Origin of the sequence: Methanosarcina sp. MTP4 (genome assembly GCF_000970045.1) — an archaeon.
In the GTDB taxonomy this organism is placed as follows: domain Archaea; phylum Halobacteriota; class Methanosarcinia; order Methanosarcinales; family Methanosarcinaceae; genus MTP4.
The window spans coordinates 3,689,811-3,747,481 of record NZ_CP009505.1 but is presented as its reverse complement, the minus strand read 5'-3'; the positions used below and the strand labels follow the sequence as shown (position 1 = coordinate 3,747,481).

45 protein-coding genes, 1 tRNA gene and 4 CRISPR repeat arrays (1 of these 50 only partly in view) are annotated in these 57,671 nt (G+C 42.1%); of the genes, 34 read left to right on the top strand and 12 right to left on the bottom strand.

Annotated elements, in window-relative coordinates; genetic code table 11:
- The 6 genes from MSMTP_RS15705 to MSMTP_RS15680 form a co-directional block, all read left to right on the top strand.
- Window positions 1-263, top strand: the 3' end of a protein-coding gene (locus MSMTP_RS15705) for an MEMO1 family protein (protein ID WP_048181359.1). The gene continues 535 nt to the left of window position 1, outside the view; the window shows 263 of its 798 coding nt (coding positions 536-798); the start codon falls outside the window, past its left edge; its stop codon occupies window positions 261-263.
- 329 nt (window positions 264-592) lie between these two features.
- Window positions 593-1,498, top strand: a complete 906-nt coding sequence (locus MSMTP_RS15700; RefSeq protein WP_048181355.1) for a mevalonate kinase — start codon at window positions 593-595, stop codon at window positions 1,496-1,498.
- Window positions 1,499-1,668: 170 nt separating this feature from the next.
- Window positions 1,669-2,451: an isopentenyl phosphate kinase gene (locus MSMTP_RS15695; RefSeq protein WP_048181353.1), complete on the top strand. Its 783-nt coding sequence runs from the start codon at window positions 1,669-1,671 to the stop codon at window positions 2,449-2,451.
- 2 nt (window positions 2,452-2,453) lie between these two features.
- Entirely contained in the window at window positions 2,454-3,551 is a 1,098-nt protein-coding gene (gene fni, locus MSMTP_RS15690) for a type 2 isopentenyl-diphosphate Delta-isomerase (protein ID WP_048181351.1), read from the top strand.
- Between the two features lie 1,442 nt (window positions 3,552-4,993).
- Window positions 4,994-6,337: an RNase J family beta-CASP ribonuclease gene (locus MSMTP_RS15685; RefSeq protein ID WP_048181348.1), complete on the top strand. Its 1,344-nt coding sequence runs from the start codon at window positions 4,994-4,996 to the stop codon at window positions 6,335-6,337.
- A gap of 37 nt (window positions 6,338-6,374) precedes the next feature.
- Window positions 6,375-7,340: a polyprenyl synthetase family protein gene (locus tag MSMTP_RS15680; RefSeq protein ID WP_048181346.1), complete on the top strand. Its 966-nt coding sequence runs from the start codon at window positions 6,375-6,377 to the stop codon at window positions 7,338-7,340.
- A 401-nt stretch (window positions 7,341-7,741) separates the two neighbouring features.
- On the opposite strand, the gene ppdK is transcribed toward MSMTP_RS15680, so the two are convergent.
- A complete protein-coding gene (ppdK, locus tag MSMTP_RS15675; protein WP_369799650.1) occupies window positions 7,742-10,336 on the bottom strand; it encodes a pyruvate, phosphate dikinase in 2,595 nt (864 codons plus the stop codon).
- Between the two features lie 386 nt (window positions 10,337-10,722).
- Here ppdK and MSMTP_RS15670 point away from each other — a divergent pair, with 386 nt between their 5' ends.
- The 6 genes from MSMTP_RS15670 (at window position 10,723) to MSMTP_RS15645 (ending at window position 15,846) form a co-directional block, all read left to right on the top strand.
- Window positions 10,723-10,983 (top strand): H/ACA ribonucleoprotein complex subunit GAR1, encoded by a 261-nt coding sequence (locus MSMTP_RS15670; protein ID WP_048183813.1) that lies wholly within the window; start codon window positions 10,723-10,725, stop codon window positions 10,981-10,983.
- A 199-nt stretch (window positions 10,984-11,182) separates the two neighbouring features.
- Window positions 11,183-12,196 (top strand): transcription initiation factor IIB, encoded by a 1,014-nt coding sequence (locus MSMTP_RS15665; RefSeq protein ID WP_048181342.1) that lies wholly within the window; start codon window positions 11,183-11,185, stop codon window positions 12,194-12,196.
- Between the two features lie 163 nt (window positions 12,197-12,359).
- Window positions 12,360-13,013: a LysE family transporter gene (locus MSMTP_RS15660; protein WP_048181340.1), complete on the top strand. Its 654-nt coding sequence runs from the start codon at window positions 12,360-12,362 to the stop codon at window positions 13,011-13,013.
- A 231-nt stretch (window positions 13,014-13,244) separates the two neighbouring features.
- Window positions 13,245-14,255 (top strand): class I SAM-dependent methyltransferase family protein, encoded by a 1,011-nt coding sequence (locus tag MSMTP_RS15655; protein WP_048181337.1) that lies wholly within the window; start codon window positions 13,245-13,247, stop codon window positions 14,253-14,255.
- A gap of 290 nt (window positions 14,256-14,545) precedes the next feature.
- Window positions 14,546-14,617: transfer RNA gene (locus tag MSMTP_RS15650), tRNA-Thr, on the top strand.
- Between the two features lie 80 nt (window positions 14,618-14,697).
- Window positions 14,698-15,846, top strand: coding sequence for a site-specific integrase (locus MSMTP_RS15645; RefSeq protein ID WP_052718433.1), 1,149 nt, complete (start codon window positions 14,698-14,700; stop codon window positions 15,844-15,846).
- Window positions 15,847-15,969: 123 nt separating this feature from the next.
- On the opposite strand, the gene MSMTP_RS15640 is transcribed toward MSMTP_RS15645, so the two are convergent.
- The 5 genes from MSMTP_RS15640 to MSMTP_RS15625 form a co-directional block, all read right to left on the bottom strand.
- Window positions 15,970-16,596, bottom strand: coding sequence for a transposase (locus tag MSMTP_RS15640; RefSeq protein ID WP_231582823.1), 627 nt, complete (start codon window positions 16,594-16,596; stop codon window positions 15,970-15,972).
- 30 nt (window positions 16,597-16,626) lie between these two features.
- Complete coding sequence (locus MSMTP_RS20090; protein ID WP_231582822.1) at window positions 16,627-16,872, bottom strand: hypothetical protein; 246 nt, start codon at window positions 16,870-16,872, stop codon at window positions 16,627-16,629.
- The gene (locus MSMTP_RS15635; protein WP_048181335.1) at window positions 16,869-18,209 is read right to left on the bottom strand and encodes a hypothetical protein; all 1,341 of its coding nucleotides are present in this window, start codon (window positions 18,207-18,209) and stop codon (window positions 16,869-16,871) included. The genes MSMTP_RS20090 and MSMTP_RS15635 overlap by 4 nt, the downstream gene beginning before the upstream one ends.
- Before the next feature lie 32 nt (window positions 18,210-18,241).
- A complete protein-coding gene (locus MSMTP_RS15630; protein ID WP_048181333.1) occupies window positions 18,242-18,685 on the bottom strand; it encodes a DUF6011 domain-containing protein in 444 nt (147 codons plus the stop codon).
- A gap of 498 nt (window positions 18,686-19,183) precedes the next feature.
- Window positions 19,184-19,414, bottom strand: a complete 231-nt coding sequence (locus tag MSMTP_RS15625; RefSeq protein WP_048181331.1) for a hypothetical protein — start codon at window positions 19,412-19,414, stop codon at window positions 19,184-19,186.
- An 860-nt stretch (window positions 19,415-20,274) separates the two neighbouring features.
- On the opposite strand from MSMTP_RS15625, the gene MSMTP_RS15620 reads away from it, so the two are divergent.
- Window positions 20,275-20,547: a ribbon-helix-helix domain-containing protein gene (locus MSMTP_RS15620; protein WP_048181329.1), complete on the top strand. Its 273-nt coding sequence runs from the start codon at window positions 20,275-20,277 to the stop codon at window positions 20,545-20,547.
- A 116-nt stretch (window positions 20,548-20,663) separates the two neighbouring features.
- Window positions 20,664-20,999 carry a ribbon-helix-helix domain-containing protein gene (locus MSMTP_RS15615; protein WP_048181327.1) on the top strand — a complete coding sequence of 112 codons (336 nt, stop codon included), beginning with the start codon at window positions 20,664-20,666 and terminating at the stop codon, window positions 20,997-20,999.
- Between the two features lie 304 nt (window positions 21,000-21,303).
- Window positions 21,304-21,927: a CRISPR direct-repeat array (repeat unit 37 nt; unit sequence ATTCGTGAGCAAGATCCACTAAAACAAGGATTGAAAC).
- Window positions 21,928-22,108: 181 nt separating this feature from the next.
- Here the strand turns inward: MSMTP_RS15615 and MSMTP_RS15610 are convergent.
- The 3 genes from MSMTP_RS15610 to cas1 (MSMTP_RS15600) are packed head-to-tail and all read right to left on the bottom strand — an operon-like array spanning window position 22,109 to window position 24,224.
- Window positions 22,109-22,876, bottom strand: a complete 768-nt coding sequence (locus MSMTP_RS15610) for a DUF6293 family protein (RefSeq protein WP_048181325.1) — start codon at window positions 22,874-22,876, stop codon at window positions 22,109-22,111.
- A 35-nt stretch (window positions 22,877-22,911) separates the two neighbouring features.
- A complete protein-coding gene (gene cas2, locus MSMTP_RS15605) occupies window positions 22,912-23,214 on the bottom strand; it encodes a CRISPR-associated endonuclease Cas2 (protein WP_197076101.1) in 303 nt (100 codons plus the stop codon).
- A gap of 2 nt (window positions 23,215-23,216) precedes the next feature.
- Window positions 23,217-24,224, bottom strand: coding sequence for a CRISPR-associated endonuclease Cas1 (gene cas1, locus MSMTP_RS15600; RefSeq protein ID WP_052718431.1), 1,008 nt, complete (start codon window positions 24,222-24,224; stop codon window positions 23,217-23,219).
- A 535-nt stretch (window positions 24,225-24,759) separates the two neighbouring features.
- Window positions 24,760-25,886: direct repeats of the CRISPR family, unit length 37 nt; unit sequence GTTGCAAAACAGCTTCCAGCAAAACAAGGATTGAAAC.
- Between the two features lie 416 nt (window positions 25,887-26,302).
- Here cas1 (MSMTP_RS15600) and ltrA point away from each other — a divergent pair.
- From ltrA to MSMTP_RS15540, 13 genes are all read left to right on the top strand, one after another.
- The gene (gene ltrA / locus MSMTP_RS15595; protein WP_082090661.1) at window positions 26,303-27,619 is read left to right on the top strand and encodes a group II intron reverse transcriptase/maturase; all 1,317 of its coding nucleotides are present in this window, start codon (window positions 26,303-26,305) and stop codon (window positions 27,617-27,619) included.
- 62 nt (window positions 27,620-27,681) lie between these two features.
- On the top strand, window positions 27,682-28,353 hold the full coding sequence (locus MSMTP_RS15590; RefSeq protein ID WP_048183797.1) for a CRISPR-associated endonuclease Cas6: 672 nt from the start codon (window positions 27,682-27,684) through the stop codon (window positions 28,351-28,353).
- Between the two features lie 443 nt (window positions 28,354-28,796).
- A CRISPR array of direct repeats spans window positions 28,797-29,783; the repeat unit is 37 nt; unit sequence GTTGCAAAACAGCTTCCAGCAAAACAAGGATTGAAAC.
- Between the two features lie 124 nt (window positions 29,784-29,907).
- Complete coding sequence (gene cas10 / locus MSMTP_RS15585; protein WP_048181322.1) at window positions 29,908-32,451, top strand: type III-A CRISPR-associated protein Cas10/Csm1; 2,544 nt, start codon at window positions 29,908-29,910, stop codon at window positions 32,449-32,451.
- A complete protein-coding gene (csm2, locus tag MSMTP_RS15580; protein ID WP_048181320.1) occupies window positions 32,451-32,969 on the top strand; it encodes a type III-A CRISPR-associated protein Csm2 in 519 nt (172 codons plus the stop codon). Before cas10 ends, csm2 begins: the two co-directional genes overlap by 1 nt.
- Entirely contained in the window at window positions 32,970-33,764 is a 795-nt protein-coding gene (gene csm3 / locus MSMTP_RS15575) for a type III-A CRISPR-associated RAMP protein Csm3 (protein ID WP_052718428.1), read from the top strand. It begins immediately after the preceding gene.
- Window positions 33,757-34,764 carry a type III-A CRISPR-associated RAMP protein Csm4 gene (gene csm4 / locus MSMTP_RS15570; protein WP_048181317.1) on the top strand — a complete coding sequence of 336 codons (1,008 nt, stop codon included), beginning with the start codon at window positions 33,757-33,759 and terminating at the stop codon, window positions 34,762-34,764. The genes csm3 and csm4 overlap by 8 nt, the downstream gene beginning before the upstream one ends.
- Window positions 34,761-35,957, top strand: a complete 1,197-nt coding sequence (csm5, locus tag MSMTP_RS15565) for a type III-A CRISPR-associated RAMP protein Csm5 (protein WP_048181311.1) — start codon at window positions 34,761-34,763, stop codon at window positions 35,955-35,957. The genes csm4 and csm5 overlap by 4 nt, the downstream gene beginning before the upstream one ends.
- Before the next feature lies 1 nt (window position 35,958).
- Window positions 35,959-39,465, top strand: a complete 3,507-nt coding sequence (locus MSMTP_RS15560) for a TIR domain-containing protein (RefSeq protein ID WP_048181308.1) — start codon at window positions 35,959-35,961, stop codon at window positions 39,463-39,465.
- A 12-nt stretch (window positions 39,466-39,477) separates the two neighbouring features.
- On the top strand, window positions 39,478-40,971 hold the full coding sequence (locus tag MSMTP_RS15555; protein WP_048181305.1) for a hypothetical protein: 1,494 nt from the start codon (window positions 39,478-39,480) through the stop codon (window positions 40,969-40,971).
- A gap of 1,334 nt (window positions 40,972-42,305) precedes the next feature.
- Window positions 42,306-45,290: a CRISPR direct-repeat array (repeat unit 37 nt; unit sequence GTTGCAAAACAGCTTCCAGCAAAACAAGGATTGAAAC).
- Between the two features lie 397 nt (window positions 45,291-45,687).
- Entirely contained in the window at window positions 45,688-46,245 is a 558-nt protein-coding gene (locus MSMTP_RS15550) for a DUF1249 domain-containing protein (RefSeq protein ID WP_048181303.1), read from the top strand.
- A gap of 31 nt (window positions 46,246-46,276) precedes the next feature.
- A complete protein-coding gene (locus tag MSMTP_RS19500; RefSeq protein WP_156153872.1) occupies window positions 46,277-46,450 on the top strand; it encodes a hypothetical protein in 174 nt (57 codons plus the stop codon).
- Between the two features lie 48 nt (window positions 46,451-46,498).
- Window positions 46,499-46,774 carry a hypothetical protein gene (locus MSMTP_RS15545; RefSeq protein ID WP_048181300.1) on the top strand — a complete coding sequence of 92 codons (276 nt, stop codon included), beginning with the start codon at window positions 46,499-46,501 and terminating at the stop codon, window positions 46,772-46,774.
- A 112-nt stretch (window positions 46,775-46,886) separates the two neighbouring features.
- Window positions 46,887-47,135 (top strand): hypothetical protein, encoded by a 249-nt coding sequence (locus MSMTP_RS15540; protein WP_048181299.1) that lies wholly within the window; start codon window positions 46,887-46,889, stop codon window positions 47,133-47,135.
- Window positions 47,136-47,382: 247 nt separating this feature from the next.
- Here the strand turns inward: MSMTP_RS15540 and MSMTP_RS15535 are convergent, their stop codons facing one another.
- A complete protein-coding gene (locus MSMTP_RS15535; protein ID WP_048181297.1) occupies window positions 47,383-48,012 on the bottom strand; it encodes a site-specific integrase in 630 nt (209 codons plus the stop codon).
- A gap of 71 nt (window positions 48,013-48,083) precedes the next feature.
- On the opposite strand from MSMTP_RS15535, the gene MSMTP_RS19495 reads away from it, so the two are divergent.
- Window positions 48,084-48,224, top strand: coding sequence for a hypothetical protein (locus MSMTP_RS19495; RefSeq protein ID WP_197076100.1), 141 nt, complete (start codon window positions 48,084-48,086; stop codon window positions 48,222-48,224).
- A gap of 150 nt (window positions 48,225-48,374) precedes the next feature.
- Here the strand turns inward: MSMTP_RS19495 and MSMTP_RS15530 are convergent, their stop codons facing one another.
- Together MSMTP_RS15530 and csa3 are read right to left on the bottom strand one after the other, a co-directional pair.
- The gene (locus MSMTP_RS15530) at window positions 48,375-48,767 is read right to left on the bottom strand and encodes a hypothetical protein (RefSeq protein ID WP_048181295.1); all 393 of its coding nucleotides are present in this window, start codon (window positions 48,765-48,767) and stop codon (window positions 48,375-48,377) included.
- Window positions 48,768-49,490: 723 nt separating this feature from the next.
- Complete coding sequence (csa3, locus tag MSMTP_RS15515; protein ID WP_048181289.1) at window positions 49,491-50,093, bottom strand: CRISPR-associated CARF protein Csa3; 603 nt, start codon at window positions 50,091-50,093, stop codon at window positions 49,491-49,493.
- Between the two features lie 320 nt (window positions 50,094-50,413).
- Here csa3 and MSMTP_RS15510 point away from each other — a divergent pair, with 320 nt between their 5' ends.
- From MSMTP_RS15510 to cas1 (MSMTP_RS15485), 6 genes are read left to right on the top strand one after another with little or no spacing between them, the layout of a single operon-like run.
- The gene (locus tag MSMTP_RS15510) at window positions 50,414-52,075 is read left to right on the top strand and encodes a TIGR02556 family CRISPR-associated protein (protein ID WP_048181286.1); all 1,662 of its coding nucleotides are present in this window, start codon (window positions 50,414-50,416) and stop codon (window positions 52,073-52,075) included.
- Entirely contained in the window at window positions 52,076-52,951 is an 876-nt protein-coding gene (gene cas7b, locus MSMTP_RS15505; RefSeq protein ID WP_048181284.1) for a type I-B CRISPR-associated protein Cas7/Csh2, read from the top strand.
- An 18-nt stretch (window positions 52,952-52,969) separates the two neighbouring features.
- Window positions 52,970-53,650, top strand: coding sequence for a type I-B CRISPR-associated protein Cas5b (gene cas5b / locus MSMTP_RS15500; RefSeq protein ID WP_048181281.1), 681 nt, complete (start codon window positions 52,970-52,972; stop codon window positions 53,648-53,650).
- Window positions 53,622-56,021 (top strand): CRISPR-associated helicase Cas3', encoded by a 2,400-nt coding sequence (gene cas3, locus MSMTP_RS15495; RefSeq protein WP_231583003.1) that lies wholly within the window; start codon window positions 53,622-53,624, stop codon window positions 56,019-56,021. The genes cas5b and cas3 overlap by 29 nt, the downstream gene beginning before the upstream one ends.
- A gap of 9 nt (window positions 56,022-56,030) precedes the next feature.
- On the top strand, window positions 56,031-56,681 hold the full coding sequence (locus MSMTP_RS15490) for a CRISPR-associated endonuclease Cas6 (RefSeq protein ID WP_048181276.1): 651 nt from the start codon (window positions 56,031-56,033) through the stop codon (window positions 56,679-56,681).
- Window positions 56,678-57,667 carry a CRISPR-associated endonuclease Cas1 gene (gene cas1 / locus MSMTP_RS15485; protein WP_369799649.1) on the top strand — a complete coding sequence of 330 codons (990 nt, stop codon included), beginning with the start codon at window positions 56,678-56,680 and terminating at the stop codon, window positions 57,665-57,667. Before MSMTP_RS15490 ends, cas1 (MSMTP_RS15485) begins: the two co-directional genes overlap by 4 nt.
- The last annotated feature ends 4 nt before the right edge of the window (window positions 57,668-57,671 follow it).

Below are 57,671 nucleotides of genomic sequence, written 5' to 3'. Positions count from 1 at the left end.
CTCATTACCAGCCTGCGGGGCTTGCAGAGGAAGTCGACCGGGAAATTATCGGTTCCATCCTGGACTTTGACGTTCCCGGAATGTATGACGGCCTTTACAGGAGAAATGCCTCGGTATGCGGGTACGGCCCAATCGCGGCGATGCTCACTGCTTCCGGAAAACTCGGAGGCACCCACGCGAAGCTGCTTAAATATGCAAACAGCGGAGACGTTTCCGGGGATACGGATGCGGTTGTCGGGTACGCGGCTATCATTGTGGAATGAATAGTTTGTTTTTGGACTGAAGGCGCTTGCATTGGACTGAGAACGTTTACTATTGTAGGCTGAGAGCGTTTACATTGGAATGAGTGGTTTTGCTATTGTGAACTGAGAGGTTTTCCCGGGAAATGTCAGGTTAACATTTTTTAATTAATGATAAATGTCCGGGATAACATCTTTGAGGAAATGTAGATTCTTATTAAAAATGGGATCTGACTAAAAATAAACTCTGACTAAAAATGGAACCTTCTTGAGGTAATATTTTTTATATGTCTCGTTCTATTTATGAATCATACTCACTAAATTAATGTATTAGAGGAATTCGAGGAGATACGATGGTCTCATGTTCCGCACCCGGGAAAATTTACCTTTTTGGAGAGCATGCAGTCGTTTATGGAGAAACCGCCGTAGCCTGTGCGGTTGAACTCAGGACCCGGGTTCGGGTGGAAGTTACCGATTCCGTAATCATCCAGTCCCAGATCTCCAGGACAGGGCTTGATTTTGAAAAGCACCCTTATGTTTCTGCAGTTATTGAGAAAATGAGAGAATTTGTCCCCTTTGAGGGTGTCTCCATAACCGTTGATTCCGAGATTCCTGTGGGTTCGGGGCTTGGGTCTTCCGCCGCTGTAACAATTGCAAGCATTGGTGCTCTCAATGAACTTTTCGAGTGCGGACTTTCCCTTGAAGAAATTGCCACTGTAGGGCATGAAATCGAAATTCGGGTACAGGGTGCGGCAAGCCCGACGGACACCTACGTATCCACCTTCGGAGGGGTTGTTACCATCCCGGAAAGAAGGAAACTGAAGACTCCGGACTGTGGTATAGTGGTCGGGGACACGGGGGTCTTTTCCTCTACGAAAGAACTGGTGGCAAACGTCCGGCAGCTCCGTGAAACCTATCCCGAACTGATCGGACCTCTTATGGCTTCAATCGGACGGATCTCAAAGCTCGGGGAGTCCCTGGTCTTTGCCGGGGATTATTCTTCAGTAGGCAGGCTGATGAATGTGAACCAGGGCCTGCTGGATGCCCTCGGCGTTAACAGTCTGGAACTTTCGGACCTAATATACTCTGCCCGGGCGGCAGGGGCTTTCGGGGCAAAGATTACGGGTGCCGGAGGTGGGGGGTGCATGGTTGCACTTACGGCACCCGAAAAATGCACGGCTGTAGCGGAAGCCATTTCAGCGGCAGGCGGCGAAGCGATAATCACGGGACCCACGGAACAGGGCCTGAGGGTGGAGTGACCTATATGGGCGGGCCCGGGGCAATTTTTCGGCTCCTAGGGTGCCTTGACTGTTTGATTCGGACCTGTTTTATTCGGACTTATATTTTTCTGGATTATTTTCTCACTATGATATATTTTCTCACTATGGAAATTACAAAAATTTACAAAAAAGGTATTGAGTGATCTTGCATGAAGGCTTCAGAAGAACCTGTTATCCTGAAACTGGGGGGCAGCGTAATTACCGACAAGGGCGCGGATGACGGAGTCATCCGGGAGGCGGAACTCCTCAGGATTGCCCGGGAAGTTTCCGGGTACGGGGGAAAAATGATCGTAGTTCACGGTGCCGGTTCTTTCGGGCATACCTACGCCAAAAAATACGGGCTTGACCGGCAGTTTGACCTTGAAGGGTCGGTAGTGACTCATGAATCTGTCAAAAAACTCGCCGCTATGGTGGTGGGTGCCCTTAATCGTTTCGGGGTCAGGGCAGTTGCGGTGCATCCCATGGGCTGCACAGTGTGCAAAAACGGACGGATCGAGAGCATGTATATGGAAAACATCAAACTCATGCTTGAGAAAGGGTTTGTTCCGGTCCTGCACGGGGACGTTGTGATGGACCGCGAGCTTGGGACCTGTATCCTTTCAGGGGACCAGATCGTGCCCTATCTTGCAAAAGAACTCGGGGTTACCCGGCTGGGTCTGGGTTCGGCTGAAGACGGTGTGCTGGACAGGGACGGAAAACCCGTACCCGTAATCACTCCCGGGAATTTTGAGGAATTCCGGGGCTGCATAGGGGCGTCGGGGAGTACCGACGTTACCGGCGGGATGCTCGGGAAGGTCCGGGAACTCCTGGAGCTTAGCAAAACGTCATGTATTACTTCCTATATATTCAATGCAGGAAAAGCGGATAATGTGCATCGGTTCTTACATGGGGATCCAATAGGGACCAGGATCAGTCCGGATAAAGGGAATTAATCATGATCAACACTACCTCGAAGCGAAAGATCGAACATTTAAAGCTGTGTGCTGAAAGCCACGTTGAGGCCCGGAACGTCAGTGCGGGCTTTGAGGATGTTACCCTGATCCACAGAGCTCTCCCCGAACTCAATATGGATACTCTCGATCTTTCGGTGGATTTTCTCGGGAAACGCCTGCAGTTTCCCTTTTTAATCGCGTCTATTACGGGCGGGCATCCTGATACGATTCCGGTGAATGCGGCTCTTGCAGGTGCGGCCGAAGAGCTTGGCATCGGGATTGGTGTAGGGAGCCAGAGGGCTGCAATCGATGACCCTGCCCAGGAAGAGTCTTTCAGGGTAGTCAGGGACGAAGCCCCGAGTGCCTTTGTCTACGGGAATGTGGGCGCCGCCCAGATCCGGCAGTACGGGGTAGAAGGGGTAGAAAAGCTGATCGAGATGATTGATGCCGATGCCCTTGCCATCCATCTTAACTTCCTGCAGGAGGCAATCCAGCCCGAAGGGGATAGGGATGCCACGGGCTGTCTGGGTATGATTTCCGAGATATGTTCTTCTCTGAACGTGCCTGTGATCGTGAAAGAGACCGGGACCGGAATCTCCAGGGAAGATGCCCTCCTCTTCCAGAAAGCCGGAGTTTCGGCCATAGACGTGGGAGGTGCCGGGGGCACAAGCTGGGCCGGAGTAGAAGTGTACCGGGCCCGGGAAAGCGGAGATTCTGCATCTGAGCATTTAGGTGAACTGTTCTGGGACTTCGGAGTCCCTACAGTTGCCAGCATCATCGAGTCCCGGGTTTCCCTTCCAATCATCGCAACCGGTGGAGTCCGCAGCGGACTGGATATCGCAAAATCCATTGCTCTGGGGGCCAATGCAGCAAGTGCGGCTCTCCCCTTCGTCGGGCCTGCCCTTGAAGGCAAAACAGCCGTTGTAGAACTACTTTCCCGTATGTTTAACGAATTCAGGGCTGCAATGTTCCTCTGCGGTTGCGGAAGCATTTCCGACCTTCACAATGCACCCGTGGTTATCACTGGCTGGACCCTTGAATACCTGACCCAGCGCGGCTTTAACGTAAAGGATTACGCGGTGCCTCAGGACATGCTTTGAAATGTGGAACTTTTCCGGGAATGTTGCCGGGAATGTTGCCGGGGTTCCCCTTCCCTTTATATATTATCCGAAACTCAATGTATCAACATATTATGGCTAACTAAATGGATTCCAGAACCAGAACTCCAAACCAAAATTCCCGGTAAATGGGCTCATTTGAACTTGAGGGCCTGGCAGAAATCGTTCGGAAACAGCTAAATAAGATCCCCCTTCCGAAAATCTTAAATTCAAAAACAAAATTTATTCATTAGATTTAAGTCGGGAAGGAAGAATTAACCGGAAAGGAAGAATTATCCGGAAAGGAAGAATTATCCGGAAAGGAATAATTATCCGGGAAGGAATAATTAACCGGGAAGGAATAATTAACCGGAAAGGAATAATTAACCGGAAAGGAATAATTATCCGGAAAGGAAGAATTAACCGGAAAGGAAGAATTAACCGGAAAGGAAGAATTATCCGGAAAGGAAGAATTAACCGGAAAGGAAGAATTAACCGGAAAGGAAGAATTAACCGGAAAGGAAGAATTATCCGGAAAGGAAGAATTATCCGGGAAGGAATAATTAACCGGGAAGGAATAATTAACCGGGAAATTTTTTCCTTAAATACTAATTAATATGCTTGCTCATCACTCATTCAGGAATCAATTGAAAGAAGAATTATATAAGAAATTGATAAGAAAATCCGTTGAAAAATGATCTGTTGAAATCATTGGAAGATAACCAGTTCGTTAAATGATTGATTTAATATCAAAATCATTACTAATTTAATTGGGAATCAGTTGAAATCAGTGAAAAAGAATCAGTTCGTTAATGGTTGATTGAACATTTAAGTCATCACTAATCAGGAATCCCTCGAATAAATCCGTGGAAATGTGAATCATTTTAATGAAGCTTAGTTAAAAATGCTAGGCCCATTAGGAAGTTTGATGGGAATATAGGCAGAAATCAGCTAAAAGGGAATTGACCCTAAGTATGCCTTATACCTGGGATAAGAGGCTTTAGTAGGCTCTGTGGATATATCTAAAATCTGCGGGTCAGTAAAAGGTCTGCGGGTTGGTAAAGGATCTGTGGATTGCTATAAGGCAGAAGGGTATATCCGACCCTGAAAGCATTGATTGAGTTCATGCTCAAAGCTTTCGGTTGGATTACAAAGGGTTCCCTTATTTCAGTAGAGGGTTTTGGGACATTTCTATAAGGAAACAAATATATATTATAGGTGATATTGTTCCGTTCATAACTGTTTGCTGAGATATTTCATCCTGGGAAAGGGTCTTCTTGAGGGCGGATTCTAGTGGTGGCTGATTCTGGGGCGGGTTTCATTTACTTATCTAATATATGTCCAACGTTATATCAAACACATCATCATTTCAAGTTCTTCCCTGAAACCGTTTTAGGTGGTTTTGGGTTCACAATATCAAAGGAATCAAATCAGAGGTTTAACATATGACTGAAATAGGAATAGTTGCAGTCGGCGGCTACAATGAAATGGGCCGCAACATGACTGCCATAATTGTAGGTGAAGATATCATCATTCTGGATATGGGGCTCAGGCTTGACCGGGTTCAGATCCACGAGGATGTTGAAATTGACAAGATGCATTCCCTCGAACTGATCGAGATGGGAGCAATCCCTGACGATACTATCATGAAGGAGATCAACGGGACTGTCCGGGCTATCGTCTGTACTCACGGGCACCTTGACCATGTAGGTGCAATCTCGAAGCTCGCTCACAGGTACAAGGCCCCTATCATTGCTACCCCCTATACCACTCTTATCATCAAGCAGCAGATTGAGTCCGAAAGGAAGTTTGAGGTCTGCAACAGGGTGATCCCCCTGAAAGCAGGAGGCACCTATAAGGTCACGGAAGACATCGATATCGAATTCATCCGGGTCCAGCACAGTATCATAGACTGTGTCCTTGCAGCCATCCACACTCCGGCAGGGGCAATCCTTTATGCCTGCGATTTCAAACTGGACCGGACTCCTACCATGGGAGAGGCTCCGGACTTTGAGCGCCTGAAATCCCTCGGAAAGGAAGGGGTTATCGCAATGATTGCTGAGAGCACGAATGCCGGACGCTCCGGGAAGACTCCTTCCGAACAGATCGCAAAGGACATGGTCAGGGACGTGCTGTTCGGGACCGAGGAGGCGGATGTAGGGATGATTATCACAACCTTTGCTTCTCACATTGCCAGGCTCAAGGCGATCATCGAGGCAGCAGAAGAAATGGGCCGGATCCCTGTACTTATGGGACGTTCCATGGAGCGCTATGTAACAGCTGCCAGGGACGTTGGTTACCTTAAGCTTCCATCCAATGTTGAAATCTATGGACATCGAAAAGATGTTGACAGAGCTTTCAAGCGTATCATGCAGAGTGGGAAAAATAAGTATCTGCCGATCGTCACAGGGCACCAGGGCGAGCCCGGTTCCATTCTTGTGAGGGTTGCAAATGGAGATACTCCTTACACCCTCGATCCCGGGGACCGTGTCATTTTCTCTGCAAACATTATCCCGAGTCCAATGACCCAGGCCAACCGGTATGCCCTTGAAACCAAGCTCAAAATGAAGGGGGCCAGGATCTATGACGACGTTCACGTATCGGGTCACGCATACAAGGAAGATCACTGGGAGTTGCTCCGCATGGTGAATCCGGAACATGTGATCCCGGCTCACGGAAACATGGACATGCACGGGCACTACATCGAGATGGCGGAAGATGCCGGGTATGTGCTGGGAGACACCGTTCACCTTCTCAGGAACGGTGAAGTGTTATATATCGAAGAGTAATTGTATTAGGAAAACTATTCCCTTTGCTTGTGATAGTATGACGCTGATTGATGAGATCAAGAAGAGGACCGTCCATGTGGATGCCAGCATTGAGGATATGCTTCCTGTCACCCATCCGGAGGAGCTCTACAAAGCCTCCCGCTACCTCGTGGATGCCGGGGGAAAGCGCCTCCGTCCTGCGGTTCTGATCCTGGCTGCGGAAGCTGTCGGCTCCACTCTAGAGTCTGTTCTTCCTGCAGCTGTGGCCGTGGAACTCGTACATAATTTCACTCTGATCCATGATGATATCATGGACAAGGACGATGTCCGCCGCGGGATGCCTGCCGTCCATATGAAATGGGGGGAAGCCGGAGCGATCCTCGCCGGGGATACCCTCTATTCCAAAGCTTTCGAGATCCTCTCCAGAGTCGAAAACGAACCTGAAAGGATTTTAAAATGCATGGATGTCCTCTCAAGGACCTGCACGGAAATCTGTGAAGGGCAGTGGCTTGACATGGACTTTGAAAGGCGTGACCGGGTCACTGAATCCGAGTACCTTGAGATGGTCGAGAAGAAAACCTCGGTCCTCTATGCAGCCGCCGCAAAGATCGGGGGCCTCCTGGGAGGAGCTTCGGATGAAGTCGCCGAGGCTTTGTCTGAGTACGGGCGCTTGATAGGGATTGGTTTCCAGATGTATGACGATGTCCTGGACATGATCACCCCTCAGGAGGTGCTCGGAAAAGTCCGGGGAAGCGACCTGAAAGAAGGGAAGTACACTCTGATCGTTATCGATGCCTTCCGGAAAGGCGTGAAGCTGGAGGTTTTCGGGAGGGGCAGTGCCACTCAGGATGAAACCGAAAACGCCGTCAGGATCCTTTACGAATGCGGTTCGATCGATTTCGTACAGAACCTCGCAATCTCGTACATCGAAGAAGGCAAGGCAAAGCTGGATGCCCTGGAAGACTGTCCTGAAAAGGACCTCCTCCTCCAGATTGCCGACTACATGATTTCAAGAAACTATTGAAATTCAACCGTCTGAAAACTGGCGGTCCAGAGGAGATTGCGGCTGAAATATGTCGCAATGCCTCAAAGTCTTTTTTTATGTTATTTTTGCGATAGCTTTAGCCTCATTTTTTATGTTATTTTTGCGATAGCCGTAGCTCTGTTTTTTGATCTATTTCCAGGTGCTGCCAAATTGTCAGAATTTATCAGCCCGAACTTTATGGCTCCTCGTTTTTTTGTGTGCAATCTTTGTGTGCAATCCTTACAAAAACAGATGTGGTCTTGAATTGAAATTTGTCTTGTCCACGATACGTGGGGAAAGGCCAACTTTATCCGCTACGCTCCGGGGGAGGAATTTAAAAAAAAGAGAATGGCAGGATTTTCATCCTGCTGATTTTTTGAATTTTCGGATCTGATTTTTATTTATTTGTTCCTGGCTGCAAGGGTGCTCTGGGCAGCTACGAGTCTTGCGATGGGGACTCTGTAGGGGGAGCAGCTTACATAGTTCAGGCCTATTTTGTGGGCGAAGAGGATTGATTTGGGTTCGCCGCCGTGTTCTCCGCAGATCCCCATTTTGAGGTCGGGTTTGACGGAGCGGCCTTTTTCAATTCCGATCTTCATGATTTCGCCTACGCCTTCCTGGTCCAGGACTGCGAAGGGATCGTTTTCAAGAATGCCTGCTTTCTGGTAGATTGGCACGAACTTGGCCACATCGTCCCTGCTGAACCCGAAGGTGGTCTGGGTCAGGTCGTTTGTCCCGAAGGAGAAGAAATCGGCTTCCGGGGCAATCTTGTCTGCGGTGATTGCGGCTCTTGGCAGTTCGATCATGGTCCCTACTTTGTAGTCGAACTTTGTGCTTTTTTCTGCCATGACGGTATCTGCCAGTTCACAGACTTTCTGCCTTGTAAGGGCGAGCTCTTTTACATGACCCACCAGTGGGATCATGATTTCAGGGATTACTTTTACCCCTTCGACTGCCAGTTCACAGGCAGCTTCCATGATTGCCCTTACCTGCATATCGTAGATTTCCGGGTAGGTAATTCCTAGACGGCATCCCCTGTGTCCGAGCATCGGGTTGAGTTCCGTAAGGGACACAACGCGCTCGATAATCTTGTTGACTGCGGCAATCTTTTCGATGTCGCCTGCAGTTTCGTATTCCCTTAGTTTTTCATCCAGTTCTTCCTTATTCGGAAGGAACTCGTGCAGGGGCGGGTCAAGCAGCCTGACTGTAACTGGCAGACCTTCCATGCTGCGGAAGATTCCAAGGAAGTCTTCCTTCTGCATGGGGAGGAGTTTCTTGAGGGCTTTCTTCCTGGATTTTTCCTCCTCTGCCATGATCATTTCCCTGACAACGGGGATCCGGTCTTCCCCGAAGAACATGTGCTCGGTCCGGCAAAGCCCGATTCCTTCTGCGCCAAGTTCGCGGGCGAGGCTTGCATCGGTCGGGTTGTCAGCGTTTGTCCTTACGCCAAGGGTCCGGATTTCATCAGCCCATAAGAGGATGTGCTTGAGGTCGTTGTTGATCTCGGCTTCGATCAGTTCGACTTCCCCAAGGATGACGTTTCCGTTGCTTCCGTTTATGCTGATGTAGTCGTGTTCATTGATCGTGTAACCGTTTACTTTGAAAAGAGCATTTTTTGTATCGATTACAATTTCTCCGCAGCCTACTACACAGGGCTTTCCCATTCCTCTCCCTACGACTGCGGCGTGGGAAGTCATTCCTCCGCGGACGGTAAGCACTCCCTGGGCAGCTGCCATCCCACCGATGTCTTCAGGTGAGGTCTCTGTCCTGACAAGGATTGTCTTTTCACCCTTTTCAGCCATTTCTTCGGCGGCTTCGGCAGTAAACACGATTTTCCCTACTGCGGCTCCCGGGGATGCCGGAAGCCCGTTTGCGATTAATTCGAGTTTGGCTTCCGGGTCAATCCGTGGGTGCAGGAGCAGGTCAATGTGTTCGGCCTGGACCCTGGTGACTGCGGTCTCCTTATCAATAAGCCCTTCTTCTACCATGTCCTTTGCGACCTTTACTGCAGCAGCAGCGGTTCGCTTCCCGGTCCTGGTCTGGAGCATATAGAGTTTTCCTTCCTGAATAGTGAACTCTATATCCTGCATGTCAGTGAAGTGGGCTTCGAGCCTCTGGCAGATATCTACTAGCTGGCCGTAAGCGTCGGGGATTTCGTCTTTCAGGGTGTTGATGTATTTCGGAGTCCGGATCCCGGCAACCACGTCTTCGCCCTGGGCGTTGAGGAGGTATTCTCCGAAGAACTTCTTTTCCCCTGTGGACGGGTTCCTTGTGAAAGCCACTCCAGTTCCGGAGGTGTTTCCCATGTTCCCGTAAACCATTGTCTGGACGTTGACGGCAGTTCCCCATTTGTCATCAATGTTGTGAATTTTTCTGTAGGTAATAGCTCTCGGATTGTTCCATGAATCAAAAACAGCATCAATTGCCATCTGGAGCTGGACTTTTGGGTCTTGTGGGAAATCAAATCCTTTTTCAAGCTTGATTACTTCCTTGAACCTTTCTACAAGTTGCTTTAAGGCTTTTGCATCGAGTTCGGTGTCGGACTTAACTCCCAGTTCCTTTTTCTTGTCCCCTATCAGGGAGTCGAATTTCCTGAATCCTATTCCAAGCACCACGTCTCCGAACATGGCGATAAACCGTCGGTAGCAGTCGTATGCAAATCTTTCGTCGTTGATCTTTTTAGCAAGTCCGACTACGGATTTGTCCGTAAGCCCAAGGTTCAGGACGGTATCCATCATTCCTGGCATGGACACCCTTGCTCCGGAACGGACAGATACCAGAAGGGGATCTTCGGGATCTCCCAGCTTTTTTCCGTTTATGGTTTCCAGTTTGTCTACTGCTTCTTCAACCTGTTGAACCATTTCTTCCGAGTATTCATTGTTTTTTAGGTACAGTACGCAGACTTCGGCTGTTATTGTAAAGCCTGGAGGTACGGGAACCCCGAGATTAGCCATTTCTGCGAGGTTTGCACCCTTGCCTCCGAGCAGGTCTTTCATACTACTTTTGCCATCAGTTACATCCTTTCCGAAAAAATATACAAATTTGAACAATGAATCTCCTCCCTGGAACGAGATATCATTTGGAATATGACTTGGAAATAGTGTGTGGATAGCCAAATCTTCTGATTTGGTTGTTGCCAACAATGTCCATTTAATATATAAGCTTGTGGTTCGCCCCCGCCCGCATCATTTAATTTATATATTCTATTTATTTTGAAGTTATGTATAATATAGGTCTTGCGATATGTTTATATAATATCGATGTAGAGTAGGTATGCTTTTCAGTCTGCACTATATCTTCTTACATTAAGGCTGGTAGTTCGATTACTCGGGACAGGAAATAAACGGATCTGTGCCGAGATATATTCTTATTTGTGGCTAATATGAAAAGACTCGGTACCGTATTGCACAGGTCAGGTAGCAAAAACCTGGTTATTAGAGGGGATGAGTTTAAGTCCGAAAATGCATCAGGAAAAATCCCTAGGTTAAATTTGGTTGTTATGGACAAGGCACTGAATCAGATTGGCACGATAGTTAATGTTTTCGGGCCGGTGGACCATCCATATTTTTTAGTGAAAGGCTTTAAACGGATTCCTGATTCAGAATTTCGGGGACTGGTCAATGAAAGGATCTATGTTCGGTGAGATCTCTGACATTCGATGCAGATTTAAACTCTTTAGTATGGTTTAACTTTAACTGGTATATTTGCTTTCAACTGGTTTTAGTTTCTGGATTTCTTTTCCCCGGTTTTATAAAAATACTGTCATTTAATGCAGCACATAATCTGAGTTGCAGGACAGCAGGAACAACATATGGTCATGTTAAGTTGTAAGGTGATATGAAATGGTAGAAGTCGAAAGAGTTCGCTATTCGGACAATCTTGAAAGAGAAAAAATACGTGCCATGATCAAAGCTCGCAAGGAGAAGCAAAAAGAGCAAAATTTTGAGAAGGAAAAGGCCGTGTGTCCGGAATGCGGAAGCAGGAACCTGGTGCACGATTATGAGAGGGCTGAGCTCGTGTGCGGGGACTGCGGACTGGTCATTGACGCCGACTTTGTAGATGAAGGTCCCGAATGGCGAGCTTTCGATCACGATCAGCGCATGAAGCGTTCCCGTGTGGGAGCGCCCATGACCTATACAATCCACGACAAAGGGCTTTCCACGATGATTGACTGGAGGAACAGGGACTCCTACGGAAAGTCTATCTCCTCCAAAAACCGTGCTCAACTCTATCGTTTAAGAAAATGGCAGCGTAGAATCCGTGTAAGCAACGCAACTGAAAGAAACCTTGCTTTTGCTTTATCAGAACTGGACAGGATGGCTTCAGCTCTCGGTCTTCCGAGGACTGTCCGGGAAACCGCGGCCGTGGTCTACAGGAAAGCTGTGGACAAGAACCTTATCCGTGGAAGGAGTATTGAAGGTGTGGCAGCAGCAGCCCTTTACGCGGCTTGCCGCCAGTGCAGCGTCCCGAGGACCCTTGACGAGATCGAAGAGGTGTCCAGGGTAAGCAGGAAGGAAATCGGAAGGACATACCGCTTCATTTCAAGGGAACTTGCCCTGAAGCTCATGCCTACTTCCCCGATCGACTACGTGCCCAGGTTCTGTTCCGGGCTCAACCTGAAAGGAGAAGTCCAGTCCAAGAGCGTTGAGATTTTAAGGCAGGCTTCCGAAAAGGAACTCACAAGCGGAAGAGGGCCCACAGGCGTTGCAGCAGCTGCAATCTATATCGCGTCCATTCTCTGCGGCGAGCGCAGAACCCAGCGGGAAGTTGCGGATGTAGCAGGGGTAACGGAAGTTACCATCAGGAACAGGTATAAGGAGCTTGCAGAAGAGCTGGATATTGAAATTATCCTCTAAGGTTCTTCTCCATTTTTTCTTTTATCAATTTTTTCGTTCTTGATCCTTGTCTTGCTTAATTTTTCAAATGTTTTTTCATTCACTTTATAATCAATGTTCTATAGTTATGCGTATCGAAGTATTTTTAATTAAGTATATATTTATAAAAGGTTTTTAGATCACGATGTTGGCTCTTGAAATTTCCAAGGCAATTCTCCTGGGTTTCACTGTTGGGCTTACCGGCGCCCTTGTCCCGGGACCCATGCTTTTTGCAACCATCGAGACTTCTCTTAAAAAAGGATGGATCGCAGGCCCGGAAGTGGTGCTCGGGCACATGCTTATCGAGCTTGTGCTTTGCGTCCTTATCCTCTTCGGGGCGGCATCTTTTGTCGGGATCGGTACGATTTCTGCGGTATCCCTTCTCGGGGGGCTTGCGCTTGTGGGCTTTGGCCTGCTTACGGTAAAAGACGCAAAAGCAGTTTCCTCCGTAGGGATGGCTTCTGGAACTTCCGGTATGAACCTGACCTCCAGCCCCCCGGCTGCAGGGTTGATCACCTCCGCTTCAAACCCTTATTTTTGGATCTGGTGGCTGACTGCAGGCAGTGCCCTGGTGCTTCAGGAATACCGGATGGGAATTGTTATTGCAGTTGCCTACGTGCTCGGGCACTGGCTGGCAGACCTGGGCTGGTTTACTGCTGTTTCTGCCTCTTTCAGCCGTGGAAATACTTTGCTTTCCCGGAAAGCACATGAAAATATTCTCTATGCCTGCGGGATATTTTTAGTGATCTTCGGGCTTTATTTCATGCTTAACTATAACAATCCCGTCCAGCTTGCGTAACTCGGGGATTTTTCATCCTTTTCTTTTTTCTCTGCCCTTCCCCTTCTTTCCCTCTTTTTCCATTTTTTTCTCTTTTTTCCTCTCTCTGCTCTCTTTTTCTTTTCAATGTAACCCTTTCTTTTTCCTATTCCCCTTCGTTTTCCATCTTTCCACTTTTTGTTCTCCGGCAGGGTGCTTCGAGAAACTTTAATAACAAAAAGGCTACTTTAGAGGTCCGGAAGGTCGAAGTCCATGAAAAGGCAGTGCATAAAAGTCCCTAAAAAGGAAGGAGAACCAACGCGGAGGGTTCTACTTGAACTTGAAATTCTGGATCATTCCGCAAAGATCGCTTCGGACGAAACGTATCTTTATCTCCCAATTATCCGGGAACTCCCCCCTGTGGAACTGAAAGAGCTCCCTGAAGTTGCGGAAATTGTGGTTTACGAGTTTGAGGGGCAGGATGTAAAGCCCACACCAGAGGGTCTTCTGGGTTTTTCTCCCGGCTACGAGGTAATTGGCGACATTGCCCTCCTGGAAGACGAGGCTCCGGACCCGGAAACTGCCTTAAAAATTGCCGATGCCCTGCTCCGGACTCAGCCGAATGTAAAAACCGTATTAAAACCCCTAACTCCTGTGATCGGGGAGTTCAGGGTCCGGGAATTCGAGGTGGTGGCGGGAGAACCAAGGACCGAGACGATCCATAAGGAATACGGCTGCCGCTACAAAATCGACCTTGCAAAAGCTTATTTTACTCCTCGCCTGTCCACCGAACGTTCGAGGATTCTTACCTGGGTAAAGGAAGGTGAAACGGTTGTGGACATGTTCACAGGCGTTGGCCCTTACAGTGTCCTTATTGCAAAGAAAGCCAGGCCCGTAAAAGTGGTCGCAATCGATAAAAACCCGGAAGCTGTCCGCTTACTGAGAGAAAACATCTCCCTTAATTCGGTTAAAAACATCGAAGCAATCGAAGGCGATGCCCGGGAAGAAGCCGAAAAGTTTGCAGGCACTGCCGACCACGTAATAATGAACCTCCCTCACAGCGCCCACGAGTTTCTTGACTCTGCTATCCTCCTTACAAAACCCGGAGGAATAATCCACTACTACGGAATGACGCCCGAGGACGACCTGTTCGAAGGTTCAATAAAAATGATCCGAGAAGCTGCAGAAAGGGCAGGCAGGAATATCGAAGTGCTTGAAGAGAAAACTGTCCGCTCGTATGCTCCCCATCAGTATAATATATGTATCGAGGTCCGGATTCTCTGAAATAACTATCAAAATCGGATTGTATATATAAGATTGGAACAAAAACCGGATTGTATAGATAGGAATAATTCAGGAGTGCGATTTATATGTCAACCTTTACTTATGTGATGATAGGAATAGCTACCGTTTTAACTCTTATCTTTATCTGGTATTATCTCAAATATTTCAAGAAAATTTAATTGTTTCCTCTTTTTCTGAAAAAACCTTTTTTATAGTTTGAGATGCCCCTCACAAGCGAAATAGTTAAATCCTTGACCGCTATTTTAGATCTGCTTATCTTTTATCTATGTGCCGTCGTGGCTTAGCGGTATAGCGGCTGATTCGTAATCAGCAGGCCGAGGGTTCGAGTCCCTCCGGCGGCTTCGTCCTGTCAGTTCAAAGCCTTACTTTCACTTCGCTTGGATTTTGCATATATAATGTGGCTTCCAAGAGGTAGGTACATATGAGCATTTATGAGACTGATAGGGCTTTAACTGCGGTGGAAAAGCGGATTAAGGAAGGAAAGTACTGCAAGGACAACAAAAAGCTGTTTTTTAAATTCGAGAATTACCTTTTTGCCAACGGGCTATCCAATGTTCGGGTCTTGAAATACCTGTCACATCTTAATGTCATTGCAGGGTGGACGGATACTAAGTTTTCCTCTATGGAACTTGAAGATATTCAGTCTATTGTTGCAAGGATTGAACGTTCGGATTGGGCTGAATGGACCAAGCACGATTATAAGCTTGCTGTAAAGCGTTTTTTCACATGGCTTGGTATGGAGGATAAAATCAAATGGATTAAAACTTCCATGAAGAAAAATTCCTCCAAGTTGCCTGAAGAACTGCTTTCAGAAGCCGAAATTAAGCAGATGATTGAGGCTGCCGAACATCCTAGGGACAAAGCAATTATAGCGGTTCTCTATGACACAGGGGCGCGTATAGGGGAAATGGGATCCCTTAAGCTTAAACATGTTGTTTTTGACCAGTATGGGGCTATTCTGATTGTAAGCGGAAAAACCGGCATGAGACGTGTACGGATTATATTCTCTGTCCCTTACCTTGCAGCGTGGCTTGATATTCACTCACATAAGGACAATCCGGATGCTCACTTATGGATAATGATCCGGGGGAGAAAAAGCGGTCAACAGCTTCAGTACGCAGCCTTCCGCAAACTCATAAAAACCGTGGCTAAAAAAGCGGGCATCAAAAAAAGGGTCTATAATCATCTGTTCCGACATTCAAGGAGTACGGAACTGGCACAGCATCTTACCGAGTCTCAGCTCGAAGAACATTTAGGTTGGGTACCCGGCTCAGAGATGCCACGGATCTATGTTCACCTTTCCGGAAAGCAGATCGATGACGCATTACTGAGGATCTATGGCATTAAAAAGGAAGAGTCCATGATTCCGGAACTTACAAGCAAAAAATGCCCTCGTTGTGAGAAGGTTAACGGTCCTACCTCAAAGTTCTGTTCACGTTGTGGAATGGCGATGGATTTTGATTCTCTCAAGAAGGTTCAGGAATATGAACAAGGCTTGCCAAAAATCTGGAAGCTATTTCTAAAAAGCGACGAAGCCATAGAAGCACTTGAGAACGCGAATACCAATTAATTTTTTGGAAGGGCACTCCCCAATAAAAATAGCTCGGATTGCATAAAGGAAGTCGGCAGTCAACTACCCCTCCCGGTCTCCTTCGGAGCCGAGGAAGGGGCTTGAATATCCCTGATTATTCTCTCAGATCATTTTATTCGTATGGATGGTTGACAAGCACCCCTGAGACTCCACGCTATACCTGAAATCCCGTGTTCTATGCTCAATGTTTCTAGCGGCGTTCAGGTCTGCATTCATCTCGAAACCACAGGCTCCGCACCGGAACCTCAACCCTTTCCTGTTATTTTTAGAAATATGGTTGCACCGGGAACAGGTCTGGGAAGTGTATTCAGGATTAATATATTCTACGAGAATTCCAACCTGTTTTGCTTTATACTCAATGAAGGTTTGCAGTTGCCGAAAAGCCCAACTGCTGTGGGTATAACGCTGTTTTTTCCGGACCCTGTACTGAGTCCTGTCCCGAATTCCTGTCAAGTCTTCCAAACCAATAACGGAAACATTGTTTTCAAGCGCAAATTCAACAATTTTTTTGGAGATGCAGTGGTTAACATCTTTCATTAGACGTTTCTCTTTACCGGAAAGCCGCTTCATAACTCGTTTTGCCGATAAAGTTCCCTTAGACTGTAACCTTGCTCTCATTTTCTTGTACGTGTTCCGGAGGTTCTTAAGCTCTCCACCCGCAAAAAACTCGCATTTCTTGTCAGTGGTAGAGGCAACTGCAAGGTAATTTATCCCAACGTCAACCCCCATAAGAGTAGACGCTTCGGTAATGTTTACGTCCTAAACTTCCTTGGAAACCGTGAGATGGAAATAGTAATCACCGTCATCGTGCCTTACAACCTTCGAGGCTCCGAATTTCCAGGGGTTTTCGAAATACTGTTTAGCATAAGCGTAGTTCTGAATACTGTACTGTTTTCTCCCGGAACTGAACGTTGTTATGCTTACTGAATTTTCTGTGATGGTATAATCCCGTTTATAGGATAGGGTCATATCCCCATGCACCCTCAACCATTCGTATCTGTTCATGTATACCTGGACTCATGTTGATAACTCCGTTTAGCACTACAGGACAAATCAGAAGCCCTTCTAAATTCCGTGTGGGGCGGGGGATCAGTCTGTATTACTTTGAGCTTTGTTTCAGGTCCATTTTCAGTTCCAGTTTTGACCCGCTTTTTCTTCAACAGAGAACTGGAGTACAGGGCATTACTGTCCTTCCTATGGGAAGCACGAAACTTTGTAACAGGGCTTTTGACCCCTTTGAATATCCAGTTCCCCTGCTTTTCCTTTTTTTTATGGGTTGCCCGGATCTCCCGGGAGGCGGTCCAATACTGTACACCCGTGAGCCAGTAATCCATTCCGAATAATGGAGACATCGATTTTTCGAGATACTCCGACAAGAAGGTTTTTGGATCCTGATTAGCGGCTTCTAGAGGGCAACTTCGGGACCAGGTCCAGCCGTCAGAAGTCCGGCGGATTGCGTGGATGTCCATTACATAGCCGCCGCCATATTTGGTCCAGAAAAACTGGATTTTTTTCTTTGTTTCAAGCCAGTTTATACCAAAGAAAACGACGTGAAAATGTAACCTTCCGTTTTCCTGAAATTCCCTTATGCAGATCCAGGGGACTTTTTTAGGGAACCAGGTATTTATGAGGGAGCGGAGACGATCCCAAGCCTTCCGCATTTCATAATTGCAATGCCACAGGGATTTATGCTTTTTAGGATCGGCTGTGAGAGTCAGGAAAACCCCTATGAGATACCGTTTTGAGGCATTTGACCAGGTTCCCCTGTAGCCCTCTACAATCTTAAGCTGCCTCTTTTTTGAAGTGAACCTGGTAGCATATGGTAAATATACATTTTCGCTGGAAAATACAGGATCTCCATCCGTTGAACGGGTATATGTGATTTTTTCCTTTGAGACACGGTTGATGTAGTTCCAAAACAATTTTATGTTTTCCTCTTTTATATTATTAGTTTTAATAAATTTTCCTGTTTTTTTATCAGTATATCCATAACCCTTGCAGCGGGTGGTTTTTAAGATTGCTTCCATCCTCTCAGGACTGGCACGTTTTACCCCAGGTATTGAATGATGCCTTCCGATTACGAGTTTGGTTTTTTTCGAATTTTGCTTATCTAAGATCAAGTCTAGTTTGTTTTGGGGGTTTGCTTGAATCCAGAGGATTGAATTTTCTTTTCTCATAAAAAAATGAGATCTTGCCTTTTTAGTCTGGAAATAATTATAGACTTGCAGATATCCTTTTTTTCCATCCAGACCGAGATTCTGGGTTATTTGCTTCATTGAGAGAGGTTTTTCTGATGTTTCCGCCCAGATATCAGAGATCTGGGCCTTGGTAAGTCCTGCCATAGATCTCCTGAGGAATAGTAGATAGCTTGGTTTCAAAATAGTCGGCGAGGACTCATGTCCACTTCACAAGGGTTTGGAGTGCTCTGCGGTTCAGATAGATCTTTCAGGGAAGGCCCGCGCAGCTTCCAGTAGGCCCATTGATACCCGCACTTTGGACATGTGAGGTATACCCACTGGGGATGTGAGAAGCCTGCCAGGGTCTCCCCACAGTCATGGTCATAAGTTTTCACCTCTCCAGAAACGAGCGACTTCCCACAATCGCATTTTTTACGGTTTGCTACCCGTGCCCTGCGGGAGATCTCTGCCAGGGTCTCAGAGGCAATAATAGGGTCAGAAATAGAGCAGGGGAGGGGATAATCTTGTCTTTTTTCTACATGTTGTTGAATCTTTTTCCAGCATTCCGGGCCGTACCCTCTCTCTTGACTCAGGGGGTTTTTGAGGGGGCGATTGCATCGGAGGCAAACTTTCGATACCATCAAACCGTCTCCTGCATATCCCTTCCTCCACGTCGAGGAATCATGGGAAAATCCCCTTTACCCACTTTCCAACTTTGTACACGTTCTGGTAAAACTCCTCTTCTTCAAAAAAAGGAGCAGCGGGGTAGTGGTAATTATAAGCAACCATCGCAGCTCGCACTGCTTTCCGTTCGGTTTCGGAAAGACCCTCAAATGTGCGTGGATGCAGCCCAGATTTAAAGCGGGACGTCAGGACCACCTCCCTGCATTTTTATGACATCATTGGGGTCTACTAAAGGGAAAATAGAGCCGGTTTCAGAAGGTCCCTGCGAGGATGGAGCAGCAGAACCAGAGCGATCGACGAAGTCGAAAGGGGGCAAGGTCCTGAGATGGACGCGGGGCATACGTGTCCTATGTACATGTCTGCACATCCCGGCAAAAAATAAATATAAAATAAAGGCGTTTTTGAAATTTGGAGTGATTTTTGATTCGTAGGGTGGGCGCCCGCGGGTTAATTTTTCACTCCTCATTACTGTTCCTGTTTTTTCGTGAAACGGTTTCGTCTCCATCTTTCATCTCCTTTTGTGTTTTTTGGGACATTTTAAGTACTTGCCGAACGGTATCAACCGCGATTTTCATGGTCGGGTTAGATATCGCGAAGTTGGAATAAATGTCGTCTGGCATTTCTGCAAACTTATGGACGAGAGGATGATTTCGGAATTCCTCAAGTGTAACTTTTTCGGAACTCATTTTTCTTTCAATCCTTTATTTCATAAACCACAGTAAACAAAATTCTCGAAGTCGGCTTCGTCAGCATTCTCTAGATTGACACTTCTCGGGGCATAATACCCGTGGAAAGGTCAGTATAATGCTTTCAGCAGTCATTATAGAGCTAGAAAAGGTGATTATCATGAGCAACTCCCTTAAATTATATAAAAATTGCGTTTTTGAATTGTTGTAATTTACTTATTGGTTCCCAATTATATTTATATTGTTAATTTTTTGAAGGGAAATCATCGGAAAAGTCTGGAATTTATAATTAACAACACACATTCATCGAACTTCAACTCCAAAAATCACCATCGTACATACTTGTTAAATTTATAAGACATCCTAATATGGACAAAATTTTGGGTAATTATGGACTTTCCCGACACTCTCTAAAAAAGATCCCTACTCGAACTTTGTCTACTCTTTAAATTTAGGGGTAAGGACTCGTCACGTAATAAACTCTGCATGGTTCCGAATGCACATCTTGATTTTCAAGTCCATATTCCACAGTATTTGTATGAAAATCAACAATTTTCACGAGAACGTTTTTACAACATTCGAAAATAAGAAGAATCTGCATAGAATCCCGTGAAAATTGCATGCTATTGTTTTTAGATGCCTATATTCGCTATATATCCGCTTTGAATCCCCTCGAACAGTCCAATAAAATTTTATTATATCAAAATCGATAGCAGGTAAAACGTGAAAAATAGAGAAACTTTGTGCGGGTAGTGGGTTCAAGAAATGATGTAATTAATTCATAAATTCTTATTTGAAAAAATACCACTAATTTTTTATGTTGGAAATGTTAATCTAATACAGGATTTTGGTGTAATCTTATGACAATTCAATATAAAAAAGAAAAGATTAGCTCAACTATAAGCCCTTATTTAAAAAATCGAATAGATGAGTTCGTAGATTCTGGAGAGTTTAGTAGTGTTTCAGATTTTGTAAATACAGCAATAGCTGAGTTTATTGCGAAGTATGATGAGAGGGTTAGTAGAGAAATTCAACAAAGTGAAACAAAACTCCCTGAAATAATGCTCAATGCTATTTTACAAACTGGAGAAGGTAGAGAACTTTTGGCTTCTTTGTGTAAAGCAGATTTGTGAAAAAGCAAGAAAAATCTAAAAAAGTGATATTAAAGTAATTATTATTCCTTTTATTCTGCCTTTTTTCATGATTTTTATGAAATGTTAATCTAACTACAGGATTTTGGTGTAATCTTATGGCAATTCAATATAAAAAAGAAAAGATTAGCTCAACTATAAGCCCTTATTTAAAAAATCGAATAGATGAGTTCGTAGATTCTGGAGAGTTTAGTAGTGTTTCAGATTTTGTAAATACAGCAATAGCTGAGTTTATTGCAAAGTATGATGAGAGGGTTAGTAGAGAAATTCAACAAAGTGAAACTAAACTCCCCGAAATAATGCTCAATGCTATTTTACAAACTGAAGAAGGTAAAGAACTTTTGGCTTCTTTGTGTAAAGCAGATTTTGTGAAAAAACAAGAAAAATCTAAAAATCCTATGAATCAAACCGAAATCCTCAAACAAACTGAGTGAGTAACTCACAAACTAAGGCTCCAAAAATTCCAGATTTATCGGCACAAAAAACGATTCTAGAAATTCTACACTGTACAAAAAAATAAATCATATCTTCAAGCGTTAAACGTTTTAGTTTGGTAGAATCTTAAATCCAAAAAAATATCTCAGAAAGCTTTCCTACAAAGCCACTTTTCCCTCACCCACCTCACACCCTTCAAATCACTCCGTCCACCCGGCCAATCTTCTCTTAATCTCCCCCTTCTCTTCCTTCGTGAAAGCCAGCCCCTGATAATGCCGCATAGAAGTAAGCGGATCATGCCCCATTCGTGAGCAAGATCCACTAAAACAAGGATTGAAACCAATTTCCTGTTCGATCTTAGTAATATCGTTTGTAAATTCGTGAGCAAGATCCACTAAAACAAGGATTGAAACATACCCCCCACTGCTCAAGCGTCGGAACGTTCATAGCATTCGTGAGCAAGATCCACTAAAACAAGGATTGAAACTTAGATCAGCTACGGTTTTCATGTTCTGTCAACTCCATTCGTGAGCAAGATCCACTAAAACAAGGATTGAAACTCAGTTTCCCTGACCATCTCCCTTCGCTTCTGCCGTGATTCGTGAGCAAGATCCACTAAAACAAGGATTGAAACGTACTACATTTGCCCTATTAGTTAATGCCTTACTCAAATTCGTGAGCAAGATCCACTAAAACAAGGATTGAAACCGAAGCAAGGAAAGAGGCAATAAATGAAATCTTACGAATTCGTGAGCAAGATCCACTAAAACAAGGATTGAAACAAACACCTCCTTATCATACTCAATTCCAACTCTCTCCATTCGTGAGCAAGATCCACTAAAACAAGGATTGAAACTTTCTTCATATCGGTGTCTACTACTCCAACTTCAAGTTGCAAAACAGCTTCCAGCAAAAAAGGATTGAAACTTTTTTGTTTCCATTGGAAACAATGGGGCGGGGGTGATTCGTGATCATGACCCACTAAAACAGGGATTTCACTACAAAAGAACAAGAGATTTTACAGAAAAAACTCAAATGCAAGGTAGTTTCAACAAAAGTAAATGAAGATGAAAACAGGCTAAAATGTGAAAAAATAATAGTAGAGAGATCAAGAACCCTTTTTGCTGAAGTAGGTAGCGTATATTCTACCTTCATCAGTAAGCCACCAGATCTTCACGCTGCTTTTCCCTAATCCTGACGAGTTTTTAAGGGCACCTTTTTTACTCATGAGAAGCCCGTCTGCTTCCAGCATCTGGAGTTTATTGGTGATAGTCTGTGATGTCACTTTCAGTCCACCGGCTATCTCTCGATTTATGAATTTCTTCAACTCGTAATCACTGCATTCTTCTACGGGTTTTTTCAACTTTTTGTGCTCGTCCAGAAGGTACGATAGTATTTTCTTCGCCTGGTCTCCTATGTCGTAAAAGTAGCCGGAATTGGGGGACGGCAGGTCAACTTTTATGTCTCCGGAACCTTTTTCCTGGACGTAGAAAGCTTTGCAGTAGCACATGCAGGCGGCGTTCATTGCAGCAAGGGAGAGGAGCTTTGTCCCGCCGGTTACGTTTACTGCGACATCAGTTCCTTCGGGCTGTTCCTGTATCAGTTCTATGATCCTTATCAGGCATTCCTTGAAATTGAGGGGGTTTACTTCGTGAATCTCGACCTCCGCTCCGAAGTCCTCGATTGACTTTTTCAGTTCATAGGCTTTTCGGACGGGGTTGGAACGGGTTTTTCCTTGCTTGATTTCAGACTTTTCCATTACCTGTTCGAACGGCTTTCCGGGGACGAGTATTACTTTTTCCACGTTTTCCATCATTCGAAAACCGAGCTTTACAACACTTTCAGTTCCACCAACCGTAGCAATCAATACTGACATGCTTATCCTCCATATTCCCTGATTTCCCCTTGATTTCAGCCGAGAATTACACATTCCCGGTCCGTGTACAGGCCGGCATCAAACATTCTCCCGGCGGCGAGCATTTTTGAAAGGCATGCCCGGCAGACCGGAAGGATGAGTACCGAATCATGCTCTGTTTTGTTTTCATCGTTCAAGATATCTTCCATTTTATCCAGAATCGAGGCTGTTTTGTCGGCGTCCAGTTCCCCGAAGAACACGCTTTTCTGGACCCTGAAGAGGCCAAAGTCCTTGCAGGTCTCACAGACCCGGTAGCGAAGGGAATTGTCCGTGATATCGTAGATGAGCCAGAGAAGCACTTTCATCCCCCGTACACGAAAGGAGAGTAAGCCTCTTCCTCTCCGCAGATGAACTTCACGACTTCCCTCGCCTGCCGGAGTACCAGGCTGGAAAAGGAGTGCCGGTCTTTCCTGTAAGTGATTATTTTCGAAAGCCTTGAGCTCATGGCTTCGACCATCTTATGCCTCCCCGACCGGTCCAGGTAAAAGCCGTTTTCAACCGCTTTGAGTTCGTCGGGCTTTACTGCCTTTTTCGAGACAAGGGAGATTGCTGCCCTGTCAACCACGGGCTGCCTGAACTCTTCCATCAGGTCCAGAACCATGGAGGGCTTTCCCGGCCTGTCGGTATGCAGGAAACCCATGTAAGGGTCAAGCCCGGCAAGGACGCAGGCTTTTTCCACTTCGGTGTAGAGGATCCCGTATCCGTAGCTGAGCAGGGCATTGAAAAGGTCTTCCGGGGGCTGCTTTGTCCTTTTCCCTGAATATGCTTTTTCGGGAAGCACGGTCCCAAGGGCTCCGAAATATTCCCTGGAAGCTTCCCCTTCGATCCCGAAAAGCCTGTTTCTGGACATGTCGATGTCTCCGCCTTCGGGAAGCCCTGCACAGAGGGAAAGGATATGTTCGGCTGTCTCTTCCAGTTCCCTGTCTTCCCTGTTCCTTGCAAGGCTTTTTAGCAGATATGACTGGTTCCTGATCTTTGCCTCGATCATCCCCCTCATCAGCCGGGCTCCTTTTTCGCTGTCATACGCCCGCACCTGGCAGCGGTGGACCGCAGCAGAATTCTCGAATTTGCACGAATATGTCCTTGCAAAAGGCTTTCCGAACTTGTCCAGATAAATGATGTCTATGCCCTTTTTGACCGCAAGGTCAATTGCATCCGCAGTGATGGCAGCTCCCCTGTAAACCAGAATCTGGGTAACCTTGTCTGCCGAAAATTCCCATTTAACCGCCTTGTCCTTATTGTTCATTGTGACAAAGCGGTTTCGCTTCTTGTGCACATAAGTCCCGTATTCATCAATCACAACTCGCATCCTGGTAGTCCTCCTTTTAGAAAATCCGTTCTTTACTTTTCCTTATGCCTCCCCGTGCAAATATAGCGTCTTTCGATCAATTCGATGCGGAATCGAACAAACGGCTTCCGAATGCGATTTTCCTTCATGGAATAATCTAAATTGCCTATGAATTCAAAAAATATTCCAGGGTAATGCAGCCGTCAGGGTGTCATCCGGAGAACTCTTTAAAAAATGCTCTCAATTTCCAGTTTCCGGAACCTCAAGGTGCGAAATTCAGTTTCAACATCAATAGGCTTGAATGTACACAAAATGAACAGGTTGATTTCCGCTGATCTACCCCAAGTTCCTAAAGAAATTCACCCCAACGTACACAATTGTACATTGTTAAAATATAATATCAACATCAGTCAGTTCTTTTTCGAAAAATTAATATGCCGCTGATCCTTATATACTATAGTGTAACAGGGAGATCAGCGGAAATTGCCAAAATGGGTATGCGGAAAAAATTGCTCTATTTTGAAAACAAAGGCTTAATAGGGCTTTTTGAAACCCTGTTGCAAAACAGCTTCCAGCAAAACAAGGATTGAAACTGAAACAGGTCTTTATAATCATTCCCATTATAATCGAGGTTGCAAAACAGCTTCCAGCAAAACAAGGATTGAAACTATATTCGGCAATCCATCCGACAATTTTCTCGTCGTTGCAAAACAGCTTCCAGCAAAACAAGGATTGAAACTGATGTCTTTCATGGCATCGACGACTTTATCCTGCAGTTGCAAAACAGCTTCCAGCAAAACAAGGATTGAAACTTTTTTAGAGCTTTTGGCGTGAAGTCATATTCACTGTTGCAAAACAGCTTCCAGCAAAACAAGGATTGAAACTTCTGCCCATTCTTTAACACCAGGCACGAATAAAAAGTTGCAAAACAGCTTCCAGCAAAACAAGGATTGAAACTTTAGTGATTATTGTGATTACATCGTTGTCCAAAGTTGCAAAACAGCTTCCAGCAAAACAAGGATTGAAACGATATTGTACCTCCGCATATCCCCATGCTTTTTCTGTTGCAAAACAGCTTCCAGCAAAACAAGGATTGAAACTGTAAAACTTTGGAAGCATCAAAAATCTTTTTCTCTGTTGCAAAACAGCTTCCAGCAAAACAAGGATTGAAACCAATTTATCATCCTCTTTTTCTCTTTCTTTTTTGTTGTTGCAAAACAGCTTCCAGCAAAACAAGGATTGAAACTATGTAACCGATAGCGTCTATCTCTACCGGTTCTAATGTTGCAAAACAGCTTCCAGCAAAACAAGGATTGAAACGCCTGATCCCCTGCGCTGTAAGACTTCAAAGTTCTGTTGCAAAACAGCTTCCAGCAAAACAAGGATTGAAACTTTAATCTAATATCCTGAGCCATACTCCACTCCAGTTGCAAAACAGCTTCCAGCAAAACAAGGATTGAAACAAACTCTCACAAGGAAAGAATCCTCTGCTTTTTTAGTTGCAAAACAGCTTCCAGCAAAACAAGGATTGAAACTTCTAGCTCCTTGTGCACCCTTCCCATTGGGTGCCAATGTTGCAAAACAGCTTCCAGCAAAACAAGGATTGAAACCGTATTAAGTGACATTTTTTAGACCTCTCTCAACACGTTGCAAAACAGCTTCCAGCAAAACAAGGATCAATACGAAAAAAATGTCCTCACCATAGTATACTACTAACGACTCATGCCGCAAAGCAGCTCCAACATGCGGCAAGTCTGATTTTTTTCTCAAAAACTCTCTTTTGTCCGGCTGTATAATCTTAAAAAATTAACTCTGTTTTTTCAGACTAAAAAGCTGTGCTTCCGAAGCATAAGATAGGTTATCGAATCGTTGCGTATGCTATCGAATTCTTCGTCACCTGGGACATCAGGAGCAGGAGATGATTGGTGTTTAACCAATTAAAAAAGGAGGAGCGATGTGATATCCTGCAAACATGTAAGAGAGTCGCAGTTGAGATTTAAGAAATTTTGGGACGGGATTGTTGAGAAGCAGCCGGAAGGCCGGAAGAGGGTGTTGAAGCGTACGGGGACTTTTTGTAAGATCTGCTGGAGGGTTGTGCTATGGGCGAAGATTGTCGTCATCGCAGTCAAGCTGTTGCAGATCTCCAATTGAAGCTGTACCGGAAAGCGAGCAGCAGGAAGGAAAAGCGTTTCAAGCACCTGAAAAAGCTGCTCGTGAGAAAAGAGGTTCTGCATGCAGCCTGGGAGAACCTGAACAGGGACAGCAGTGCAGCAGGTGTGGATTTTCTTTCTATCAGGCAGGTCGAGGAGGCAGGCGTGGAAGAGTTTTTGCGGACTGTGAGAGAGGAGCTGAAAACGGAGAGGTACAGGGCTGAAAACGTGCGCAGAGTCGATATCCCGAAGGACAGCGGAGGCAAAAGGCATCTCGGGATCATGACTGTGAAGGACAGGCTTGTCCAGGGGGCGGTGAAGCTGGTGATCGAGCCTATCTTCGAGGCGGATTTCGAGGACTCTTCCTTTGGCTTTCGGCCCTGCAGGTCCACGAGACTTGCAAGCCTTGAGGTGTACAGGTGGCTGGAAACCGGAATGAACCGGGTGGTCAAAGGGGACGTGAAGGACTGCTTCGACAATATCCCCCATGAAAAGCTCATGGACTGCCTGAAAACAAGGATCGGGGACAAATATGTTCTGTCCCTCATCGAGTCCTGGCTGAAGGTAGGGGTTGTGAAGGGAGGCTCCGTATCCTATCCCGAAAAAGGAGTGCTGCAGGGAGGGGTTATCTCTCCCCTGCTCGTGAACATCTACCTCGATCAATTCGATAAGTGCTGGAAGCGGGAGGTTTTTGCAGGGGATGCGGGAGAGCCCGGGGAGCGGCTTGTAAGGTATGCGGATGATTTTGTGGTTCTTGGCAAGAACTGGGTGGAGTTCGCTCGCATAAGGAAAGTCCTTGCAGACCTGGACCTTGAAGTAAACAAGGAAAAGACCCTGATAAGCAATCTTGAAAAGGGGTTTGAATTCCTTGGCTATTACTTTCTGGAGGTCTCTTCCGAAGAGGGGCTTGAAGGGAAAATCCGGATAACTCCCACCGATGGCTCGGTCAGAAGGGTGATTGAAGCCATAGAAAAAGCAACGGAATTCAACCCACAGGCTCCAGAGCCCCTGGAATCTGTGCTTGAGGAGGTCCAGAAGGTTGTGTGCCCCTGGTACTATTATTACCGGCACACGGAGTACACCGAGGGGCTTGAGGAGATCCAGCGCTATTTCAACGCCCAGCTCCGTGAATATATAAGGAAGTCACGGGAACTGGAAGCTTCTACGGCGCAGGGTGAAGGAAGAAACGGAGGGGACTGGGGATGTAGAGGAGACGGGGGAGGTGGAGAAGGCGGAGAGGACAGGGGAGTTTCAAAAGCTTTTTAACCGGTCAACTCTTTTTTAATTTTGCACCTTAAAAAATTTCAGGCTATCCCGTGCTGGTCAACATGAAACTCAAAACCCTCGAAATGTCCTTCAAGTCCACAAAGGAATTCAAGGAAAACATCCTCTGCACCCGAGGCTTTTTCGCCACGAAATTCAACGAATACGTCCAGCTTCACAACCACAACACGGACAAATTCGTGTACGGTTATCCTACAATCCAGTACAAGGTGGTCGGGAAAAGGCCCCTCATCCTGGGCATAAACGAAGGAATCGATGTCCTGAAAGAGATCTTTGACGACTTTGACTCGGTCAGGCTGGGGGAAACCGAGTACGAGATAATCCAGCGGTCCATGACGATCAAGAACCAGGAATTCGGGCTTTCGGACAAGATCTACTTCTACGAGTTCCTTACCCCCTGGCTCCCCCTGAACCAGGAAAACCACGAAAAGTTCATGCAGCTCAAAACCCTGGAAGAGCAAAAAGAAATGCTCCGCAGAATCCTCACGGGAAACCTCCTTTCCATGTCAAAAGGCCTCGGCTACACCGTCCCCGACCGGATCAAATGCGACCTCGATGTAAGGGTAACAAATAGCGAGTACAAAGACGTAAACTTCCTCTCCTTCTACGGCGGTTTCATGGCAAACTTCTGCATCCCCGACTATATGGGAATTGGCAAATCCACAGCAATGGGCAGAGGCACCGTCCGAAAAATCCGCGTATACCGGGACAACTGAATCTCCCTTCCAGCTCTTTCTCCCCACTTTTTTGCAAAAATCCGATTTTGCACCATCAAATCTACAAATTTTCAGTAACTCAGCCGCCAGTAAACCTGTCTTCAAACCCAAACCCCAAAAATCACAAAGGAGTTTTCATTTCCGGACCCTCGAGGTGCGAAATTCAGTTTCAACATCAATAGGCTTGAATATACACAAAATGAACAGGTTGATTTCCGCGGATCTACCCCAAGTTTCTAAAGAAATTCACCCCAATGTACATAATTGTACATTCTTAGAATATAATATCAACATCAGCCAGTTCATTTTCGAAAAATTAATATGCCGCTGATCTTTATATACTATAGTGTAACAGGGAGATCAGCGGAAATTGCCAAAATGGGTATGCGGAAAAAATTGCTCTATTTTGAAAATAAAGGCTTAATAGGGCTTTTTGAAACCCTGTTGCAAAACAGCTTCCAGCAAAACAAGGATTGAAACTATGCCCTTCGTACAAGACCAGACCCAAAATATTTGTTGCAAAACAGCTTCCAGCAAAACAAGGATTGAAACTTTATTTCCTCATCAACGGAAACTTCTATTCCGGGTTGCAAAACAGCTTCCAGCAAAACAAGGATTGAAACTCTTTAATCTGAAAAAAGAATTTTGTGGAACCCAAAGTTGCAAAACAGCTTCCAGCAAAACAAGGATTGAAACACTAAATAAGGTTGCCCGCTACTGATAGCCATTTGGTTGCAAAACAGCTTCCAGCAAAACAAGGATTGAAACCTCCTCCGAACGCGGGGAAGAAGCAAATTCCTCCAGTTGCAAAACAGCTTCCAGCAAAACAAGGATTGAAACAAATTTCTGTCCCTTCTTCCATGTTTAGTGATTTGTTGCAAAACAGCTTCCAGCAAAACAAGGATTGAAACATAAATTTCTTTGCCGTCCCTAAGAACTACCAGAGTTGCAAAACAGCTTCCAGCAAAACAAGGATTGAAACCATTCGTCTTGATAATCTTGCTTTACTCACATAGCTCAAGTTGCAAAACAGCTTCCAGCAAAACAAGGATTGAAACTATATTCATACCCTACCACAAAAACCGCAGACAGTAGTTGCAAAACAGCTTCCAGCAAAACAAGGATTGAAACCTCGGTGTATTTTGATTCATCAGAGACGTCCAAATAGACAGTTGCAAAACAGCTTCCAGCAAAACAAGGATTGAAACATGTAAAGTATAACAAGATGTCATCTATATGGACAAGGTTGCAAAACAGCTTCCAGCAAAACAAGGATTGAAACTTCTAGAACCAAACGGTTCCAGTCATCTCTCTCTTGTTGCAAAACAGCTTCCAGCAAAACAAGGATTGAAACTATTTTTTAAAAGTGGCAGAGTAAACATGTAATAGCCAAGTTGCAAAACAGCTTCCAGCAAAACAAGGATTGAAGCCTTAAACGTGGATAAAGCAAGTATAAAAACAACAACTTTTTTTATATTTTTTCTGATTTTATATCTCAAAATTTCTGAAAATATTTAGAAATGTTTAAATATTCTATAACTAAACAATTCCATAATGTCTAAAAGTGACACCAATTCTGATTATCTTTTTCTGAAAATAGGAGCTCTGCTGCATGACATAGGGCATGTTGTGCCGGCTCCTGAAGGTGAGGCGAAAGGGCATGCTGAGAGGGGATTTGAGTTTCTCAGCTCGTTTGCGAACACCGAAGGCTTTTCTGCGTTTGCGAAGTATCACCATGCCCGATCGGTTGATGAAATTGTGGAGGAGGGGCTGAGCCAAAAATCCAGGAACCTTTTATGGATGGTGAGGGAAGCTTCCAGGCTTTCTTCAGGTAATGACGGTAGTGATGGAGAAGATGCCGCTGGAAAGCACCTTTTGAGGTCTGTTTTTTCGGGGATCTCGGGGATCAAGGAGGAGAAGGAGGGTAAGAAGTTTGAAGTTCCCATAAAGTACTATCCTTCCGTAAAACTTGACTCGAAGGCCTTTGTGTATCCCTGGTTAAAGGAAGACCTGCCTGCCCTGGCAGAGGAGGGATGTGGAGAGATATACAAATCTTTCAAGGATTTCTTTGGAAAACTCCTGGACCTCGACGAGAACCGGATTAACGAAGACCTCCTGTTGATGTTCCTTGAGCAGAACACTGCATTTATTCCGGCCGGTTCTGGTGCGAACAATGATATTTCACTTTTTGATCACCTCAAGACAACCTGTGCGATTGCTTCCTGCATGTACAGGCTCCATGAAAAGGAACTCGAAAAGGATCTTGTGAATGAAATTTCCGATTTGAAGGCTGAAAATTATCTGCTAATAGGTGGGGATGTTTCCGGAATCCAGGACTTCATATACCGTATTTCCTCTAAAGGGGCTATGAGGCTTCTCAGAGGACGGTCCTTTTATCTGGAGATGTTCTGCGAGGACATCGTACACGAGATAGTTGAAAGGCTCGGGCTTCCGAAGACAAACATTCTCTATTCCGGAGGCGGAAATTTTTACATTCTTGCTCCAAACACTGAGGATGCAAAAAATAAATTGAAAGAAATAGAAAATGACCTTTATGGAATAGAAAATAACCTGGAAGGAAAGGGTTCGGAAGGCTGGCTAATTGCCAACGGACTCAGTAGCAGCCTTTACGTGGCTCTTTCCTGTATTCCTTTCTGCGGGAAGAAGTTTGAAAATTTCAGCAAGATATGGATGGATATTAACCAGAAAAACTCATTGAAGAAGGCTCAAAAATATCAGTCGGCACTTGAAAAGAATCCTTCAAAAATACTGGAACTTGGAGACAAAGGCGATCCCTGTGATGCATGCAGGAAGAGAACTCCATATAAAGATCTGGAATCGGTTGATGAAGAGGATGTGGCATTTTGTCCCCTTTGCCGTGAACAGATGAAAATTGGAAGTGAACTGGCCAGGTTAGGTGATTCGTTCTACATATTAAAAACAAAGTACAGGGGCGAAGGCTTTTCCATACCATTCAGTACGATGAAGATTATGGATAAAGAGACAATGGGGACGGTCAGTAAGTCTTCCTCAGTATATGCTGTTAACAACTTTGATACAGGTGAAATAATTAACCTGATGAAAAGTAAAAAAATTCCTCCTGATATTCATGTTTCATCTTTGCCTATTGCTATTTACTGTGCCAAATCCGATGAAAAGGAAACTGACAGGCAACTCCTTACCTTTGAGCAGCTTGCGGATAAATCGGAGGGCTCGAAGAAGCTCGGTGCGGTCCGGATGGATGTTGACAATCTCGGAAAGATTTTCACATTAGGGCTTCCCGATAATCGGCGAACAATCACCAGGATATCCAGTTTATCTAGGATGATGAACTATTTCTTCAAAGGTTATCTAAACTTTCTCGGAGAATTTGATGAAGAAAATGTCTTGGACGTCTGCAACTGGCAGAGCAATTCGCCAAACCTTGTAAAGAGTAGAGACCCTTCACGTAATATCAGCATAGTCTATGCAGGCGGTGACGATCTTTTCATACTCGGAGCTTGGGATGACGTTTTTGAACTCTGTTTTGACATTCAAGGTTTGTTCCGCAAATATGTAGCTGAGAATCCGCACGTTACGATTTCAGCCGGATTTTCTATCTTCAATAATAAACACCCACTGTACCAGATTGCCAGAGTCTGCGGAAATAAAGAAGAATGTTCCAAAGATGAAGGCAGAAACAGGGTCTATCTCCTTAATAGGGGTGTGGGGAAGGATCATATTTTAGAGACGTTTAAAGAAATAAAAGATTTTGAAGAAATAAAAGACTCCCTTGAATGGGAAGACGCAAGGAAACTCTTCTCTAATTTTGAACCTTTTTTCTGGTACATCATGAAAGAAAAAGGAAATTCCTCCAAAACCATGGTGAGAAAGCTTCTCGATGCGAGAGAAATGTATTGTAAAGATCCTGAAAAAGCCAACTGGGTTATCCAGTTACATTATTTTGTTTCACGGAATAAAGACCTGAAGAAAATCCTTGATAAAAATAACAAACTAAGAAAATATTTCTATTCTGTTCCTGACGAAAAAGTGAATCCGATTTATGATATCGATCTGCCTCTGAATATTTTGGATCTACGGGGAAGGAAGGTGAATTAATGAGTGAAGATAATGAACTTTCAAACTTACTTAAAATAGGAAGATTAATCGAGCTGTGTAATGTGGCAAAAAATTCTGATTCATGGATGATTAACAAGTGGTACGAAAAGGAAGAAAGGGTGTACATCCGGCCGTTAATGTCAGGTTCAGATATTGATTCTTCCAAAATTCTGAACGCTTCCTGCATAATGGGCATTAAACTTTCAAAAGACAAAATCACATTCACCCAGCTACGCAGGTTGCTTACCGGCTTCCAGATAGTTAAAGAGAAAACAAAAATAGAGAAAACAAAAACGTCTGGAATCAAGCCTGCCGATATTTCAAAATTAAAACTTAACCTTGCATACATAACAGCTCGTAATTCTAATCTTACAAGGTTGACAGACCTCCTTGATTCCATGCTTGACAACGAAAGATTCCCGGAAAACACGGATTTGAATAATAAACAGTTCGAGCTGGTTGTGACGCTGCTTGAAGGTGTAATAGCATATCACAAACTTGCAGGGGGGCGTGATTAAATGAGTGAAGAACCTATGAAACTCAAATTTCTTGGAAAGATTAAGATCACAGGTGATATGATAGTAGTTACCGGTATGCACATCGGGGCTTCTAAAGAAACGGTAAAGATTGGAGGTATCGACAGTCCCGTAGTCCGGGATCCGCTAACAGATCTTCCATATATTCCTGGCAGTTCATTGAAAGGAAAACTAAGAAGCCTCTCCGAAAAGGCCCTGGAAAAAGACCTCGTTAGAATAAGCAGTAAGCCCGATATCAATGTGCATGTCTGCACGGACAAACACTGTGAAATCTGCAGACTTTTCGGGAGCAGTAAAAAAGATGAGGATACTAAAGATCAAAAGAATATTCCCAGCCGTTTAATTGTCCGGGACATGCTCCTTTCAAATGACAAGGAACTGTTAAATATTGACACCGGTCTCCCCTACACTGAGTGGAAGTTTGAAAACAGCATCGATCGGATAAGTTCGGCAGCAAACCCGAGGCAGATCGAAAGGGTTCCGGCAGGAGCCAGATTCGAGTTCGAACTTGTTTATGATGCCGAAGAAGAAGCTGAGCTTGAAGAAGACATCACAAGAATCCAGATGGCTTTGAAATTGCTCGAACAGGATGCTCTTGGTGGCCACGGTTCAAGAGGTTATGGAAAGGTAAAATTTGAAAATATAAGGTATACCGGATATCCAAAGAAATACTACATTTCCGGTGATGAGAGTCTCATTCTGGAAAACAAGTCAGAAGAAGAGATAATCTCAGTAGAAGATATAATAAGCAGCTTCACAGGGGAAAAGAATGCCTGAGAACGTCAAGATTGTAAAGCTTAATTTCACTTCCCCCCTGCATATCGGAGAAATTGGAATCGGGCTTGAGGAAAGCAGTCTTGTACTGCACTCGGACACCATATTCAACGCAATCTGCAACGCTCTTGCAAAACTCTATGGAAGAAAATGGGTAACAGATTTTCTCAAGAATTTTGAAACCGAACCCCTTTTCAGGATCTCTTCAGGTTTTCCCTTCGCAGATAAAATCCTTTATTTTCCTAAACCTATGAGCAGGGCGAATATTGATGAAGACTTACTTCAGGATTATTCTAAAAAATTAAAAAAGACCAGTTATCTAACTAAAGATTTTTTTGAAAAATGGATTGCAGAAAAGGAATTATCGGAAAATGACCTCAAAGAAATCACGGAAAACGAAGCTGCAAAAGAGTGTGAAGATTCAGGATTTGGAACGGGATTACTTCTTCCTAAGGTGTCCATAAGTAGAGATAGCGCAGAATCCAGTATCTACTTCCTTGGTTCATTTTGTTTTAAAAAGGATTCAGGGATCTGGTTCATCCTTGAATGTGCAAACAAAGAATTGGAAAACAGAGTGCTTTCAGCACTGCGTTTACTCCAGCATGATGGAATCGGCGGAAAGAGAACATGGGGATACGGAAATTTTTCTCTTGAGGAAGAAGAAATTCATTTGGAACTGCCGGATTCAGATGCCCATCTTCTTCTATCCCTCTTCTATCCAAACGATAGTGAGGACCCAACAACCGATGAGAAACAACTTTTTTCTGATAAAAATGCAAGGTGGGGCTTTTCTTTAAGAGGAGGCTACGCTTACCCCTACGGCTCCGGAAATTCCTCTCAGAAAGCTCAGAGGCTTTTCATAAAGGAAGGGTCCATATTTGAAAAAAAGCCTGAAGGCAAACTGATCAAAGACGATTCAGACCTGGAAGAAATCAAAAACATATACCATTATGGGTTTGCCTATTCGATCCCAATAAGTATCAGTGGGGATGAAAAAGCATGAAATGCAGTATGAAACTTTTATCTCCCCTGCATGTTGGGAATGGTAACGAACTGAAAATGGTCGATTTTCACCTGAATAAGAGAAAAGGGATAATCAAATTCATAAATTTTGAAAAATTCATTGAACACTGCATCAAGGAAAATATAGACCTCAAAGAGGAGATGCAAAATCGTAGATATTACACAGGCAGGGATTTTTCCATAACCAGATTTATGAATGTAAACAATATCGATCCCAATGCTTTTACATCCTATGCCGTTGATGCAAAAATTGAAACGCGAAGTCGAGAATCCGAGTTTGCTATCAAGGAGTTCGTAAAATGCGGAGGACCGTATTTACCGGGTTCATCCATAAAAGGAGCAATCAGGACAGCATTATTGTGGAAGAGCCTGACAGAAAGGCCTGACGGAGTTGAGATTGTCCAGAATGGCCTGAAGCCCTGGTTAAAGAAGCATAGAATTTCCGGCAGGGACTTAAAATCTCTTGATGACAATATTTCAAAAATCGTGTTTGGAAAGGATACACATTCGGATATACTTCGCGTAATGAGACCCTCAGATACAATTATTGCAGGAAAAAATCATTTAGAGGTTTCAGAAATCAAAATAGTTGGGAACTCACAGGAAATCCCCGTGTATGTTGAGAACTTGAAAGCTGGCTCTGAACTATTTTTCGATCTTGTTTTTGATGAATATTTGCTTAACCAGAATAAAGGGAAACCAGACTTCAAAAACCATCCCTGTGCAAAATACATGAATGTCCAGGCAATTTGCAAAGCTTGCAATGAATTTTCAAAGAATGTTCTCGAAAAACATCTGGAATATATGTGGGAAAATTACAATTGTGACAGTACAATTGATGAGTTTGATATGTTATGGAATGAAGTTTTAAAATGTGAAGAAAATGAAGCAATTTTGCATATCGGCTGGGGTGGAGGCTGGTACAGTACAACCATAGGTTTGATCTTAGATTCTTTTCCTAATTTTACAAGTTCGTTAGAAAAAAGTTCAAATCATCGAAAACACACTGAAAATTCTATAAGAGAACATTTACAACTTGGCAGAAAACCAGGAACAAATAAATATTCATCCAACTTTCCAAAAACAAGGAGATTAACAATTGAAGGCAAACCTCTAGGATGGGTGAAATTATCATTTAAACATTTAGACTCCTCATTTGAACAGGTGAATTGAAATGACTGGAAGTCATCATCCAGAATTTAAGTATTTGAATCTTCCCAAAGTTTTTATTTGTTATAGTCATGAAGATGAAATATGGAAAAATAGGCTTCTTGCCAACCTCAAAATATTAATTAATAGGCATATACTTGATTGCTGGCATGATGATAACATTCATGGGGGAGAATGTATTTCTGAGAAGATTTTTGAGGCCATTGACAATTCAAGCATAGCTATTCTTCTGCTTTCCCAATACTTTCTTGGCTCTGATTTTATCCAAGATAAAGAAATTCCTAGAATTTTGAAAAGACATGAATTGGGATACATTCACATTTATCCTATTATAGTAAGGCACTGTAATTGGAACCAATTCGACTGGCTTTCAAATAATAATATCATGCCTAACTACGCTACTCCACTTTCCGATGGTAATGATAATTCAATTGATCGTGAATTTGTGAAAATTATAGATGATATTGAGGAAGTTTGTAAAAATCTAAAAAAAAATCTTAAATTTGAAGACAAATGTAAAGATGTTGATAATGGAGGCAATCTTAGATGTAGTTCAAATTCCAAATTTATTCAAAAAGGTCCTATGGATCCTAAGGAAACAGCAGTTTTAATTGCAAAAATTGGAATCACAGACTTAGGTGAAAATGGTAATCAGTTAAATATTCCGGATAAAAAGCCTAATGATGACAAAACAGTTCAAAAAAGAAAGGAGTATTATAAAAAAAAAGAGAAAATCATTCAAACATCTGAACATCACTGTGACTCTAAGCTCCATAATTTTTCTGAAATCCCCAAAGTTGTGGAAAATTCTATATTTGAATATTTTAAAAGTCTATTAGAATCTAATAATTTTTACGATTTTAACCTTTTACTATTGGATCCACTTATAGAATATGTCAAAAAAAATTATAACATTAAAGAAATCGTTATTTTTTACATTGAAGAATCAGCTCAACAGACACATGGTAAATTTATCGCTCACATAATTAAAAAAATACTATGTTTAAAAAAATATAGTTTTAATGAATTTGAAATAAAAGTAGAACCTATTCCTAATTTTGATGAAGAAAAAACAATTAATCGATATAGGAATGAAATCGAAAAAATACCCCATGATATCGATAACATTCTTTTTTCACTTGTTGGGGGAGCATCTAGGCAGAATACTCCGGGTGTTCTCCAATCAATAGATTTTTTCCCAGCAAAAACAAAACTGATATTAAAACAGAACCAGGAAAATAAAATATTTGTGTATGATATATATGAAAGAGCCCTTGAATCTACGATTAAATCGACGTGTTTAGAGGGATACCTAAAATGCACACAAAACAATGAAATCTTACGTTGTATATTATTGTCAAAAATTAAAATCATTGAGAAATTAATCACTGATGATACTAGAAATTCTAGTAAATCTGAAGATAAATTCACCAAAAGCTTACTTCTCAATGATTTAGGAAAACTTCTTTTAGAAATGAAGTTGACCTATGAAGCGAAAGAAAATTTTGAAGAAGCATTACAAGTTTTGCGACAATTAACTACTGATTATCCAGAAAATCCTGAATATGCATCTCCTGAATACAGATATTTCAATGCAAAAATTCTTTTCAATCTCGGGGAAACTTTTTTGGATGAAAATAAATTTGTAGTCGCAAAGTCAAATTTTGAGGGATCTTTGGAGATTTCAAAAGAATTATTGAATATTTACCCCCATAAATTTAACTTTCAGTCACTTCTCTTAGAAACTATCATCAAACTCGTTGAAATTCATCTCGAAATCGGTGAAGAATCTTCTAACAATGAGGAATGTCTAACCCATGCACTAAAATTATGTGACGAATATAAAAAGTTTGGCGGTGCAAACAACTTTGAAGATAATTGGAAAATCATTATTGAATATAAACTAAAAGCACTTTTGAGTTTATCTTTGGTAAGAGCAAAAAAATCTGAAAAAGAAGATGTTCTTGAAATATATGAAAACTGCATAGCTTCAATAGAAAAGCTAAAAAATAATACAAGTGACGAGAAGATAATTAAGCTTTGTAATTCAATATATCATTATTTACAAGGCAAAAAAATATTATCAGAAGCAATGGGTTGCAATCCGCCAAATTTCAGTTATGTCGAGAAATCCATCGAAAGTTTCAAAATTGCTATGGATACATCCAAAGGCAATGAGCAGAGCGTGTTGGCCAATGAAATTTTCGAAAAATCTAACGCATGTTTCCAAATATATTCTCTTTTTCTTGAGTTCAGAAATACACAGAGAACTGGATACGAAGTTTCTTTTAACAAACATGCAACTATTGAAAAAGATAACTTGATGTTTTCTATTATAGACAGATTTCCAAACGAATTAGGAATTAAGGAAACAAAAGGTTATCTTGAAGATGTTGTGAGACTTTGGTCTGAAAAAGACCCTTCAAAGAGAAAAGAAAAATTGGCTATCATCAATACTTCAATAGAAGAGATTAGACAAATAAAGTTTAGAAAAATTGTAAGGGTTTTATTCGATGAAGCTAAAGAAATTTTAATGATGATTCCAACAACTGAAAAAAATGTATTGAGTATCTCTACAGAAGCTACTGAAAAAAAGGAATCATATGTTTCCAATTATTCTCACATTAATTCAAAAGAAATAAAACAGGACAATATGCCACACAATATGGAAGTTTGTAGAATTGGTGCAGTTCAAATTGATTTTGATCTTACAGAAAGCTTCCCTCCAGAAATAACCGAGAAGCAAAAAACAAAGACAAAGATCTTACAAACCCTTGATATAGCACAACGAGAAAAAGTTAATATTGTATGTCTTCCAGAACTCTGCATGTGTGAAGAGTGTTTATCCGAAATAGAGAATCGATATTCTGATATGATTGTGATAGCTGGAAGTTATTACGATAAAGAAGGTCACAATGTCTGCAGGGTTGTTATGGATTCTGACCGGAACATTCTACCTGCTCAATTTAAAATAACACCCTCAGTTTTTGAGGACTCCAGCATATGCGGATCGGGAATGGTACCGGGTGAAAAAACTAACATTTACGATGAAACACCGTTTGGTAAATTTGCCGTGTTGATTTGCAGGGATTTTGGCAATTACTATGACAGTCTAAGAAATAAAACCGATATATTATTTGTTCCCTCATATAATTCTGCCAGTGACAGGTTCCACCAGCTTGCTCACTCACATGTAAGCGACAGTTTAGCATATGTAGTGATTGCAAATGCATCAAATAAAGGTGGCACCTCTATCTTTGGACGAATGGCTCACAAGCATTTCCCTAAGCTCGTAAAAATGGGATACAAAGAGGAAAATGATCAATCTTTTAAATTGTGTGAATTAAAGAAAAATGAAGAAGGGATAATCATTGCAGATTTCAATCTACGTTACAAATCCATTCCAACGATCTTAACAATGGACCCCTCCGAAGAGCATCATCCAGTCAAATACATAAAAGTATTCAATCTTGAAGGAAAACCCTTGATTATGGGTAAAAATACACTTTGAGGCAGATCAAACATGAAAACAGCTGTCCTGCTCGCCAACATAGGCAATAGTGATCTTGGTATAGGAGAAGAATCGATTTTCAGCCGCAAAAACGCTTCCTTTACAGGGAACGTATATGAAGATAGCAAAAAGCTTTGGGAATCCGGAAACTATGAAAATCTCGACCTTCCTATTCTGGACCCCACCATCAGGAAAATCAGGGAATCTTTCGACATTCAGGAAATCATCCTTTTCGGAACTGAGCAAGCCACGCATAAGAATCAGGACACGATCTATATTGCTTCAATCGCAAAGGAGATTATTTGTAAGCGCTACAATTTTGATGAAAAGAAGGTTAAAGTCTCAGTAATCTTCGAAAACCCCACTGATTATAAGGGGCTTATGAGGTTCTATCAGCAGGTAGCCAGAAATATTCTGGAAGCAGACCAGGTATTTGTATCAACCACAGGTGCCACGCCTCAGCTTAACATCTCTTTGACGCTCCAGATATCCCGCAAATTTGGAGAAAAGGTAAAAATTGCATATAAGCCACGCTATGGAAATGAAGCATTTATATCCGATACGATTTTTGAAGAAAAGAAAGAAGTCGCCAGGATAGGCACTGCCCAGATAAATTTTGACCTTACAGAATCATTTCCACCGGAAATCAAAGATAAAGAGATTACCAGAGAAAAAGTCTTCAAGGTTCTTGATACCGCTTCCACTAAAAAAGTTGACATTGTATGTCTGCCTGAACTGTGCGTTTGTGAGGATTGGCTTTCAGAAATCGAAAAACGATATCCTGAAATGATTATAATTGCAGGTAGCTATTATGATGAAGAAGGGCATAACGTATGCCGTGTGGTTATGGATTCAAGTAGGGATCTACTTCCTCCCCAGTTCAAAATAACTCCTTCTGAATTTGAAGATTCCAGCGTGTGTGGCGTTGGTATGATGGCGGGAGATAAAATCAACACCTATGACGAAACTCTTTTTGGAAAATTTGCAGTGCTGATTTGCAGAGATTTCGGTGATTTATGTTCAGATTTTAAGAGAAGGTTAGATATTGATATGCTATTTGTTCCTTCATTCAATTCTGCCAATGGAAGGTTCCATCAAATTGCTCACGAACATGTAGTAAACAGCCGTTCATATGTTATCATGTCAAACACAGCAAAAAAAGGTGGAACAGCAATTTTTGGGAGAATGAAGGACAGCTATTTCCCAGGACTGGTAAGCAAAGGATACAAGCAAAAAGACGATAAAACTTTCAAGCTATGCGAATTAAATGAAGGAGTGGAAGGAATGATTATTGCAGATTTTAATCTTGTGTATAAGTTTTTTTCCAAGCCCACACCTATGAATCCAGATGTGGCACCACTTCCGGTGAGTCATATAAATGTAGTAAGTCTTGAAGGAAAAAGTCTTGAAGGAAAAAGCCTTGAAAGAAAAAACCTTGAAGAAAAAAGTCTTGAAGAAAAACTTATGAGTGTAGATAATAATAAACTTGAGGTTAGCCAGACATGACAACAGCTTTTTTTGCTTACGAATATAGGCAGTAGTATGATCTCAGTATATGAGAATATTCAATCTTCGGCCCCAAAAATACTTCATTTACAGGGAAGGAGAAGACGGAATAATCATTGCCGGTTTTAACCTTGTCCATAAATATTTCGCAACACCCACGCCCATTGACCCTGATAAAGCCCCAGATCCAGTCAAAAACATAGATATCAAGCTGATCTGATCTTTTCTTCCCTTTATTTTCTTCCTTGTCCTTAAAAAGGTGTTAAAAGCCCTTTTTCAGGATATTCTCGAGGTAAGAATTGTATTGGGGACAAAAGGATTCATTCCTTATGGGAATAAGTCGGTACTAATCAATCAACTCACATCCAGGTATCCTCCCTTCAGGAAAATCCGTCCTTGGATCTACTTTATGCCTTCGCTGTGGAGATCTCGGCTTCCACTCAATCAGACTCAACTTTCAAAGATGTTGGTTGAATGACCCTCATGCTAGTGAAAATGTATAGTCCCCATAATACAATAATTGAAAACTGGTCCTAATGATTGTGAAAAAAGATAATCCATATGTTTGAATATGGTTTAATCTATTGCTTTTGACCTATTTAGGACAATTTGCTTGACAAATGAGACATATTCATACTAATAACTCCGCTAAATTGCCATAATATGTGAGAAATTATTACAAAAATGCCAGATTTGAAGGTGAAATATAGTCCCCCCTTCAAAATATTGTTATGTCGTGTGGGCTTTACTCACATCGGTTTTGAAACTTAAAAATTGATGAAAGTTATGCAAAATCGCAATTTGTAGGACCAGTTTTATGTATTATTGGTAGTTGTGCTGTATGTTGATGTCGTTTTTGCTCTATCTTTGAAAGTCAAGTCAGAGGGGAAATTGAAGCGATGGCTTCTGAATACGATTGATCTTTATGAAATAATTTTTATTGCATGTGAATTCAAAAAATATGTCAAGGTACTGCGGCTGTAAGGGTGTCATCTGGAGAACTCCTTAAAAAATGGTCTCAATTTCCAGTTTCCAGACCCTCAAGGTACGAAATTCAGTTTCATAATCAATAGGCTTGAATGTACACAAAATGAACAAGTTGATTTCCGCTGATCTACCCCAAGTTCCTAAAGAAATTCTACTCAACGTACATAATTGTACATTATTAAAATATAATATCAACATCAATCGGTTCATTTTAGAAAAATTAATATACCGCTGATCTTTATATACCATAGTGTAACAGGGAGATCAGCGGAAAATGCCTAAATGGGTATGCGGAAAAAATTGCTCTATTTTGAAAACAAAGGCATAATAGGGCTTTTTGAGACCCTGTTGCAAAACAGCTTCCAGCAAAACAAGGATTGAAACAAATTTTTGTTGGATCATGCAATCTCATTAGTGCCGTTGCAAAACAGCTTCCAGCAAAACAAGGATTGAAACATAACTTATTGGTCTGAATCCTCTCAAGGCTTCCCCCTGTTGCAAAACAGCTTCCAGCAAAACAAGGATTGAAACTGACATATTCATTGTCTTCCGTCCCACATTTAGGACGTTGCAAAACAGCTTCCAGCAAAACAAGGATTGAAACTTAGATTTTAATTGTTTTTTATTTGATAAGCCCCTGTCGTTGCAAAACAGCTTCCAGCAAAACAAGGATTGAAACAATATAACAGAAAAGAACAAAATTGGCACCAATCGTTGCAAAACAGCTTCCAGCAAAACAAGGATTGAAACCAAAACAAACAATCATCTTGCCTTTGCCATATCCATTGCCTTGTTGCAAAACAGCTTCCAGCAAAACAAGGATTGAAACTTACATTCCTCGCATTACTTTTCCTTGCCTCTTCTGTTGCAAAACAGCTTCCAGCAAAACAAGGATTGAAACTTTACTTTTCGTATTGCCTGGGCTAAGCCAAATCGAGTTGCAAAACAGCTTCCAGCAAAACAAGGATTGAAACTTTTAGAACCGAGACTGCTTCTTTTTCGGACTCGCCAGTTGCAAAACAGCTTCCAGCAAAACAAGGATTGAAACACGTAAAGAGCGATTTTAAAGATGTCTTTCGGTCCGTTGCAAAACAGCTTCCAGCAAAACAAGGATTGAAACATTTTGTTTTTTTGTTTTCAATGCCAGAAAGTAACTGTTGCAAAACAGCTTCCAGCAAAACAAGGATTGAAACATCACCTCTTCAGGTGACTGTTGGGATTCAGTCACATTTTGTTGCAAAACAGCTTCCAGCAAAACAAGGATTGAAACCCGTGATGCCCGTATCCTTTGCTGAAGTATGTGGGTTGCAAAACAGCTTCCAGCAAAACAAGGATTGAAACACAACTATTACATAATAGTAATATCTGTCAATCCTCCCGTTGCAAAACAGCTTCCAGCAAAACAAGGATTGAAACTGTCGCTTGTTTAAGAAGCTCTTGTGCATCTTCCTTGGTTGCAAAACAGCTTCCAGCAAAACAAGGATTGAAACAACGCAATCTATAGCCAGTAATTAAAGAAGGAAAAGGTTGCAAAACAGCTTCCAGCAAAACAAGGATTGAAACACGAATTGAGTACATTAAACACGCCGAAGAGGATAGTTGCAAAACAGCTTCCAGCAAAACAAGGATTGAAACCCACTTGCAGATATACATACTCCGCTCGCCACCAAAGTTGCAAAACAGCTTCCAGCAAAACAAGGATTGAAACATTATAACCAAGAGGCCACAAGAGATTGCTTCCTTAAGTTGCAAAACAGCTTCCAGCAAAACAAGGATTGAAACCGAGGATACCAAGAACAAAGCACCCATAACTACGACGTTGCAAAACAGCTTCCAGCAAAACAAGGATTGAAACGCCTATATACCCTTCTTCATTTACGACGAGTTCTGCCTCAGTTGCAAAACAGCTTCCAGCAAAACAAGGATTGAAACTAATAATTTAAAATTGTGATAGATTAATTATTTATCGTTGCAAAACAGCTTCCAGCAAAACAAGGATTGAAACGCTTAAGCCACACAATTGGTGGCGAGGTTTTCGTCGTTGCAAAACAGCTTCCAGCAAAACAAGGATTGAAACACTTCTCACCTTTCCTTAATCTACTTCTATCATCATGATGTTGCAAAACAGCTTCCAGCAAAACAAGGATTGAAACTAATTTGGGGGGGTTCATTTCTTAACTCCTTTATGAGTTGCAAAACAGCTTCCAGCAAAACAAGGATTGAAACTACCTGTATTGTTACAGGTTGCGGATCAGGTCCATTGTTGCAAAACAGCTTCCAGCAAAACAAGGATTGAAACTACCTGTATTGTTACAGGTTGCGGATCAGGTCCATTGTTGCAAAACAGCTTCCAGCAAAACAAGGATTGAAACTAACAAAGCTTCCTGCTGTATTTCCAGCCCTTCTAGTTGCAAAACAGCTTCCAGCAAAACAAGGATTGAAACCCAGGGTGGCAGAGCGGTTTTCTGTCGCATTCAAGGGTTGCAAAACAGCTTCCAGCAAAACAAGGATTGAAACTAATAAAAGTATAGGGTAATATTTCATGCTTTTCCTCGTTGCAAAACAGCTTCCAGCAAAACAAGGATTGAAACTGCTCATCCACCCTGGGACTGTCCTGCAACCATCTGGTTGCAAAACAGCTTCCAGCAAAACAAGGATTGAAACAATAAATATCCATCATCAGTCATCGGAACAAATTCCGGTTGCAAAACAGCTTCCAGCAAAACAAGGATTGAAACTTACTATTTTTATTGTGCAGTAACCCCTTCACTGCACAGTTGCAAAACAGCTTCCAGCAAAACAAGGATTGAAACCATAAGCAGAAGTGCAAGTATGGCAACTATTACCAAGTTGCAAAACAGCTTCCAGCAAAACAAGGATTGAAACGTCTAAAACCATTTATACATGTTTTTCTTATTCGTTTAGTTGCAAAACAGCTTCCAGCAAAACAAGGATTGAAACGCTACCTTTCCTATTAGTAGTCGGTCTTGGTTATGATGTTGCAAAACAGCTTCCAGCAAAACAAGGATTGAAACACTCAAAAAACCCATAGGGGGCATCATGTTTTGCAGTTGCAAAACAGCTTCCAGCAAAACAAGGATTGAAACAATTTTATCGTAAATTCTTCGAATGGTGTATATATAGTTGCAAAACAGCTTCCAGCAAAACAAGGATTGAAACTCTAAATGCCATTTTTTGTTCATCATATCTACACACTTTTCGAGTTGCAAAACAGCTTCCAGCAAAACAAGGATTGAAACCAGCACAAGCTCCTCATCCCCCTCTGGAAATACCAGTTGCAAAACAGCTTCCAGCATTCTTTTGAAGAATAAATCCGGAGAAACGAGAAGAAAACCGAATAACTGAATAATCAGCTTCCCGAGAGCCCCACTGTTGAATTTTCTTTGGAAGTCGCTTATGTTCCATCCTCCAAGCCCTGAAACTCGATTATAGAGCCTCTCAGAGAGCCATTTGAAAATAAGATAAAGAACATAGGTTTTGGCTGGTTTAACAGGGCTTTTTCTCCCCCTTTAGAAGCCTTCTGGATACTCTGAAAACCCCTTTCTGTATCCGTCCTTTAGTCTGTATTCATCCTAATAACAAAGCGGTACATATCGTTTTTATAGCTTTTCTTATGCCGATCTGGTAATAGGCAAAAGCTTATATCCTCCCCCTGCGAATAGAAGATTATAGAAAAAAATGGGAAAAGTAATGGGAGTGTGGAATCAAATGACCAAAGGAACATTCGGGAAAACCCGCAGACGTTCAGTATATGAAATGATCTTCGAGAGGCTGCTGAAGCTCGGGATCATAAACGCAGAGGGCAGAATCCTCTATTCGTACATGAAATTCGAAGCAAGCGGATTCATGCCGCTGCATGTGGATTGGATCGATGACGACAAAATATCGATTGCCCACAACGGCATTCAAAACGGGGATGTCATGGCAGATCCGGATATGATCGTCCGCATCGTGCCTGAAATGAAAATGGCGGAAGCTTTGACTTTTCAGAATGACTATCTCGGGATCTTTCAGGAAGTGTATCCTGAGCCGGGGAAGTTCTATCCGAAACTAAAAACAGAACTCAATTCCTTCCTTAACTCATGGCTCAAGAGGGTAATCGAAGATCAGGGGCATGTTTTGACTGTAACGGAACCTCTCTACGGAGAGGAGGTAGAAGAGGAAGAGCCAGACGAAGAGGAGCCAGGGGAAGGAAAGGCAGAGGCAGCAGAGCCGAGGCAGGCAACCCTTGACGGGATTGAGGCTTTCAAAGGCTTCGGGACATAGATGTAAGGAAAAATAAAAGGAAGCAGAAGGGATGGAGAAAAAGGGGGGCGCAGGTTCAAAGCTCTCGAACACGGGGGGGTCTGAGTCCCCCTGTAGGAAGCTGTGCTGCAAACACCTCCTCCCTGTTTCATGCGGCTTGCATGCGTTTTCCTCTACAATCCCTGACATTATCAGGCAGGAAACTGAAGCTGATAACACGTACTAAAAAATAACGGCACTATCCTGAAACCGTGCCAATCAAGGAAATTAGATTATGCCAGAAATACCAGAAGAAACAAAACCCACGATACCCCGTGATAAGAACGGGAGATGGATGGCACAGATCACGCCCGAGCTGGTCCTTTCCCACGTCACGACTGAATGGGCTTCCACCAGCGATATCGCCAGGAAAACAGGGTTTTGCAGCCATGGGGTTATAAAGGTCCTCAAGTCGCTTCAGAAGGCAGGGAAAATCGAAAAAGGCGATTACGGGAGTTTCTTTCTCTGGAGGCTAAAACCGGGTCAGGAGAGGAAGGAAGAGGAAACATGAAGAGGGTCGCTTTTCTAAATCGAATTCTAGACCAGCTTTGAACATCTCGAAATTGATCCGGAAAAATTCCCTTACAGGAACCCTACTGCATCCAGAAGAGGAGAGGGTTATTATGAAAGACAGACCGAAAAATGCCAAGGGAAAATGGATTCGTATATTTACCTACAAGAAAATACTTGGGACGCTATCGGAAGAGTGGAAAACCACGTCGATGATCGCGAAGCAATTAGGTTGCGGGTCAAGAATTGTTCGGGTGAGGCTAAATAAACTGTACGAGCAGGGGAAGGTTAAAAGGATGGTTGTGGGAAAGGCCTATTTGTGGGCTGTCGAGGATTCAGAGAATGAAAAAGAAGGGTTGTGAAAGGAAGTAAAAAAGTAATAGTAGAAGGAGGCTGGCATTATATTTTCGTCTCCTCTAAAATGAGACGAAGACCCCTGTTTTCCTGATCTGAAAGAGCGTTCTTTCTCACACTGCATAACTTTATTTAGTAGTAAAGGCAATTTATTTATGTACCAGTTTCATAAATCGTGTCTTGCCCACCGCCTTTATTATGAATCTGGTTTACTTTTATCCATAAAAGTACTTATTTAATCCGAGACTTCCCTACTCAAATCCCTCTTTTTTGCCTCAGGATTCCCCATTCCTGCAACTTTGCTTCAATCTCTCCTTTTTCCCGGGCACTGAATGTGTTGCGGCGGTAATGACGCATGGAGGTTAAGCTATCGTGCCCTTGCCTTTCGCAGATATCCATAGTCGGAACCTGGGCGGCATACATCCATGATTCAATAGTTTTCCTTGTTGTCTTCGCACTCACTCCGTAAGGGCCTATCCCGACCTTCTGGATCCATCTCTGAAGGTTCTTATTCCAGGTTGCTTCCTGCGGTGGTTTGGGTCCCTGGGTGAAAGCCTTGAAAGTATCCTCAAACATGGAAGGCAAGGGTGTTATAGTCCTTTCCTTCATGGTCCGTTTCCCCTTCTTCTGGGCCTCCTCGGGCAGATGGATAAGGTTTTCTTTCCGGTTGTACCACTCCGGATGATCGTATAACCTCAAAAATTCGATATATCGCAGCCCGGTTATTGTCAGGATCTTAAAATTCGTTACATGATGCTCTTTTGGGATCACGTCTTTAAGCTGGTCCCATTCCTGAGGGGTTAATATCCGAATATTGTTAACGTACCTGTGGAGGGCCTGAGGGTCCTTCTTGAAGCCTGATTTAGGGTACTTCTTGTTTTCCATGAGATCTCCGCATCATATAATATTTTTTTATATTGTTTTATGCATAGATTTTATTTAAAGCTATGTATAAGATGATGAAGAAGTCAAAAATAGCTAAAGAGAAGGTGGGAATTCAGGAAAAATGCATAGATTTTATAGTAAAACCTATGCATAAAAAAGAGCTTGATATTCCTGGAACAAATTTCGAGTCTTTTGGGTTTGGTGTCACCTGATCACCTGTTTTTGTTTCTGTTTTTTGTTTTTGAGGTAACGATTCTGAAACGGTGCGTGAATCGCATAGCTACCTTTCCGCTCTCCGACTCAGCGATCTGCCAGATGGCCTGTTCCCAGGCGGGTCATTGACAAGAGTCGTTGACCAGGACTCAAACCCGTTCTCCTTCCTTTTCCCCATAGTAAGGATCATCTGTAAGATCAATAGCAAATGCATACTTTTTTCCAGGTATTATGAAAGGCTTAACTTGTTCAGCAAGCATAAGGTGATTTACTGTTTCTAACTGCTCTATGTCGATTTTTTTCAGATTATGATGTAACGAGTTTTCGCTGGGTATGTTTGAACCTAGACGTTGAATTGAGTGAATGGATAACTTTTGGATGGCCAGTGACGTTAGAACCTTGAAAAATTGATTAGGGGTTTGGCTTGATCTAATAGACATTGGAACATGCTTAACAAGCAATTTAACAACGAGGGTTATACATTTGGCTCCATCCAAAGTACAAACGTCAATATTTTTTGATTTGTGTTTTGTTTTAGCCATAGGTTGTGAATAAAATAATCCAAATATGTATAATTTTGGTATTATATCGGAAAATCGATGTTAGAATCGCTACTTACGAGTTGGTGAAGTACTGAACAAGGATTGAAACTGTGATACACCATATTTTCCATTTCTGATCTCATCCTATTCGCGATCAAGATCCACTAAAACATGGATTGAAACTTAAGGAAACATTTAAAAGAAGTGATTTTCCAAAGGATTCGCGAGCAAGATCCACTAAAACAAGTCAACATCGTTTGCCTGCCTGAGCTTTGTATGTGCGAAGAGTGGCTGACAGACATCGAAAAACAATATCCGGAAATGATTATAATTGCAGGTAGTTATTACGATGAAGAAAGGCACAACGTATGCCGCATGATTATGTATTCCAATAGGAACCTTCTTCCTCCCCTTCAAGATCACACCGTCGGAATTTGAAGATCCCAGTGCTTGTGGCCTCGGTATGGTACACGGGGAGAAAATCAACATCTATGACGAAACACCGTTCGGAAAATTTGCAGTGCTGATTTGCAGAGACTTTGGAAGTTGCTGCAATGATTTAGATGGAAAACCGGATCTCATATTTGTTCCTTCATACAATTCCGCCTCGGGAGTACGGTGTCCGTTTCGCTCGCTCTGCTCGCTCAAACGGACTTTCCAATGAAAATACCAAAAAGAAAAAAGAAGTTGAAGAAAAGATAAGGAATAAAAAAAAATACCCTCTCAAATGGCAGCGATTTTACCTGCATCTGTAATTTCGTACCCTTTTTCTCCGTCAGCAATGTATCCCATTGACTTGAGTTCACGCAGATGGTTGTAGGTCATACCCTTGGAGATACCGACAGTAGCCGCAATCTGAGGCACTGCAGAAACCCCTTCCTGAATCTGCTCAAGTATGATCTTTTTAGTATCCGAGAGGTTAAAACTCAGCACCGGAAAATCAATAATCATGCTGTCCTCCTCGGTCACGTAAACGATCCTTTGAACCATATCATTCCGCGCATACGCCCCAAAGAGCGCCCCGAACGCCTGCGGCTTCCTCCCCCCTGAGACGTTTACAATTACCTGGTTGCCCTTAGCATGTTCCTCCTCAATGAGGTTCGCAACGTCCTGAGCCACGCGCACGGTATCGTAAAGGGATGTGTACTTTTTCTCGACTTCGAGTATATTTCCAAAGGTCTTCTCGATGGTTTCTTCGGACCGTACTTTTTTCTCGACTGCCCCCTCTTCGCTTATGAGTACGATCTTTGAGGGGGAGAGCCTGGTTATACAGACAATGACCGGTTCAAGGGAATAGATGGTGGATATTAATGTGAGGTTTTTCATTGTATGGTAAATATTGTTGTGTATGCCATATATGTTTTGCTAAATATAGTAGATATGTTTTAGTTAAATAAATATATTTATTAATATATTAAAAATTAGAAAAGTATATATTATTTGTTTAGTAATGAATGTTTAATATTTACAAGATTAGGTATTGGGTATAAAGGCACAACATTAATAAGTAATTAAATTTGATCATCATATGATATTTATTAGGAGTGTGTACATTCTGTGATCGAAACGATGAAAGAAATCGGGGAATATGTGATTGAAAAAAACAAAGGTTCAATCCATGAAAAGACTTTGCTGCGGGATTAAAAATGATTGAAACTATTTGTAACATTGGAAAAATCGTCCAGGATATAGAAGGGGAAAAAGATCTGGTCGATTTATGGCAAAAAGAAGAAAATGGTGATTATGAATTAATTATTGATGTTAATATCTGCGATGACTCTGTTTTCATAGATACAAGGGATTTTGAAAAACAAGTGTTCAGGGATGGACTATTATATACACAGGGAAACTGGTTTGTTGGAGCCCTTATCAAAAAAGATTCTTTAAAAGATAGTAGAATCAAAGATTCATTAAAATTTATTGATATCCCTCTTGAAAGGCTCAACGAAGTCAAACAATTACTGGATTCTAGACTCAAAGATTATGAAGGGATAAATTATGTTGTACTTTTCAAGAAAAACGGCCAAAAACCAATCGATATCTCAAAACAGAAGTTTCTGGATGAAATAGAAAAAAAGGGATTAAGAAAAGGATCTTCACCTGGATTTTGCCAGATATGCGGTCAGCACACAGATGCGCTGTGTGATAGCATCATATATAAGTGCTATACGAATGATAAAGAGATATTTTCGAATACAGAAGGCCTTTCTTACGGCATCTGTAAAAGTTGCATTCAGCACATACTTTTCGGAAAAAAACATGTAGACACGTTTCTTAAGACCTGGTGGGGAGGAAGTGAAATTTTATTCCTGCCTCATGATTATAATGAAGAGATCAAAGAGATCTTTGAATTCTCCAATATTGGAGACGTAAAAGAAGGTCGAAACCTCCTTAAGAACCTTCGTGAAAACGAAGCCGATGTAATGGAAGCTGTTGGAAAGTGTGATACTGAAGTTGATATTCTTTTCATTTCAGCCCCTGCGGGAAAATCTGAATGGAAAATTACCTACAAAATAAGCGATGTAATGCCTTCAAAGTTCACAAAAATTGCAGAATTTGAACGTAAATATAAAACTAAATCAGGAAATCATCTGGCTCTCTGGCAGATACTTTCTAATTTACTTGGGAATTCTTCAAAACCAGGTGAAATATTCAACACAAACGAAGCTAAGAACTTCCTGAAAAACATATTTCATGGAAACAAAATAAACCGGAATCTTTTCTTTTCCCGTGCGATGGGAAAATACAAGCATGATTATTTTGCGGGGTATAAATCAAGCATATTCACAATCCACCGGGTATATAATTTCCTTGTAGACTGCGGTTGCCTTGATAAGGGTTGGAATTTTGTTGAACAAAATGATAGAGGTTACGATATGGCAAAATATGAAAATGTTGAGGAGTTCTTTGAAATTAACAAAGAATTCTTTGATAGTGATGTCAAAAAAGCATGGTTTTTGCTCGGTCGTCTTTATGGAAAGATGATATACGAATCTAAAAAGTACAAAGGTGGAGATGACAAACAAAATACTGAATCTTACCTTGAAAAGAATTTCTTCTTTGGAAGGAAGTATGATTTCAAGACATTTGTTTACTTCACAAACCAATGCTCGGAACTGATGTACAAATATGGGGCACAGAATAAAGGATATTTAAAAGACCTGATTTCTTCCTCAAAAGAGCTTATGGGAATAGGTGATGAGAAATTATCCAGTGACGAAGCTAAATACATTTTCTTCTGGGGAATGCAGCAATGGATTGGGAAATCAAAAGATGATATTACAGATGATAAAGGAGCTGAGGAATAAATGGCTAACACAAGAGAATATTTGCTTATATGGGACAGCACTATGGCAAACCCGAACGGGGATATGCTCAATGATAACAAACCCAGACATGACGAAGTTACGGGTCAACTTGAAGTTTCCGACGTTCGGATAAAGCGTTTTATAAGGGACGAATGGCAGGCAACGGGACACAATGTTCTTGTCCGCACAAAAAAGGATGAGGGCGGAAAGGTAATGTCATGCACCAGTTTGATCAAAGAGATCATGAAAGACTCCGGTGTAAAAGAGGATGATCTGCCTGGCCACCTTTTAAATGAATATATTGATGTTAGATTATTTGGTGCAGTAATTACCAAGCCCAAGTATGACATCACAGGTCCATTGCAGGTCATGTGGAGCAAATCTGTCAATCCCGCAGAAATAAAATTCATGCAGGGTAATTCTGCCTATGCTAGTGGAGAAGGAAAAAGCCAGTCTACAATCTGGTCCAAATACATATCTCCCTATGCACTTTTCAAAACCTATGCTGTTTTCAACGATAACGCAGCGAAGAGACAGGGCATTGAAGTTAGTGAAGAGGACCTCAATGAATTCACTAAAGCTCTGATTAATGGGCTTATCAATTATAGGAGTACGTCAAAAAATCAGATGCCCAGATTACTGGTTGAGGTTGTATACAAAGAGCACAGGATTGATGGTGAACTCAATTACGTTGATGTGAATTTTGACACCGACAAAGAGGAAGTGCGCGACATTTCCCAGGTCACGCTTGACCTTGAAAAACTTTCCAGATATTACGAGAACAAAAAGGACGCAATAGATACCGTACGCATCTACCGGCACGGTAGTGTAAGGGTAGAAAACCTCCTTGAAGATTTTGAAGTAATTGAAATTTAATAACAGAGGCGTTCTTTAATGGATTGCTTGGTTTTTAGGGCAAAAAGTGGGTATGCTAAGTTTAGAAAGCCGTATACCACTACATCAGCTCTTACTTTTTTGTGTATCCACCCGCCAGCTGTAAAAGGACTTATCGGGGCAGTTATGGGTATTGACAAAACAGACCTATATAAAGAAAGCTCCAATTTGAAGATCGGCATCCAGGTTCTTTCTCCAGTTCGTAAAGATATGCAAACTTTGAAGTTAGTGAGCATGAAGGCGGAAAGAGACCTATTCAGTTTCCCGGTAAATGCCGAGTTTCTGAGAGATCCAGAGTACAGGATTTTTGTTTCGTGGCTTCCTGATAAGCTCGATGAACTTGAGGAGAGACTAAACAAGCAACAACCTGTATTTACACCCTATCTGGGGGTAAGTGAATATATTGCAAAACTCAGTTATGAAAGTCGATGCGATGCAGAAATAATAAACAGTGCAAACAGTGTGGAGAGTATAATTCCTTCCCGTTTCATAAATATACAGCATTCTGATTACCGTATATTTACAGATAATATTCCTGTTTGCAACAACGAAAAAAGGGAATATACAGGTTATGAAAAAGTATTATTTGCTTTCAGAAATGGTAATGCCTGCTCTATAAAGGGCGATTTAAAAAGGGATGTTTACGGAATTGATGGAAATGCCGTTTTCTTCTTCAAATGATGGTTTTACTTTAAAATCACATCCTCATCAGTTGCTGAAGGAGCACCTGGAAGGAGTTACTACCATAGCAACTGAGATCTATGGCTCCCAGAATAAAAGCACTGAAAGGCTAGAGATTATAAGAAAAATCTGCATGGCCCACGATTTTGGGAAAGCAACTTCCTTTTTTCAGGAATATCTTGCATATCATGAAGCAAAAGAAAAAGGAGAGAAACGGGAAAAAGATAAACACTTCGGACCGAATAAAAATCATTCTCTTTTATCTGCTCTTTTTGCATACTGGTGGCTTCCTGAAGAATACAAACTGTTTGGTTATTTAATTGTAAAACGTCATCATGGGAGTGTAAAAGATGCCCGAGATGAGTTTAATCTAACAGATGATTATAGCGTTATTGAGGAGCAGATACAGGATATTAAGAAATATAGTCAGATTGAACTCGAAAAACTTTATGGTTTAGATTTGAATGAGTTTTTTGAGTCAATCAATGAAAATAATATCCGTAAAATTAAAAAGCATTTTCGTAAAAGGTGGCAATCAAACAAGTTTTCAATAGAAGACACTTTAGATTTCAATTATTTTTATTCCCTTCTACTCACTGCAGACAAAATGCAGTTGATAGCCGAGTCCCCAAAATTACCGGCCCAAAAACCAAGCTGGTTTGTTGAAAAATATAAGGACCATGTACGTTCCAAGCTTTTGTCGAAGAATGAGGCAATTGCAGATTCCCAAATATTCCAGATGAGAGACAAGATATTTGAGGAAATAAAAAAGGAGCTTGATCTTGTTGATTTGAATTCCGAATACTTTTTTTCGATCAATGTCCCAACGGGTTCTGGGAAAACATTTCTTGCATATTACTCAGCCCTTTACCTTGCCGACAAACTGGAGAAACTTTATGGTAAAGAGTCACAGGTTATATATTCCCTCCCTTACATGAGTATAATTGATCAAAATTATGATGAGTTAATAAACATAATTAAATTTAATCAGGGGATGGACGAACCAAAAGATACAGAAATTTTAAAACATCACTCTCTTTCTGAAATAAAATATGAATCTGATGAAAAAGAATACAAAAATTATGATGCCAGGTTTTGTTATGATAATTGGCAAAGCAAAATTATAACGACTACCTTTGTACAGTTGTTCAACACTGTTTTTAAATTAGGAAAGAACTCCATAGCACACCGTTTTCATCGTCTTACGAATTCAATAATTATCCTCGATGAGATACAGGCAGTGGATGAGAAATATTATCCGGTAATAAAGGAATTTTTTGAATTACTGGCTAAAAAATATAATACAAGGTTCATTTTTGTAACCGCAACAATGCCTTTGTTAGTTGGTACTCATGAGCTTGTACCGGGGAAGAAAACTTATTTTGAAAAGCTTAACAGAATAAAGATTTGCAATCATGTTCATGAGGAAGAATCACTGGATGATTTCAAAAATATACTACTTGAAGACATCGAGGATCAGGATGAAAAAAGTATTTTGATCGTACTGAATACAATCAAGTCTTCAAAGGAAATATTTGAATTTCTTCAGGAAAATACTGACAGGACCTGTCTTTATCTTTCAACCGAAATATATCCAAAAGCAAGACTTGAAAAGATCAATTTCATAAAAAATAGTCCTGAAAAATTAGTTGTTGTTTCGACACAGCTAATAGAAGCTGGTGTTGATATTGACCTTGATGTTGTTTACAGAGACTTTGCCCCTCTCAGTTCGATAAACCAAACTGCAGGAAGAGCTAACAGAAATGGGGTTGGCCGGGAACCAGGGGAAGTTCATGTATATAGGCTAAAACATGAAAAAACAGGTTCTTATTTTCATAATTATATATACCCGGCATTTTTGACCGATATCACCCTGGATATTCTTGGGGATAAAGAGGAAATCCAGGAAAAAGACATCTATTTCCTGAATGAGGCTTATGCAAACAAAATAATTGAAAAGGTTAGTCATGATATCTCCGCAGAAATGCTTGAACACGTAATGAATTTTGATTTTGAAAAGTTAAGGGATTCTTTTGAGTTGATAAAAAAAGACTATGCCTTTAAGAAAGACATCATTATCGAAGCAGACCCGGAATGTTCCCAAATTATTGAAAAACTCCGGGAGATCAAAAAGAAAGGGAAAGTAGCTAAGAACCCCTGGGAACATAATTTTGAGATTAAAAATCTATTTCGTCAACTGAATCGATATCGAATATCTATTAACGAAAAAACTTATTTAACAATCCGTGATGACCTTCATGAAATAGAAGGATTTGACGTCGAATATCTTCCAATGACTCAAGGTACCAGACAACTTTATTCCGAAGATAGGGGTATCATTTCAAACACCCCGAGTATTGAAATTTTTTGAGGTATTCTTTTGCATATAGATTACAGCTCCGTACAGTATCCCGATGTTCGTCTCCATATGCGTGATGGTTCAAAACTTAGAGGTTTCTTTGCAAAAAAATATTCTTTTGAAGAACTAATGCATAATCATGGGGAAAAAGGACCGATTTACAGGTATCCTTTAGTTCAGTACAAAGTCATCGATGGCATACCTACTCTTGTGGGGTTGGGTGAAGGTGCAAACCTTATTTTGGACATTGGTATTTGTGAGGAGGAAATAAATATTGAGGGAACCCGGTTTTGTCTAGAGAGAGCAGAAATTAATACCGAATCTATTTTTTTTGGTGTTGGTAACGAGATTAATGAATATGTTTTCAAAACTCCCTGGTTTGCATTGAATCAAAAAAATATAGATAAGTATAATGCGGCGGATGAAATCGAGAAAGACGACTTATTAACTAAAATATTGATAGGAAACTTGCTTTCCATGGCTAAATATCTGGATTGCCGGATTGAAGATAAAATTAGAGTTAAGCTGGATGTCAAACCAATAAGAGTAAATTTCAAAGGTAAAACAATGGCTGGATTTAAAGGCGGGTTCAAATCCAATTTTAATCTCCCTGATTATGTAGGGATTGGAAAATCCGTTTCCAGAGGATATGGTTCGATTAAAAAGCGATAAAAGGGGATGGTGGCATACAACTCGTAATCAACACCCGTGGTTCCTACCTGAAAAAGAAAAACAACTGCTTCCTGGTCAAAAACGACGACAAAGTCTTCGAAGTCTCCGAAAAGAAAGTGGAGAGCATCCTGATTACGACTTCGGCTACCATCACCACAGACGCCATAAAATTTGCCGTAGAAAACAATATCGACATCGTTTTTCTGGACAAGTTCGGGGACCCATATGGCAGAGTCTGGCACTCAAAACTGGGAAGCACAACGTACATCCGGAGAAGGCAGCTTGAGATATCGGATGAGCCGGAAGGTTTCAAACTGGCAAAAGGCTGGGTCATACAAAAGGTCGAAAATCAGGTCCAATTATTGAAAGACCTTAAAAAGAACCGGCCTGAGCAAAAGGAAGAACTCGAAGCTTACATTTCTGACATTGAAGACCTGAAGACCCAGCTTGAGGAGCTTGAGGGAACTCTTGAAGGGAAACGCAATAGCATAATGGGACTTGAAGGGATGGCTTCAAGGCACTATTTTGAAGCCCTTAACTTCCTTATGCCTGATGATTGGAAATTTAACGGGCGGAGCCGGAACCCTGCTCAGGACGGGTTCAACTGCCTTTTGAACTATGGGTATGGGGTCCTCTATTCAAAGGTTGAAAAGGCCTGCATCATAGCGGGGCTTGACCCTTATGTGGGTTTCAACCATACGGATAATTACAACAAAAAATCTCTAGTTTTCGACCTGATCGAGATGTATCGGGTCTATGCGGACAGGACAGTATTCAATCTATTTTCAAGGAAACAGGTCAAGGAAAGCTTTTTTGATGAAATTCCTAAAGGCATGACCCTAAACAGAGAGGGTAAAGCCGTACTCATAACGGCAGTAAACGAAACTTTTGAAAAAAGCATTACATACTATGGCAGGAACATAAAAATTGGGAACATAATCCAGTTTGACTGCCACAGGATAGCAAACAACCTGATAAAAAAGTGAAAAA

Coding starts and splice junctions, on each gene's coding strand:
- MSMTP_RS15510 (WP_048181286.1), top strand. CDS start 50,414: ATGATTGAAACTATTTGTAACATTGGAAAAATCGTCCAGGATATAGAA.
- MSMTP_RS15530 (WP_048181295.1), bottom strand. CDS start 48,767: ATGGCTAAAACAAAACACAAATCAAAAAATATTGACGTTTGTACTTTG.
- MSMTP_RS19500 (WP_156153872.1), top strand. CDS start 46,277: ATGGAGAAAAAGGGGGGCGCAGGTTCAAAGCTCTCGAACACGGGGGGG.
- MSMTP_RS15685 (WP_048181348.1), top strand. CDS start 4,994: ATGACTGAAATAGGAATAGTTGCAGTCGGCGGCTACAATGAAATGGGC.
- MSMTP_RS15540 (WP_048181299.1), top strand. CDS start 46,887: ATGAAAGACAGACCGAAAAATGCCAAGGGAAAATGGATTCGTATATTT.
- csm3 (WP_052718428.1), top strand. CDS start 32,970: ATGAGTGAAGAACCTATGAAACTCAAATTTCTTGGAAAGATTAAGATC.
- MSMTP_RS20090 (WP_231582822.1), bottom strand. CDS start 16,872: ATGAACAGATACGAATGGTTGAGGGTGCATGGGGATATGACCCTATCC.
- ltrA (WP_082090661.1), top strand. CDS start 26,303: ATGGGCGAAGATTGTCGTCATCGCAGTCAAGCTGTTGCAGATCTCCAA.
- csm4 (WP_048181317.1), top strand. CDS start 33,757: ATGCCTGAGAACGTCAAGATTGTAAAGCTTAATTTCACTTCCCCCCTG.
- cas5b (WP_048181281.1), top strand. CDS start 52,970: ATGGATTGCTTGGTTTTTAGGGCAAAAAGTGGGTATGCTAAGTTTAGA.
- MSMTP_RS15640 (WP_231582823.1), bottom strand. CDS start 16,596: ATGGGGGTTGACGTTGGGATAAATTACCTTGCAGTTGCCTCTACCACT.
- MSMTP_RS15625 (WP_048181331.1), bottom strand. CDS start 19,414: ATGAGTTCCGAAAAAGTTACACTTGAGGAATTCCGAAATCATCCTCTC.
- MSMTP_RS15660 (WP_048181340.1), top strand. CDS start 12,360: ATGTTGGCTCTTGAAATTTCCAAGGCAATTCTCCTGGGTTTCACTGTT.
- MSMTP_RS15610 (WP_048181325.1), bottom strand. CDS start 22,876: ATGTCAGTATTGATTGCTACGGTTGGTGGAACTGAAAGTGTTGTAAAG.
- MSMTP_RS15545 (WP_048181300.1), top strand. CDS start 46,499: ATGCCAGAAATACCAGAAGAAACAAAACCCACGATACCCCGTGATAAG.
- csa3 (WP_048181289.1), bottom strand. CDS start 50,093: ATGAAAAACCTCACATTAATATCCACCATCTATTCCCTTGAACCGGTC.
- MSMTP_RS15535 (WP_048181297.1), bottom strand. CDS start 48,012: ATGGAAAACAAGAAGTACCCTAAATCAGGCTTCAAGAAGGACCCTCAG.
- MSMTP_RS15550 (WP_048181303.1), top strand. CDS start 45,688: ATGACCAAAGGAACATTCGGGAAAACCCGCAGACGTTCAGTATATGAA.
- cas7b (WP_048181284.1), top strand. CDS start 52,076: ATGGCTAACACAAGAGAATATTTGCTTATATGGGACAGCACTATGGCA.
- MSMTP_RS15645 (WP_052718433.1), top strand. CDS start 14,698: ATGAGCATTTATGAGACTGATAGGGCTTTAACTGCGGTGGAAAAGCGG.
- MSMTP_RS15670 (WP_048183813.1), top strand. CDS start 10,723: ATGAAAAGACTCGGTACCGTATTGCACAGGTCAGGTAGCAAAAACCTG.
- MSMTP_RS15655 (WP_048181337.1), top strand. CDS start 13,245: ATGAAAAGGCAGTGCATAAAAGTCCCTAAAAAGGAAGGAGAACCAACG.
- cas3 (WP_231583003.1), top strand. CDS start 53,622: ATGGAAATGCCGTTTTCTTCTTCAAATGATGGTTTTACTTTAAAATCA.
- MSMTP_RS15665 (WP_048181342.1), top strand. CDS start 11,183: ATGGTAGAAGTCGAAAGAGTTCGCTATTCGGACAATCTTGAAAGAGAA.
- MSMTP_RS15680 (WP_048181346.1), top strand. CDS start 6,375: ATGACGCTGATTGATGAGATCAAGAAGAGGACCGTCCATGTGGATGCC.
- ppdK (WP_369799650.1), bottom strand. CDS start 10,336: ATGAAAGACCTGCTCGGAGGCAAGGGTGCAAACCTCGCAGAAATGGCT.
- MSMTP_RS15560 (WP_048181308.1), top strand. CDS start 35,959: ATGACTGGAAGTCATCATCCAGAATTTAAGTATTTGAATCTTCCCAAA.
- MSMTP_RS19495 (WP_197076100.1), top strand. CDS start 48,084: ATGATGAAGAAGTCAAAAATAGCTAAAGAGAAGGTGGGAATTCAGGAA.
- cas10 (WP_048181322.1), top strand. CDS start 29,908: ATGTCTAAAAGTGACACCAATTCTGATTATCTTTTTCTGAAAATAGGA.
- MSMTP_RS15590 (WP_048183797.1), top strand. CDS start 27,682: ATGAAACTCAAAACCCTCGAAATGTCCTTCAAGTCCACAAAGGAATTC.
- MSMTP_RS15630 (WP_048181333.1), bottom strand. CDS start 18,685: ATGGTATCGAAAGTTTGCCTCCGATGCAATCGCCCCCTCAAAAACCCC.
- MSMTP_RS15635 (WP_048181335.1), bottom strand. CDS start 18,209: ATGGCAGGACTTACCAAGGCCCAGATCTCTGATATCTGGGCGGAAACA.
- MSMTP_RS15700 (WP_048181355.1), top strand. CDS start 593: ATGGTCTCATGTTCCGCACCCGGGAAAATTTACCTTTTTGGAGAGCAT.
- MSMTP_RS15615 (WP_048181327.1), top strand. CDS start 20,664: ATGGCAATTCAATATAAAAAAGAAAAGATTAGCTCAACTATAAGCCCT.
- cas1 (WP_052718431.1), bottom strand. CDS start 24,224: ATGCGAGTTGTGATTGATGAATACGGGACTTATGTGCACAAGAAGCGA.
- MSMTP_RS15620 (WP_048181329.1), top strand. CDS start 20,275: ATGACAATTCAATATAAAAAAGAAAAGATTAGCTCAACTATAAGCCCT.
- MSMTP_RS15555 (WP_048181305.1), top strand. CDS start 39,478: ATGAAAACAGCTGTCCTGCTCGCCAACATAGGCAATAGTGATCTTGGT.
- MSMTP_RS15695 (WP_048181353.1), top strand. CDS start 1,669: ATGAAGGCTTCAGAAGAACCTGTTATCCTGAAACTGGGGGGCAGCGTA.
- fni (WP_048181351.1), top strand. CDS start 2,454: ATGATCAACACTACCTCGAAGCGAAAGATCGAACATTTAAAGCTGTGT.
- csm2 (WP_048181320.1), top strand. CDS start 32,451: ATGAGTGAAGATAATGAACTTTCAAACTTACTTAAAATAGGAAGATTA.
- csm5 (WP_048181311.1), top strand. CDS start 34,761: ATGAAATGCAGTATGAAACTTTTATCTCCCCTGCATGTTGGGAATGGT.